General features: G+C 52.2%; 51 protein-coding genes and 2 tRNA genes (2 of these 53 cut by a window edge). 17 read left to right on the top strand and 36 right to left on the bottom strand.

Going from position 1 to position 57671, the window contains the following annotated elements; all coding sequences use genetic code 11:
• From P8N76_09980 to P8N76_09965, 4 genes are all read left to right on the top strand, one after another.
• Window positions 1–579, top strand: the 3' portion of a protein-coding gene (locus P8N76_09980) for a hypothetical protein (protein MDG2381991.1). It extends 318 nt beyond the left edge of the window; only the last 579 of its 897 coding nucleotides appear in the window; its start codon lies beyond the left edge, outside the window; the stop codon is at window positions 577–579.
• Window positions 580–740: 161 nt separating this feature from the next.
• Window positions 741–1292, top strand: coding sequence for a hypothetical protein (locus tag P8N76_09975; GenBank protein ID MDG2381990.1), 552 nt, complete (start codon window positions 741–743; stop codon window positions 1290–1292).
• Window positions 1293–1518: 226 nt separating this feature from the next.
• Window positions 1519–1788, top strand: a complete 270-nt coding sequence (locus P8N76_09970) for a hypothetical protein (protein ID MDG2381989.1) — start codon at window positions 1519–1521, stop codon at window positions 1786–1788.
• A 789-nt stretch (window positions 1789–2577) separates the two neighbouring features.
• Window positions 2578–3927, top strand: a complete 1350-nt coding sequence (locus P8N76_09965; protein ID MDG2381988.1) for a sulfatase — start codon at window positions 2578–2580, stop codon at window positions 3925–3927.
• Window positions 3928–3931: 4 nt separating this feature from the next.
• Here P8N76_09965 and P8N76_09960 read toward each other — a convergent pair whose 3' ends face one another.
• The 18 genes from P8N76_09960 to P8N76_09875 all read right to left on the bottom strand — a co-directional run bounded on the left by P8N76_09960 (window position 3932) and on the right by P8N76_09875 (window position 26145).
• A complete protein-coding gene (locus P8N76_09960; protein ID MDG2381987.1) occupies window positions 3932–4888 on the bottom strand; it encodes a Gfo/Idh/MocA family oxidoreductase in 957 nt (318 codons plus the stop codon).
• Between the two features lie 119 nt (window positions 4889–5007).
• On the bottom strand, window positions 5008–8238 hold the full coding sequence (locus tag P8N76_09955) for an efflux RND transporter permease subunit (GenBank protein MDG2381986.1): 3231 nt from the start codon (window positions 8236–8238) through the stop codon (window positions 5008–5010).
• On the bottom strand, window positions 8235–9650 hold the full coding sequence (locus P8N76_09950) for an efflux RND transporter periplasmic adaptor subunit (GenBank protein ID MDG2381985.1): 1416 nt from the start codon (window positions 9648–9650) through the stop codon (window positions 8235–8237). The genes P8N76_09955 and P8N76_09950 overlap by 4 nt, the downstream gene beginning before the upstream one ends.
• Window positions 9651–9771: 121 nt before the next feature.
• A complete protein-coding gene (locus P8N76_09945; protein MDG2381984.1) occupies window positions 9772–10443 on the bottom strand; it encodes a CerR family C-terminal domain-containing protein in 672 nt (223 codons plus the stop codon).
• Window positions 10444–10631: 188 nt separating this feature from the next.
• Window positions 10632–11648, bottom strand: a complete 1017-nt coding sequence (locus tag P8N76_09940; GenBank protein MDG2381983.1) for a cyclopropane-fatty-acyl-phospholipid synthase — start codon at window positions 11646–11648, stop codon at window positions 10632–10634.
• Window positions 11649–11774: 126 nt separating this feature from the next.
• A complete protein-coding gene (locus P8N76_09935; protein ID MDG2381982.1) occupies window positions 11775–12551 on the bottom strand; it encodes a TatD family hydrolase in 777 nt (258 codons plus the stop codon).
• A gap of 34 nt (window positions 12552–12585) precedes the next feature.
• Complete coding sequence (locus P8N76_09930) at window positions 12586–13014, bottom strand: hypothetical protein (protein ID MDG2381981.1); 429 nt, start codon at window positions 13012–13014, stop codon at window positions 12586–12588.
• A gap of 19 nt (window positions 13015–13033) precedes the next feature.
• On the bottom strand, window positions 13034–14740 hold the full coding sequence (locus tag P8N76_09925; GenBank protein MDG2381980.1) for an NADH-quinone oxidoreductase subunit N: 1707 nt from the start codon (window positions 14738–14740) through the stop codon (window positions 13034–13036).
• A gap of 47 nt (window positions 14741–14787) precedes the next feature.
• Complete coding sequence (locus tag P8N76_09920; protein MDG2381979.1) at window positions 14788–16707, bottom strand: NADH-quinone oxidoreductase subunit M; 1920 nt, start codon at window positions 16705–16707, stop codon at window positions 14788–14790.
• A 69-nt stretch (window positions 16708–16776) separates the two neighbouring features.
• A complete protein-coding gene (locus P8N76_09915; protein ID MDG2381978.1) occupies window positions 16777–19527 on the bottom strand; it encodes a proton-conducting transporter membrane subunit in 2751 nt (916 codons plus the stop codon).
• On the bottom strand, window positions 19527–19862 hold the full coding sequence (gene nuoK, locus P8N76_09910) for an NADH-quinone oxidoreductase subunit NuoK (protein MDG2381977.1): 336 nt from the start codon (window positions 19860–19862) through the stop codon (window positions 19527–19529). Before nuoK ends, P8N76_09915 begins: the two co-directional genes overlap by 1 nt.
• 6 nt (window positions 19863–19868) lie before the next feature.
• Complete coding sequence (locus P8N76_09905; protein MDG2381976.1) at window positions 19869–20855, bottom strand: NADH-quinone oxidoreductase subunit J; 987 nt, start codon at window positions 20853–20855, stop codon at window positions 19869–19871.
• The gene (gene nuoH, locus P8N76_09900) at window positions 20855–22204 is read right to left on the bottom strand and encodes an NADH-quinone oxidoreductase subunit NuoH (protein MDG2381975.1); all 1350 of its coding nucleotides are present in this window, start codon (window positions 22202–22204) and stop codon (window positions 20855–20857) included. Before nuoH ends, P8N76_09905 begins: the two co-directional genes overlap by 1 nt.
• A gap of 130 nt (window positions 22205–22334) precedes the next feature.
• Window positions 22335–23537, bottom strand: coding sequence for an NADH-quinone oxidoreductase subunit D (locus tag P8N76_09895; protein MDG2381974.1), 1203 nt, complete (start codon window positions 23535–23537; stop codon window positions 22335–22337).
• Window positions 23538–23601: 64 nt separating this feature from the next.
• The gene (locus P8N76_09890; protein MDG2381973.1) at window positions 23602–24123 is read right to left on the bottom strand and encodes an NADH-quinone oxidoreductase subunit C; all 522 of its coding nucleotides are present in this window, start codon (window positions 24121–24123) and stop codon (window positions 23602–23604) included.
• 64 nt (window positions 24124–24187) lie between these two features.
• Window positions 24188–24946 carry an NADH-quinone oxidoreductase subunit A gene (locus P8N76_09885; protein MDG2381972.1) on the bottom strand — a complete coding sequence of 253 codons (759 nt, stop codon included), beginning with the start codon at window positions 24944–24946 and terminating at the stop codon, window positions 24188–24190.
• Window positions 24947–25072: 126 nt separating this feature from the next.
• Window positions 25073–25537 carry a DUF2203 domain-containing protein gene (locus tag P8N76_09880; protein ID MDG2381971.1) on the bottom strand — a complete coding sequence of 155 codons (465 nt, stop codon included), beginning with the start codon at window positions 25535–25537 and terminating at the stop codon, window positions 25073–25075.
• Window positions 25538–25617: 80 nt separating this feature from the next.
• Window positions 25618–26145 carry a 4Fe-4S binding protein gene (locus P8N76_09875; protein ID MDG2381970.1) on the bottom strand — a complete coding sequence of 176 codons (528 nt, stop codon included), beginning with the start codon at window positions 26143–26145 and terminating at the stop codon, window positions 25618–25620.
• A gap of 901 nt (window positions 26146–27046) precedes the next feature.
• Between P8N76_09875 and csrA the strand changes: the two genes are divergently transcribed.
• Together csrA and P8N76_09865 are read left to right on the top strand one after the other, a co-directional pair.
• Window positions 27047–27250, top strand: a complete 204-nt coding sequence (csrA, locus tag P8N76_09870; GenBank protein MDG2381969.1) for a carbon storage regulator CsrA — start codon at window positions 27047–27049, stop codon at window positions 27248–27250.
• Between the two features lie 177 nt (window positions 27251–27427).
• Window positions 27428–27500, top strand: a tRNA-Glu gene (locus tag P8N76_09865).
• 712 nt (window positions 27501–28212) lie between these two features.
• On the opposite strand, the gene P8N76_09860 is transcribed toward P8N76_09865, so the two are convergent.
• Window positions 28213–29028: a hypothetical protein gene (locus tag P8N76_09860; GenBank protein ID MDG2381968.1), complete on the bottom strand. Its 816-nt coding sequence runs from the start codon at window positions 29026–29028 to the stop codon at window positions 28213–28215.
• A gap of 242 nt (window positions 29029–29270) precedes the next feature.
• Between P8N76_09860 and P8N76_09855 the strand changes: the two genes are divergently transcribed.
• Window positions 29271–30761, top strand: coding sequence for a hypothetical protein (locus tag P8N76_09855; protein MDG2381967.1), 1491 nt, complete (start codon window positions 29271–29273; stop codon window positions 30759–30761).
• A 19-nt stretch (window positions 30762–30780) separates the two neighbouring features.
• The gene (locus P8N76_09850; protein MDG2381966.1) at window positions 30781–31743 is read left to right on the top strand and encodes an aldo/keto reductase; all 963 of its coding nucleotides are present in this window, start codon (window positions 30781–30783) and stop codon (window positions 31741–31743) included.
• Window positions 31744–31767: 24 nt separating this feature from the next.
• Here P8N76_09850 and P8N76_09845 read toward each other — a convergent pair whose 3' ends face one another.
• A complete protein-coding gene (locus P8N76_09845) occupies window positions 31768–32622 on the bottom strand; it encodes a leucine-rich repeat domain-containing protein (protein MDG2381965.1) in 855 nt (284 codons plus the stop codon).
• A gap of 252 nt (window positions 32623–32874) precedes the next feature.
• On the opposite strand from P8N76_09845, the gene P8N76_09840 reads away from it, so the two are divergent.
• Window positions 32875–33492 (top strand): pyroglutamyl-peptidase I, encoded by a 618-nt coding sequence (locus P8N76_09840; GenBank protein ID MDG2381964.1) that lies wholly within the window; start codon window positions 32875–32877, stop codon window positions 33490–33492.
• Window positions 33493–33538: 46 nt separating this feature from the next.
• Here P8N76_09840 and P8N76_09835 read toward each other — a convergent pair whose 3' ends face one another.
• On the bottom strand, window positions 33539–34048 hold the full coding sequence (locus P8N76_09835) for a PH domain-containing protein (GenBank protein MDG2381963.1): 510 nt from the start codon (window positions 34046–34048) through the stop codon (window positions 33539–33541).
• Window positions 34049–35556: 1508 nt separating this feature from the next.
• Here P8N76_09835 and P8N76_09830 point away from each other — a divergent pair.
• Window positions 35557–36276 (top strand): hypothetical protein, encoded by a 720-nt coding sequence (locus tag P8N76_09830; protein MDG2381962.1) that lies wholly within the window; start codon window positions 35557–35559, stop codon window positions 36274–36276.
• A gap of 19 nt (window positions 36277–36295) precedes the next feature.
• A complete protein-coding gene (locus P8N76_09825; protein ID MDG2381961.1) occupies window positions 36296–37189 on the top strand; it encodes an aminotransferase class IV in 894 nt (297 codons plus the stop codon).
• Window positions 37190–37254: 65 nt separating this feature from the next.
• Here P8N76_09825 and P8N76_09820 read toward each other — a convergent pair whose 3' ends face one another.
• From P8N76_09820 to P8N76_09780, 9 genes are all read right to left on the bottom strand, one after another.
• A complete protein-coding gene (locus P8N76_09820; GenBank protein ID MDG2381960.1) occupies window positions 37255–38304 on the bottom strand; it encodes an alpha/beta hydrolase family protein in 1050 nt (349 codons plus the stop codon).
• On the bottom strand, window positions 38282–39343 hold the full coding sequence (locus P8N76_09815; GenBank protein ID MDG2381959.1) for a ThiF family adenylyltransferase: 1062 nt from the start codon (window positions 39341–39343) through the stop codon (window positions 38282–38284). Before P8N76_09815 ends, P8N76_09820 begins: the two co-directional genes overlap by 23 nt.
• Before the next feature lie 9 nt (window positions 39344–39352).
• Window positions 39353–40213: a hypothetical protein gene (locus P8N76_09810; GenBank protein MDG2381958.1), complete on the bottom strand. Its 861-nt coding sequence runs from the start codon at window positions 40211–40213 to the stop codon at window positions 39353–39355.
• A gap of 7 nt (window positions 40214–40220) precedes the next feature.
• On the bottom strand, window positions 40221–41687 hold the full coding sequence (locus P8N76_09805) for a sodium/proline symporter (GenBank protein ID MDG2381957.1): 1467 nt from the start codon (window positions 41685–41687) through the stop codon (window positions 40221–40223).
• Window positions 41688–41747: 60 nt separating this feature from the next.
• Window positions 41748–42254, bottom strand: coding sequence for a hypothetical protein (locus P8N76_09800; protein ID MDG2381956.1), 507 nt, complete (start codon window positions 42252–42254; stop codon window positions 41748–41750).
• The gene (locus P8N76_09795; protein ID MDG2381955.1) at window positions 42251–43852 is read right to left on the bottom strand and encodes a 4-hydroxyphenylacetate 3-hydroxylase N-terminal domain-containing protein; all 1602 of its coding nucleotides are present in this window, start codon (window positions 43850–43852) and stop codon (window positions 42251–42253) included. The genes P8N76_09800 and P8N76_09795 overlap by 4 nt, the downstream gene beginning before the upstream one ends.
• Complete coding sequence (locus tag P8N76_09790; GenBank protein MDG2381954.1) at window positions 43836–44201, bottom strand: hypothetical protein; 366 nt, start codon at window positions 44199–44201, stop codon at window positions 43836–43838. Before P8N76_09790 ends, P8N76_09795 begins: the two co-directional genes overlap by 17 nt.
• 113 nt (window positions 44202–44314) lie before the next feature.
• Window positions 44315–45067, bottom strand: coding sequence for an SDR family oxidoreductase (locus P8N76_09785; protein ID MDG2381953.1), 753 nt, complete (start codon window positions 45065–45067; stop codon window positions 44315–44317).
• 168 nt (window positions 45068–45235) lie between these two features.
• Window positions 45236–45322, bottom strand: a tRNA-Ser gene (locus tag P8N76_09780).
• Window positions 45323–45496: 174 nt separating this feature from the next.
• Here P8N76_09780 and P8N76_09775 point away from each other — a divergent pair.
• Together P8N76_09775 and P8N76_09770 are read left to right on the top strand one after the other, a co-directional pair.
• Entirely contained in the window at window positions 45497–45682 is a 186-nt protein-coding gene (locus P8N76_09775; GenBank protein ID MDG2381952.1) for a hypothetical protein, read from the top strand.
• 597 nt (window positions 45683–46279) lie between these two features.
• On the top strand, window positions 46280–48082 hold the full coding sequence (locus tag P8N76_09770; GenBank protein MDG2381951.1) for an Ig-like domain-containing protein: 1803 nt from the start codon (window positions 46280–46282) through the stop codon (window positions 48080–48082).
• A gap of 87 nt (window positions 48083–48169) precedes the next feature.
• On the opposite strand, the gene P8N76_09765 is transcribed toward P8N76_09770, so the two are convergent.
• A complete protein-coding gene (locus P8N76_09765; protein MDG2381950.1) occupies window positions 48170–48637 on the bottom strand; it encodes a YbaK/EbsC family protein in 468 nt (155 codons plus the stop codon).
• A gap of 10 nt (window positions 48638–48647) precedes the next feature.
• On the bottom strand, window positions 48648–50183 hold the full coding sequence (locus P8N76_09760; protein ID MDG2381949.1) for a serine/threonine-protein kinase: 1536 nt from the start codon (window positions 50181–50183) through the stop codon (window positions 48648–48650).
• A 239-nt stretch (window positions 50184–50422) separates the two neighbouring features.
• Here P8N76_09760 and P8N76_09755 point away from each other — a divergent pair, with 239 nt between their 5' ends.
• A complete protein-coding gene (locus P8N76_09755; protein ID MDG2381948.1) occupies window positions 50423–51430 on the top strand; it encodes a serine/threonine-protein kinase in 1008 nt (335 codons plus the stop codon).
• A 25-nt stretch (window positions 51431–51455) separates the two neighbouring features.
• On the opposite strand, the gene P8N76_09750 is transcribed toward P8N76_09755, so the two are convergent.
• The gene (locus P8N76_09750; protein MDG2381947.1) at window positions 51456–51659 is read right to left on the bottom strand and encodes a hypothetical protein; all 204 of its coding nucleotides are present in this window, start codon (window positions 51657–51659) and stop codon (window positions 51456–51458) included.
• Here P8N76_09750 and P8N76_09745 point away from each other — a divergent pair.
• The 3 genes from P8N76_09745 to P8N76_09735 all read left to right on the top strand — a co-directional run bounded on the left by P8N76_09745 (window position 51658) and on the right by P8N76_09735 (window position 54823).
• A complete protein-coding gene (locus P8N76_09745; GenBank protein MDG2381946.1) occupies window positions 51658–52665 on the top strand; it encodes an aldo/keto reductase in 1008 nt (335 codons plus the stop codon). The two genes, P8N76_09750 and P8N76_09745, sit on opposite strands and share 2 nt — an antisense overlap.
• Window positions 52666–52733: 68 nt before the next feature.
• A complete protein-coding gene (locus P8N76_09740) occupies window positions 52734–53423 on the top strand; it encodes a DUF1080 domain-containing protein (protein ID MDG2381945.1) in 690 nt (229 codons plus the stop codon).
• Window positions 53424–53503: 80 nt separating this feature from the next.
• Window positions 53504–54823, top strand: a complete 1320-nt coding sequence (locus P8N76_09735) for an amino acid permease (GenBank protein MDG2381944.1) — start codon at window positions 53504–53506, stop codon at window positions 54821–54823.
• A 46-nt stretch (window positions 54824–54869) separates the two neighbouring features.
• Here the strand turns inward: P8N76_09735 and P8N76_09730 are convergent, their stop codons facing one another.
• The 3 genes in view from P8N76_09730 to P8N76_09720 are tightly spaced (each overlapping or abutting the next) and all read right to left on the bottom strand, a layout consistent with a single transcriptional unit that may run on beyond the window.
• A complete protein-coding gene (locus P8N76_09730) occupies window positions 54870–56171 on the bottom strand; it encodes a cyclopropane-fatty-acyl-phospholipid synthase (GenBank protein MDG2381943.1) in 1302 nt (433 codons plus the stop codon).
• A complete protein-coding gene (locus P8N76_09725) occupies window positions 56081–56884 on the bottom strand; it encodes a DUF1365 domain-containing protein (protein MDG2381942.1) in 804 nt (267 codons plus the stop codon). Before P8N76_09725 ends, P8N76_09730 begins: the two co-directional genes overlap by 91 nt.
• Window positions 56830–57671, bottom strand: the 3' portion of a protein-coding gene (locus tag P8N76_09720) for an FAD-dependent oxidoreductase (protein ID MDG2381941.1). 460 nt of this gene lie beyond the right edge of the window; the window shows 842 of its 1302 coding nt (coding positions 461–1302); the start codon falls outside the window, past its right edge; the stop codon is at window positions 56830–56832. The genes P8N76_09725 and P8N76_09720 overlap by 55 nt, the downstream gene beginning before the upstream one ends.

Below are 57671 nucleotides of genomic sequence, written 5' to 3'. Positions count from 1 at the left end.
TTCGGAAAGATCAACCACGGCGAGTTAGCGATGCTCTACGCCGCCTACGTGCTCGCGGTTTCTCCCTGCGCCGATGCGTTGGGCGTGATGAAGCCCGGTACCCGTTCGTCGAAGTCGCGATACGCCGGAACCCTTCTCGCGATGGCCGCCGTTCTGTGCCTCACCTACACGTTCGTCGGTGTGCGTCGATTCGCCGTCGGTGGACTCGAGATCTTTCTCGACGAGTCCATTTTGGCCTACGTCGCCCACCGGTCGGCCGAACCAGGCCCCTTTGATGTCATTTTCGGCCTGGACGTGCTCAAAAGCCCGCTGCTCTCGAAGGCTCTCGAAGTCTCCTTCTTCGTCCTGACGGTGTTCGAAGCCCTTTCGATGCTCGTCCTGTTCAACCGCTGGTTTCGCTGGTGCTGGATCATCGTAATGCTGGGTTTCCACGTCGCCACCATCATCACGATGCAGATTTCATTCAGCGCAAACATCGTCCTGATCGTGATGCTCCTCACGCCGGCCACAGCGTACGCAGCCGCTCGGATCCGCATGATGCTCGCCCATCGCACTAGCAGCGAAAAAGACCTCGCGTGATTTCGGGCCACGATATCTCCTTGGGCGGCGTGGAACTCACATGTTCTCGTTTCGAGGATGAAGAAGCACGCACCCGCCAACGACGAGTCCGTGCTTCGCTTCAGACCGTTGAGACGTGGCGAAGGCCGATCAGGGACATTCGCCCCAGAACGCGAGTGCGAATGCAAGATCGCAGCGGACATTGGAGTCACTGGTCGGATCCTATTTTGTTTATCGCCACCACCGCAACCGCTTCCGAATTGACCAAATCATTCAGAATCAGTGAAATACACTATGATTCGACAGACCTCTCCCAAGCCGAGGTCAGAGCCGGTTTTAGTCACGCAGATGACTTTGAATTTATTGAGTTGGTCAATCGGAGTGAGAAAACGTTAGATCTAACCGGTGCCGAATTTGTGCAAGCGCCTCTCAACAGCAATCCGCAAGGAATTCAGTTCCTTTTTGCCGAGGGACTCATCACCGAATTAGCCGCCGGTGAACGAATCTTAATTGTGGAAGACGTGGAGGCGTTCCACTTCCGATATGGAGACAACTTACCTATCGCCGGGCAGTGGAGTGGAAATTTAAGTAACGACGGCGAACAACTGACGCTCCTCGGTGACAGACTTCCGATTCAGCAATTCGCCTATTCAGATGATTGGTATCCAGTCACAGACGGCGATGGCCCATCTCTCGAATTGATCGATACCAACAATACTGATCTCGCCAGCTGACGGCAGGCCGCTAGTTGGCAAGCCAGCAGTCTCCCTGGAGGAACTCCGGGAACCGCCGAGACGAGTCGCTTGGTCGGTGATGTCAACGGAGATCACCAATTCGATTCTTCTGATCTCGTGATCGTCTTTCAAGCGGGTGAATATGAAGACGGCATCCCACAGAACTCAACCTTCGAAGAGGGTGATTGGGGCAACGACCAAGATTTCACCACGTCCGATCTGGTGCTTGCCCTTTTCAATCGGCCACTTCGATCAACCGGCTGCCGCAGTCGACCTTGAATTCGCCGCGATTGCCGCCCGAAAGCACGAACCCAAACCGCGACTCCTACGACACCGTACAAACGCAACCTTGGATGAAAATCGCCCCAAGGAAATCGAGCGACCAACCGAAATCGAGTTCTCGACACGAGCTCAGATCTTTGCTGAATTCCAAGGCAGTTTTTTACCAACGCACTCTGAAATCGACGAACTGGCTGTAGACGACTTCGACATCTAGTCTTGAAGTCAGTTACAATATCTACAGACCTGCGGCTGGGTGAGCGTGCGAAACCGCGCAAATCGCGAAGATCAACAAACAGGTGAAACGAGTGTATCGATTGCCCGCAAGCATTTGGCTTGTCCTTCTAGGTGCGACGCTTTGTCATGCCATCGATTCGCGCCCGAATGTGCTCCTGATTCGCTCTAATGACCAAGCTTTGATCGACGATGACTTCATGGGGCACCTACAAATCAGAACGCCTCACCTCGATCATTTGGCGAGTGAAGACCTACCCCCCCTACTCGAGGCTATGTCCCCTCGAGCCTGTGCCGACCGAGGCGATGCGCGATATCAATCGGTTGGATGACTCGGCCATTACCCAACGAAAGCAAATTAAGGGAAAAATCTAAACGCACGATGTGCAGACCTCGAGAACCCAACAGCAAGTCGCAACGATCGCTGGCTCATCGAAGCCCCCTGGAAGCTGATTCATCCGAAAGATTCAAAGGCCGCTTCACAACCGTACCACCTCAGGCATGCCCCACACCAAAAGAACAACTTGGCGTCGATCCATCCTGACCGCGTAAAACAATTGAAATCCTGATAAAGTGAGACCTTCCACCCGATGTCTATTCACTGCACTGTGAGAAGCGAAACACACCAGTGAGACTTGAAGAACAACCCGTTTCATGTCGCAGTAAAAGATCAAACCAACATTCATGTCCTAGGATCGAGATCATCGACGATTGAACTCGCTTAGAATTACCCATTTCAATCCCATCCTTTGCTTCACCGTGGGAGTGCGTTATGCCTAGCCGACTTTTCCTTCTCGCATTCCTCAGCCTGTTACCCAACAGCCTGAGCGCCAGCGAAACCTCACCAAACTTCGTGATTATCTTTTGTGATGATCTTGGTTTCGCAGATCTGGGCTGCTTTGGACATCCGACCATTCGAACCCCTCATCTAGACCGCATGGCCGCAGAAGGTCAAAAGTGGACTAGTTTCTACTGTGCAGCGCCCGTATGCACACCCAGTCGCGCTGGCCTGATGACAGGACGATTACCAATTCGTAATGGCATGACCTCGGCAAAACGAGTTGTCTTGTTTCCCAACTCGGGAGGCGGTTTGCCCCAGGAAGAGATCACGATGGCGGAACTGCTTAAGGAGCGGAATTATGCCACCGCCTGCATCGGCAAATGGCATCTCGGTCATCTGCCACAATTCCTGCCAACGCAGGCTGGATTCGACGAGTATTTTGGAATCCCCTATTCCAACGACATGCACAAACCGGGGGGCGTTCCATTAATGCGAAATGATAAGATCCTCGAGCAGCCTGTTGACCAACGCACCGTCACGAAAAGGTACACCGAAGAAGCAGTAAGGTTCATTCGCGAGCATGCCGAAGAACCCTTTTTTCTCTATCTCCCACACACGATGCCCCACATTCCGCTGTTTGTCTCAGACAAATTCAAGGACACCAGTCCTCGAGGCCTGTACGGCGATGTAATCGAAGAAATCGACTGGTCAGTTGGCCAGGTGCTCGACACATTGCGTGAGGTTGGCTGTGATGAGAAGACCATGGTCGTCTTTACCAGCGACAACGGACCTTGGCTCAGTTTTCGCCTCGATGGGGGTAGCGCTGGTTTACTCCGAGCCGGTAAGGGAACAACTTTTGAAGGCGGCATGCGCGTACCGACGATTTTCCGCTGGCCCGGGAAGATCAAGGCAGGTTCGACGGTTACCCAGATGGGCAGTACGCTCGACTTGATGGCGACCTGCGCTGCCATCAGCAACACACAACTTCCAACCGACCGTACACTCGACTCACTCGACCTTTCCCCTGCCCTGCTTGGCACTGGAAACAGCCCGCGCGACACGATGTTCTACTACACACGAGGTGTCTTGTACGCGGTGCGGAAAGGTCCTTACAAATTGCACCTTTGGACACGTGAGCCGATCAAATACGGTCGTGCTCCAATTCGACAAGACCCACCTTTGCTTTATCACGTCGAACACGATCCGGGTGAACAATTCGACTTGGCAGCAAAAAACCCAGCCGTTGTGGCGGAACTTCTACAAGTGATCGCCGAGCACGAGAAAACGGTAAAACCTGCCGTCGATCAACTGGCGATTCCACTCGTTACCGATGCGAAGTAGTCGATCAAGGGTTAATCTGAACGGGCTTGCCCCCGAGTCGCTTACTCTCATCGGCCGCCTCCATAAACGCGAAGATTTCGATCGTCTCCGCGGCCGCGACCGGGGCTTTCCCTGACTTAAAAAAACGAGCGATCTGATCGAGTAACGGTTGATAGCCCACGGATCGCTCGATCAAGGCAATTCGATCTGTTTCAAAAACCACTGCTCCAAAACTTTTCTTTCCGCTCCGAAGCCCACGATAGGTTCCGATACGACCATCTTGCCAAACACCTGTTACCACATCGGTTGACTCTGTACTTGATCGCGTGACGCTTACACATCCGGTACCCATGATGGTGTACAGCATTTCGACCCCGTGGACACCATAAAAGAACAGATCCGGCATGGGCGGCTGAATTGAACAGGGCCCCCAAACCACACATCCGTTCACCCGCTCGGCCATTTTTTCATTGCGATAGGCAATGGCTTCTGGCACGTAACGCAGAGACGAACTTGAAAAACAAGGAACGTCGTGTTTTTCGGCCAATCGAAAGATCGCCACGGCATCTTTCAGCGAACCGGCGACGGGCTTATCAATGAAAAGGGGCTTACCCGCTTCGATCACCAAGCGTGCCTGTTCCAGATGGGGTCGACCATCGACACTCTCTAACAGAACAACGTCAACTTTCGAAAGTAAATCAGGAATCGAATCGACAATTTCGATTCCCATTTCCTTCAACTGCTGCGTAAATCCGGCCACCCGATCGCGACTGGGTGGAATGTCAGTTCCTCCCGGGAAGCCCGCCACAACACGCATCTCGGCTAAATCACCCGTGGCTTCAGGGTCATTGAATGCCTTGGTGAACGCAATTACATGGGAAGTATCGAGACCGATCATGCCGATCCGAAGTTCTTCCGCTGCCGACAAATTTGTTGTCACCCCAAACAGCAGCATCACCGCAAGTCGATTGATCATGCTCATTGCACATTCCTCCCAGAAAACCAGTTGAGACCCAACGCCGGTGCGTTATCGAGACGGTAGTTTAACGTAAGAAGCGGATAGTCAGCTAGGATTCGAGCGAGGTCGGAACTGAATCAAGCTTACGACGGACGAGCAACCATTTCGTTTTCCACATGTACCGGCACAGTGACTGGAGGGTCATTCGCAGCGAAAAACCTCTGGAAATCGAAATAAATCCGATAAAAAGTGGGTACCAAGATCACTACCAGCAGAGTTGCCACGAGCAATCCAAAACTGAGACTGGTGGCCATCGGAATCAAGATTTGCGCCTGGAATGAAGTTTCGAATAGAATCGGCGACAAGCCGGCAATCGTTGTCAGAGAGGTCAACAGAACGGGTCGAAACCTTCTTTGCCCCGATTCCAACAAGGCTTGTTCAACAGGAATTCCGCTCCGCACCTTTCGATTAATAAAGTCGATCAAGACGATCGAATCATTGACGACGACCCCGGTCAAAGCAACTAGCCCAAAGAAGCTGAACATGGTCAGCGGTAGCCCGAGCAGATAATGCCCTAGGATCGCACCAATGAAGCCAAAGGGGATAATTGCCAGCACGAGCAACGGCTGAAAGTAAGCTTTAAATTCGAGCGTAAGTAAGATGAACATGACCAGTAATGCCACACATGTCGCGATCAGCAAACTTCGCAACGACTCTTGTGTTTGTTCTTGCTGCCCCTCCCAACGAACCTGCACGGTGGGAAACTCACTCAACAATTCCGGCATGAATCCGGATTGCATCGCCTTAACAATCTCTCGCGCGTTTCCTTGTGCCTCGTCGACGTCCGCACTCACGGTGATCGATCGTTTTTGATCAACGCGATTGATTTCCGAATAGCCTCGGACCACATCGATTTCCGCAAGTTCTGAAAGCGGACGTTCCACACCGTCACCGACGCGAACAAGAATATCGTCGAAGTCTGCGAGTGAGCGTCGATCCGCCTTGGGATAGCGAACCATCAATTTCACTTCATGTCGACCACGTTGCAGTCTCATCACCTCGGCACCGTAGTAAGATGCTCGCACCGTATCAGCTAGATCCCCGGTGGTGACTCCCAGCGACTGAGCTTCCTGCTTCACACGGATCCGATACTCCCATTTGCCAGGCGTGGAATCATCTTGCACATCGAACACACCGGGATAGGTCGCCAGTTTCTCCTTGCACAACTCGACCGCTTTCTCGAGTGTTTTGACGTCTCCCCCGCTGGCCAACAGCTTAAACTCGATCGGGGTCCCCCCGGGACCAAAATCCCGTTCACCAAAGGTTAAACTCTCCATGCCAAAAACTGTCCCGCGCGCCAATTCACGCCATTTCGCGACGAGTTCTTGGGCGGTGAATTTGCGTCTGCTGGTATCGAAAAGTTCCACATCAACGCTGCCCACATGTCCCCCGGATGCGCCTCCCCCTTCGAGCACGTTACCGCCGCCCGCCATGGCACCAACCATTCGATAAACAACATTGACTAACGAGACATTCGGATCTTTCGTCAACTCAGTGCTTGCAGCGTGCAAAGACTGCACCAACTGCTGAGTTGCTTCGTCTGTAATTTCCGACGGCGTCCCATCTGGAAAAGCGATCGCACATTGAATGTAATTACTATCGACCTTGGGGAAAATAACGAAGGGGACGAATCCTGCTCGAACGAATCCTACCGTGAATAATAAAACGGAAATCGCCATGGCGAGTGTCACGTACCGATTCACCAACGCCCACTGGAGTGTCGGACGATAGTATCGAGTGATCACTTGCTCAAGGCAACGACTAGAAATCCGATTCACAGCGCGAAAAAAAACGACAATAAACCGAAGCGGAAAAAACAGGAAAGAGATAACTCGAAAGACCAGACTGTCATCATGAGCCAAGTGACAAGGCAGAATAAAAATGCACTCGAGCAATGACAACAGCAACATGGCAATGACCGCAAAAGGAATCACCGCAAAAAACTTCCCCATCACGCCAGACACGAACAACATGGGACAAAAAGCGATAACGGTCGTTGCGACTGACGCAGAAACCGAAGGCAGGACCTCTGTTGTGCCCTCGACTGCGGCCTGGAAGAATGATTTCCCCCTTTGTCGTTGCGAGTAGATATTTTCTCCAACAACGATCGCATCATCGACGACAATTCCCAGCGCCATTAAGAAGGAGAACATCGAAAGCATGTTCAGCGTCTGGCCTCCAAGTAGCAAGACCCCCCCAGCTCCTAGCAGGGCCACGGGGATGCCGAGTGCAACCCAAAACGCCAAACGCAATTCGAGAAACACAGCGAGCACCAAGAAAACGAGCAACAGCCCCATCAGTCCATTTTCCTGGAGCAACGCCAGACGATCTCTCACATCCTGCGATCGGTCGGCAAAGGCAAGCATTCGATATCCAGCGGGCAAGGTTTGCTTTTCGACAAATCCGCGGACATCGCGGGTCATCGCCAGCAGATCTTCGCTACGCGTTCGGCTAACTTCCAGAACCAATGCGGGCTCGCCATTAATTTCAACAATCGAGACAACATCATTAAAGTCGTCCCGTACCGTTCCCAGATCACCGACGGTCAGCACCACTCCCCCCGGTTCAGTGAGCAGCGGCAATTCGGAAATCTGCTGACCAATCAAGCGTTTGTTTTCACCGCGAAGCAGCACCTCCTGTCCTTCGCCAAGCAATTTCCCACCTGGAACTTCCAGATTTTCGCGTCGCACGATGCGAGCCACCTCATCAAGAGACAGGCCGTGTTTCTGCAAGGTCTGCTCATCAATCTCGATGTCGATTTGGTAGTCGCGTGCGCCTTTGATTGCAACTTGCGACACCTTGTCCAACTCAAGCAGGTCGTCCCGAACGGTCTCAACAACCGCCCTCAATTCCAACTCGTCATACTCACGAGTGGGTGGCGCCATGATGGCAATGTTGATAGCCGGTTCGCGAATCGTGATTTGCTGAATTTCGGCATCTTCCGCGAGCACAGGGAAGCTCGGGATGCGGTCGACTTCTGATCGCACCTCATTGACGACCTTTTGCACATCCGAGATGTTGGATCGCAATTCAAGAATGACAGACCCAAGTCCCTCTTGAGCCACGGAAGTGAGCTTTTTAATTCCATCGGTAGATTGAACCGACTCTTCAATTTTCTGGCAGATTCCTTCTTCTACTTCCTCGGGACTCGCACCTGGATACGGCACGGTGACCAATACGACTTCGAGCTCAAATTCAGGAAAGACTTCCCGACGCATGGTGTAGAGAGAGTACATCCCTACCACAAGAACCGCGATCATTAGAATGTTCATTGCGGGAGAATTCTTGATCGCCCATTCGACAAGTCGCCTCATCGCGCAACCTCCGACGAGACAGCTTTCGTGGCGTTCAGGACATTCTCATCGCGACTTGCAGCGGATGAACCTTCTTCGCGTATCGCCATTGAATTGGCAGCAAGAGGCAGCGGAGTAACGACGACTCGATCCCCGGCGACAACATCGGAACTGCCGGGAAACAACAAAATACGATCGTTCAACACCTGCGCCACGTCCACATCGCGAATCGACAGCTGATCATTGACACACAGCCAAATTTTGCTGCCTGGCCTCAAAGCGGTCACCGCGACCTCCACCAATGGCTGCTTGGTGGGTACAGCAATCTTGACCGTGACAAACATGCCACGCAATAGAGTCGGTGGTCCGGGCAAACCGCTATCGGAGGCGTCGGCTTGTGCTCTTCCCCCTCGCGGATTATCGACAATGGCCACGCAGGGAACCGTCCGGGTAGCCGGATTCAGTCCTGCACCGTCATACCGCGACAGAACCGCATCCCACTCAAATCTCCGCCCCTCAACCTCCACTTCGACCTTGGCCTTGAGCGGGGGCAACGCATAGCTGTCTCCCGCACTCAAATCTTCGTCGCCCGAACTCGCCCAGATCCAGCGAAGCTCGTCAAGCTTGAGATCAAAATCGATCTCAACCTTCGAAACGTCTTCGATTTTAACGAGCGTGGTTCCTTTCTGAACATAATCGCCAGCTTCGACCGGATCCTCCATGATGATGCCGGAAAGGGGAGATCGGATTTCAGTTCGTCGACGATCCAACAACGCCTTTTCCAACTGAACCAGTAACCCTTCTTTTTCCGTCAGATAACGGCTTCTGCGGGTCTGGATCAGCCGATCTTGATTCTCACGCAACTGCACCGTATTCATTGCTTGAAGCAACTTTTGTTGTGCTGCATCGGAGGCGGCTTGCGATGATACGCGTTGCTTCTGAAGTGCTTCAATTCTACCCACATTTCGATTTTGAAGCTCCAACTCCGACTTCGCTAATTTCAAAAGGTGTTCGTTATTCGCTCGCTCAACGTCCATCTCCTCAATGCTGACTTTTACCTCTGATATCGATTGCTGAATACGACGAACTTCTAGATCGTAGTAACTTGGATCAATCTGCAGCAGCAATTCATCTGCCCTGACGAAGTTACCCGCCAAAGAGGAGGCGCCCTTACTCTCGACACGGCCGGCCACCTCCGCCGCCAGCGTCACTTCGCGAAACGGAACAACCTCCCCCTGCACTTCGAGGCCAAGATCACTCTTGTCGCTGACGACGACTGCTTGGGTCCTGACGAGAGGTGGATTCCGTTTTGGAATTTGAGAATCGGGCGGAGTCTGCAACTTCATAATTGCAAAATATGCCACCAAACCAAGACTCATCACGAACACGAACGGCAAGCCTCGCAATATCGCGTTGGATGCTTTTGAAGTCATAAAATGTCTCACGAATCAGGCTTTTGACTGTTATCAAGTTAATGGAACGCGACTGCGTTTCAAACTAGAATCGCTTTCATGTGTGCCCATCCATCTCGGTTTCAGATGCGCAAAAATCTTGTTACGAGGAGCTCGCTTTTCCTTGTCGGAAGTCCGGCAAACTTCCCTTCAGTTCACTGTACGGTTTTCGTAAGCCCGGCACACTAAATGACACAATGTGTTCAGCCAATGCATGAGGATGGAAGTGTGCATCCAACTCATTCGCATCGACCATCATTTCGACCACACGGCGCTGTGAAAGATAAAAAACACACTGGCTAATAATGCTCAACCCCAACTGATGAATTTGAAAAGCAGCAGTCCCACGCGGCGCCATTTCGCGAATGACTTCCAACAACACGTTGAAGAACGGTCGAAATGACTCCTGCACCAACTCTTCGCAGGCCCGCGTCGGATCCATGATCTCTCGCAAGATCAGCCGGATACGCCAACTCGCCGCGTCACGACAAAGGAGACGCTGCAAAAAGGTTTCCACAAACATCAACAACTTTTGCTCAGGCGTTGTTTCGGCTGACCATTCGGGGAGTGGCCATTGATCAGCAATCAGTTCTCGAGCATGTTTGACGGCGTCAATATAGAGACGTTCTTTATCGCCAAAGTAATAGTTGACGGCAGCGACGTTCACTTTTGCTCGCTGACAAATGTCGCGAACCGTGGTGCTCTGGTAGCCACGAAGGGCAAAGATCTCGCCCGCGACTAACAGGATCCGTGTCCGCACCTGATCTTTTGTCATCTGACTGCCACAAGAGGAGAAAATCTTCGTTGCCACCTGGCTCAGTTCGAGCGGCCCAACCGCAATCTGAAACAGACGTATCAAACACTTGTTTGAAATCTTAGAGAGAGATGCTTCAGCTGACAAGCCTCAAAAATCACGACGAACGCAAGTCGTTTGAAATAAGCCACTTAGAAATAAATCCTATTTCAAGAACGCTGAAACCGATAATGCTCGACAAACCATTCCTGCCCATTCTGGTAACGGAATAGTTCGGCACAGGCCATGAAGAACATACGCCAGCGTTGTAACTGGCGATCAGCGGCCGCCCGCCCAAGATCAACCCGAAAGAGCTGCGCGAGTTGTGTTCGATCGGCATCCAACTTTTGCAACCAAGCGTCGCAGGTGCGGGCATAATGGTTTCCATTCACACTCCACCGTTCTTGCGTCCTCAAATCGGCGTCAAACTTCGTGAGCCAATCTGCCGAGGGCATCATGCCGCCTGTAAAGAAGTGTCTTCCCATCCAATTTTCTTCTCCCTCCGTTTCGAAGAGGTAGGCAGAATGGCGGTGGCAAAAAACGTGTACAAACAGTTTTCCATCGGGTTCAAGCCAACGAGAAATTCGGCTCATCAACAGTTGATGATTGCGAACGTGCTCGAACATTTCGATGGAGACAACTCGATCAAACCGCTGTTCGGTATCAAAATCAGCCACATTGGCAGTCAACACGGATACGTTCTCAAGGCCTTGTTCACGACATCGATTTTCAATGAAATGCTTCTGCGGCGCCGAATTGGACACCGAAGTAATCTGACAGTTGGGCCAATTTTGGGCAATCCAGGTGGTCATTGAGCCCCAGCCGCACCCCAAATCGAGAACACGCATTCCGTCAGAAATTTCAGCTCGCTCGGCGGTCAACCGCAGCATCTCCACTTCGGACTCGTCCAAAGTGGAGTTTTCCGACGCCCAAAGTCCACAACTGTATTTCAGATAAGCTCCTAAGACAGCCTGAAAAAAATCGGGTGGAACTTCGTAATGTTGGCAGTTAGCTTCGTTAGCATTGACGAGCAGCGGACCGTTACTGAGTGATTCAGCCAGTTGGGTTTGGTCAGGGAGTTGCTTGGTTTCTGTGATCCGTTTGTCGAGCATACGACGTATTCCACGTCGGACCAGAGCATCAGGGACCCAACCACTCTCAGCAAGGGCAATTGCGGACAGAGCCATCAATCCATATCCTCGAGACTAGAACAGTATTCTCACGAACCGAACAGTATTCTCACGAACCGAACAGTCGCCGAAAAGCTGTATAGATCCTGTCACACCATTCGACAACCTTGATCAGCACACAAATCAGGCCGGCAAAAAGAGGCGTTTGGCATTTGCCGTCGTTTGTTCGGCTATTTCGCTCAAAGTAACAGCTCGCACCTCGGCCAGGCATTGCGCTGTGTGCACGATCAAGGCGGGTTCATTCGGCCGTACCGATCGTTTCGGATGCGGCGAAAGATAGGGCGAATCGGTCTCAATCAGCAGACGATCAGCGGGAATGAGCGAGGCCACCTCCCTTAATGCTTCCGACTTCTTGTAGGTCACCATCCCGGCAAAACTGATGTACATTCCCAGTGACAAGCACTCGCGAGCTCCTGCCGCGTCACCAGTGTAGGAATGCATCACACCCAACAAGGGTCCTTGACGGCGAGCTTCCTGCAGCATCACGACAATCTCATCCAGGCAATCCCGCATGTGCACAATAAAAGGCAACTGGGTCTGCCGCGATAGATCCAAATGTCGCTGAAAGTAATCTTGCTGTAGCTCAAAAGGAGTGTGATCCCAGTAACGATCAAGGCCCGTTTCTCCGATGGCCACCACGCCCTCGCGTTTCGTCAGTTCAACGATTGTTTGCCAATCAGTGGGCTTCGCTTCGGAGCAGTAGTTGGGTTGGATTCCGACAGCGGCGTGCACGGTCGAATACTTCGCAGCGAGTTCGAGGCACTTTAGCGAAGATTCAGCAGTTGTGCCGACGGCGACGAGATGCTGCAGGCCCACATCCGTGGCCCGCTGGATGACCGCACCAAGATTCGCCCCAAATTGCTCGTCATCGAGATGCGCGTGAGTGTCGAACAGATGCATAGCGAACTCAATCTGTTCCCGGCAGCCCCGGATGTCAGGCGGAAACGGTCCGGGCTTCCGTCAAATTCTCCAAATGTGCTTTCGCAGCGCCCAGAGCTTCCTCAGCAATCGCTTTAGCGATCGGCGCATCCTTGAGCTGATCGATACACATTTGAATTTGTTCGATCTCATTCCGCTGACGCTGCTTGACTTCACTCAAGATATAATCGAGTGACAGATCGTGCATGTCAGTAAAGACCATCGGAAACTCGCCCGCGTGCGTTACCGCCCCGCACCCTACAATAAGCGAACCGATTCGATCTGACATCAATTGTTGATCTTCGGCAACATGTCGAAGGGCGGTTGCGGCGGCCAAATCGTCCTCCGCGAACCATGGGGGCGCATTGACCAGATACATCGGCAGTGAATGACTGTGCAACGCGAGCAGTCGATTCAATACGTCAATCGTCGTCGAATCACCCATGAAAAATGTTTACCTTACGTCAAAATAGTTGTTGCGCTGCAGCCTGAGCCCATTTGTTCAACGTGTCGATGTAGAGCAACAAAGTCATGACGGGAATCGTTAAAACAACAACAAAAGTTCCCGCCAAAAAAGAAACCGGAGCAACTGGCACGGGCCCCCCATCACGTTCGGGGTCAATCGTCATGATCTTCACGACCCGCAAGTAATAGAACAAGCTAATCGCTGTGTTGATACCACCAATAACGAGCAGCCAAAGCAAATAATTTTGACCGGTCACGCGCCAAGAATTCGCCAAGGCAGCAAAAATCGCGAACTTGCCGAAAAATCCGGCGAGTGGAGGAAGCCCCACCAAACTGAACAGCAACAAGGCAAAGGCAACAGTGATGATTGGTGATCGACGGATCAAACCTGAGTAGTCCGCGATTTCTTCACTTCCCAACGAATTACGAAGGAAAGCAATCACTGCGAAGGCTCCCAAATTCATCAGCAGATAGATGGCCACATAGAGCGCAAGTGCCGCAATCGCCTGCTGAGACACGGCTGCGTCGACTCCCACCGCCTCGATTGCCGCAGGTATCGCCAGCATCATGTAGCCCGCATGAGCAATCGTTGAATAGGCCATCAGCCGTTTAATGTTTGTCTGGGCGTAAGCAGCCAGGTTCCCAAAGGTACAGGTCACCGCAGCGATCACACCAACCAACAAGCCGATGAAGCGTCTGACGGGCACCAACGGGGCTGCCTGATCCGAAGCCATCGGTTCCAAATCAGCTTCATCAGCGACCAATGCAGTCTGACTGGCAGTCGAGATGGCCGCGGGTTGATTTGCTGCGGGTGCCGTTGTTGCGACCTCTGAGCCGGTGGGCACGGAGACTCCAACCGCAACCCGAACCAACAAAGCGAGGGCCGCTGCTTTGGAAGCAACCGACAAGAACGCGTTGACCTCTGCCGAAGCACCCTCGAAAACGTCTGGACACCAAAAGTGGAACGGCACGGCCGAAAGCTTAAACGCCAAACCGACCATGATCATCAGACCACCCAAGGCCAGCACCATCGTCTGCTCGCCGCTCATCGACGGCAATGTTTCCGCGAGCTTCAAGGCGATTGTCGGCAAGTGGGCCGTGTTGAGCACTCCAGCCACCAAGCTGATCCCATAAAGCATCACGCCCGCGGCGCCCGCGCCATAAATGGAATACTTCAGAGCGGCTTCACTGCTCTTGCGTTTGTGTTTCATCTGGCCAGCGAGTGCATATGATGGCACGCTCGCCATTTCGATTGCGACAAATACCATCAACAGATGATTGGCGGAAGCCATGAGACACATGCCAATCGTGCTTCCGAGTACCAAACAATAAAAGTCTGTGGCATCATCTCGTTCCGGATTGCGTGATAAGACTGTAAAAACAGTGAACAGCAGCACGAACACCAACAAGAAAATTCGCAAGTAGACGGTGAAAGGGTCTAACACCAGCATACCAGTGAACAGTTCATGCGAGGCAACGCCACCGTCAGGTCCCGTTGGCAACCAGGACGGTAAGGCGACGAAAAGTGCAAGACCGGCACCGACCAACGTCATCACAGCAGCCGGTATGAACCTTCCCCAACGGCACGCACGAACGAGCAGCATGACCATAATTGTCGCGCTCAGCACCAACTCGGGTGCGAAGGCGGGCCACAACGAACCCTTGGTATCGTTGATGAATTCGGCTGCGATTTCGTGTAACTGCACTTTAACCAGCTCTCAATTGATTCAAGTTGATCACGTTCAGCGATCCGTTAGCGTATAACAGCGGTTGGTTCACTCGCTTCCGATCTTTCCGGGGCGCCAGCCGGCGATCCAAGATCGGGTTGCGAATTATTTTCAACCGAAAGCAAAGAAATCGACTGGGTGCCCGTTGCTTCGTCTGATTTCTCATCAGATTGCGCTAACACCTCTTCTTCGTCGACTTCAGCACCCTCCAATTCGGGCGTTTTCACATTTTTCGTCCAGTCACTCAGGCTCGTAACTTGCGCGTCGATCGTAGCATCCATGTACTGCAAAACAGCTCGTGGATAGACGCCTAAGAAGATCGCAAACACGACAAGCGTCACTGCCACACTCAATTCTCGTGAATTGATCGGTCGAATCTCGTCGCCATGGGGACCCTTGTATTCCGGACCAAGGTAGACACGTTGAATTGCCCACAAGATGTAGGCCGCAGTCAACACCACGACGCCGGCTGAAACGATGGCCATCCAGTGGCTAAAGTTCCAGACGGAAAGCACCACAAAGACCTCACCGATGAAACCGCAAAGACCGGGCAAGCCCAAACCGGCAAAGAAAATAATCATCGCCAGGGCAGTATAAACCGGCATGCGGCCATAGAGGCCACCAAACTCGTTCAAGTTGCGATGATGCACCCGCTCGTAGATCACGCCGACCATGAAAAACATGCCCGCCGAACTCACACCGTGACCAATCATCTGGAACATCGCACCCTTGATCCCCATGTTCCAGGAGTAAGAGTCGAACATTGTGCCTGCAGTCGCCGACCAAACGCCCAAACCGAGTACGACATATCCCATATGGCTGACCGAACTGTAGGCAACCATGCGTTTAAAGTCAGTTTGCGCCAAAGCGGCGAAAGCACCATAAACCATGCTGAGCACGCCCAGGGCACAAACGAAGGTGGCAAAATCGTAGCCTGCGTGTGGGCAGATCGGGTAACAAATCCGAATAATGCCATACCCACCCATCTTTAGCAGCACGCCCGCCAGAATCATCGAAATCGGGGTAGGTGCTTCCACATGAGCGTCTGGCAGCCAAGTATGCACCGGCACCGACGGAACCTTGATCACGAAACCAATAAACAACAGCAAGAAAGCCCAGTGCTGAACAGTCCAGCCAGGGAACAAAATGTCCTGCGAGGAAAACAGATCCGTGTGCTGCCCCATATGCTGCAGGGCAAGAATATTAAAGGTGTAGTGAGAACGTTTTCCGCTCTCAATCTCGTCGAAAAGATCTTTCTTGGCACCTTCCAACTGTGCCGAAGTTGCTTCGGCAACGGGCACGTCAAATTTTTGTTGCAAGTTGCGAGTCAAAACATGACTGTCCGCCAACTGTTGGGTCGTCAGTTGTGTCAAATCGCTATTGAAATACAGCATCAGAATGGCAATCAACATCAATACGCTACCGAACAGCGTGAAGAGGAAGAACTTGATAGCTGCGTATTCTTTCCGTGGACCTCCCCAGATACCGATCAAGAAGTACATCGGCAACAACATGACTTCCCAGAAGACGTAAAACAGGAAAAAGTCCAACGCGAGAAATACACCCAACATCCCCGTGACCAACAAGAGATAGAGCATGCAATAAGCTTTGACATTCGTCTTGATCGTCCAACTCGCAATCATCGAGAGCAGACTGATGAATGCCGTTAGAATCACGAGCGGTAGGCTGATACCGTCGGTCCCCATGAAGTATTCGATGTCAAACGACGGAATCCATGGCTGATTGAAAACTTGCTGCATCGCCGGTTGTCCGATGTCGAATGGCATAAGCACAAACAACACGGCAAAGCCCATCACGAACATCGTCGTCGCCAATGTCACGAACTTGCAGAAATCGTCCGTACCTTTGGGGAACAACGCCAGTACCGCGGCCACAACAGCGGGCACGAAGATCAGCAGGCTTAATACGAGAATAGGACTGTCCATCAGTTTGTCATTTCCGAAAATTTGATGGTTTTAAAACCGGTCTTTGAATGATTAATTAAAATTCGATTGCTACTGAGCGAGTGCGAACCGCCAAAAACTTGCCAACACAAACACAATTACCGTGCCAGCTACGATGAACATCACGTACTGCCGCAAACTGCCAGTCTGAACTCGACGCAGCGAAGCTCCGCAGCGATAGGTCAGGGTTGCCAATCCATTCACGAACCCATCCACGATGGTGCGGTCCGCCATTCGTTCCCAGAAGCCGGCAAAAACCTTAGTCGCCCAAGCCAACCAGTCGATGAACCCATCGATCCAAGTACGGTCAAACGATGCAATCCATCCCGAGACAACGTGACACGGACGCACAAACAGGAAATTGTAAAGTTCGTCGAACCACCATTTGTTCAGCAGGAATCGGTGAATCGGCGCGAAAGTCTTTTGGGATTCCGCAGCGTCTAGCTTGCGGAGTCCATAGAACATGGTTGCCAGGAAAAAACCACCGAAGGCAGTAGCGAACGCAATCCAAGTCGCCGGCACGCGAATCGCAGCGACGTGACTATCATGCTCGTTGGGCCAAGTCATCGAAAGCAACGCGGCTTCTTCGGTCGGAAGTGTACCGGCAGGCCTTGCTTGTTCGAGCAAATTGCCGAGTGTCACGTCGTTGTTTCCGGACATCGAGAGCACCATCCCAATCACAACCACCACGACACTGATCACCAATGAGGTGATTAATGGGTCACTGGGCAGATGATGATCTTCCTGCTGTCCACTCACAGAACGTCGAATATAAAGTGCAAAGAAGAAGATCGCGGCAACCAATCCACAAACGATTCCCTGCACGGGCCCCCAAGCGACACCGATCGCGAATACCGACAACAGAATCAGTGGCCGATACATCACCGGAGGTGACTCGTGGGCGTGGTCGTAACGGTGCTGATCACGAGGTTGACCCGCAAAGGTCAAATACCAGAGCCGGAACATGTAAAAAGCAGTGATCGCAGCTCCGCCCGCGGCGGCCAAGAAAAAGACATTTCCCCAACCGGGGTTCGTATTTCGAAAAGAAAGAGCCTGCTCCAGAATCGCATCCTTGGAATAAAATCCACTGAAGCCAAAACCGTAGCTCTCGCCAAACAAGACAACCGCAAAAGGAATACCCGCACCCGCAATCGCCATGCATCCGATCAGCATGGTGTAGGCGGTCCACGGCATCTTTTTGCGCAAGCCACCCATCTCCGTCATCTCATTGGTGTGCACCGCGTGAATGACTGAACCACTGCACATGAACAAGAGGCTTTTGAAAAAAGCATGCGTGAACAAATGCATTACCCCAGCAAGCCAACCACCGAGCCCCAGGGCCAACATCATGTAGCCCAACTGACTGACGGTCGAGTAGGCCAAAACTCGCTTGATATCAGTTGCTGTAATCGCGATAGTCGCCGCCATGAACAACGTCACAGCACCAACAAGTGCGATCACGAAGAGTACTTCGGGAGTAAATACGGGATAAAATCTCGCCACTAAAAAAACACCAGCGGCGACCATCGTCGCTGAATGCACCAGCGCCGAGACGGGAGTCGGTCCTTCCATGGCGTCGGGCAACCAGACGTGCAGCGGAAATTGAGCACTCTTGCCGATACAGCCGCAAAAAATCCCGACTCCAGCTACGATCAATAACCAACGTCCATATCCACCCGGAACACCCGACGTTTTCGCATCTCGCCATTCGGGAAGCTTATCATCGACGGCCTTCTTAATTTGCTCGGCTGTCGCACTGGGGCCCAACCCGGCAACGACTGCGGCAACCTCTTTTTGAGCTGAAGCGCGAACCATGCCGTCAGGAACAACCAATGCGTAATCGTTCTCGGAAGATCGCACCTGCTCAAAAATCCCGTCAGCACCGCCGAAGGAAAATGTCCCCAGGCTCCCCCAAAGAGCCATCAAGCCGATGATCATCCCGAAGTCACCAACTCGATTGACGATGAATGCTTTATTGGCTGCCGTTGATGCACTGTGGCGTTCAACATAGAAACCGATGAGGAAGTAGGAGCAAATACCGACAAGTTCCCAAAACACGAAGGTCATGGCGATGTTGCCGGAAAGTACGAGCCCGAGCATGCTGAAGCAAAACAGCGAAAGGGCTTGGAAGAATCGGTGAAAACGACCGGGGCGGTGCAAATGGCTACCATCTTCCATGGTCACTTCATGATCGACGTAGTCGGGACCTTCCAACTCATCGTGCATGTAGCCGGTTGCGTAAAGATGAATGCAAGTTGCAATCAACGTTACCATGCAAAACATGCAGACGGTGAGCGTGTCAATATAGACACTTATGCTCATCCGATGCCCTATCCCGAAATCACCAAGCGAATAGACCTCGTAGGAGTAGTGAGGCGGTGCGACCGCGTGGCCGTGATCGCCGTGGTGATCGCCGTGGTGATCACTGTCGGCCGCATTGGTTTCGCCATCGGTACCGACCGCTTCATCCGTCTCGCCATCGGTATGAACCGCATCCGCCTCATCACTGGCATGTGTGTCACTGTCTGCCGCATTGGTTTCACCATCCGTGCCGACGGCTTCATCATGCTGGGCTGCATGAGCGGATCCATGGTCACCGATCGGCGGATGATTCGAGAGCCAGATACCGAGCGAAATGACCGAGAGGATGCAGGAGACAAGAATCGCGCCTGTGGCGCAAGCACCGGCTTGCTTGCCACCTTTTCCCATCTGCGGGCCAAATAGCAAGATCAATGCAAACGAGCCCAACGGCATTAAAACCGCGAAGCCCAACAACCAAGATAGGACGACCCCGATATCCATCAGCCCTTTAACTCGTCGGCTTGATCCACGTCAATAGTGGCGTGGTTATTGTAAAAACTAAGTGCAATGGCCAATGCAACAGCCGCTTCGGCGGCAGCCAGCACAATCACGAACAAGGCAAAGAATTGGCCATCGAGCCCCAGCGAGTTTTCTCGCAGGTAGCTGCTACCAAAGGCAACGAAATTGATATTCGCACCATTGAGAACCAATTCAATCCCCATCAATACTCCTAACGCGTTGCGTTTAGTGGCCATACAAAGTGCACCCGTCACAAACATGACGGCACCGACGACCAAAAAATGTGAAACGCCAACGGGTTCGGTTAATAAACTCATTTTGAATTACTGTAATGGATCGGAACCGTGTCGATTCGACCCGATCGTTCCTCGAAGAAAACCCAACTCAACAAGCTCCCAAATTGCACCAATAACGGGCAAAAGTGGCAGCAACAACCAAACTGTCGACTTCCCGCGATCATGCCATCGCTTCGCTCGAATCGCTAAAGCGGGCCACAGCACGAGTAAACTTCCGAACACGGCCAACAAAACCGCAAACAACGGAGGACGATCCAAGCTTTCGTCAACGATGCCAAACGCCAACGGTGCCATCACAATCGCCAACACGACATTCAACACGATGACGCCATGAAACCAGTAGGCGTGCCGAGGTATTCGCCCGTGAAAACTGAAGTACAGCTGACTGTACGGCATCGTAAATGTCGAGGGCTGCGGAGTCCCGTAGGACACAATCGTTTTGGTTCTCGCCAAATACGCTGCGCCAATCAACACAACCAATAGATGAACCGACACAATCTCAAAAGGTAAGAGATAGCCCGACATACCCGACCGGAGGACCGGATCGGTTTGATGAGCCTTATCGACACGGATGCCGATCAAGCCCCACCCCAAACTTGTCGCCGATTCACCTTCGATAATCGACAGTGAATTTTGATCAGCGCGCGGCACTCGCCATTCGTCAACCGAGATGGCTGTTACCGCCAACAGCGTGAACAACGAAGCGCCAATAATCGAAGCCAAGACCCAATCGCTACTGCGGGTTTTCATCGAAACAAAGGCAGCCTTCGCCGTGAGCATCACGCCAAAAATCAACAGAACAAGCGTTCCGCCGACATAGATCATCACTTGCATCGCCCCCACGAACTTCGCTCCCGCCAGGAAGAACAAGCCGGCAGTGGATGCGAGGGAGACGATCAAATAAAACGCCATACGAACGATGCTCGTCGACAGCAGCACACCAATTGCGAAGCCGCAGGTCAAACCGGCAAAGAGCAAAAACAAAAACGAATGCCAATTGATTGCATCAAGCATCAGCCACGTCCTCCTGGCCGGTCAGACTTCGATTTCGAAGCCGTATCCGCGACCGGACGGGCAGGGGCAGTTGGCGAAAGCTGCGAATCGGAGGAAACTGCGTCGGTAGAGCTCTCTCGTAAAGAAACTTCACTCTCATCCTCTGCTGACTGATCGGCCTCAGAAGCCGGAATATTTGGATCACTGACCTCGGGTTCCTCGAAAGCAGCCAGAACCCAATTCTCACGAACTTCAAAACGGTCTAAGTCAGCCGCCGTCGGAAGTCCGAACGTTTGCCAAGCCAGAACACCCACGAAACAAGCGGCTGAAATCGGCACACAATACTTCCAGCACATCGTGATCACCTGATCGATACGCAATCTTGGCAAGGTCCAGCGAATCCAAATCATGACGATTACGCCGATCACCGACTTGCCGATGAAGTTCACGCAGCCAGCCAGATTGGCCAAGTAACCATAGAAACTAAACTCAGTGGCCCCCGCTTCGTATCCGAAGCTTTCGAAAATCGGAATCGGTCCATTCCAGGCACCGAAAAACAGAATGACAGCGAGTGCACTGATCACAAACATTGAACCGTACTCCGCCATGAAGAAAATACTCCATCGGAGTCCGGAATACTCGGTATGGAAACCGGCCACCAATTCACTCTCGGCCTCAGCCAAGTCAAACGGAGCTCGGTTCACGCTTGCCATCCCACAGGTGAAATAAACCCAGAAGACGCAAAACGTAAATGGATCATGAAGGATCAACCAGTTTTGCAAGCCGCCCTGCTGCATCTGCCCGATCGTCACCAAGTTCATGGATCCGCAAATCATCACCGGAATGATCACGCACAGGCCGAGCGGTACTTCGTAACTTACAACCTGAGCCGCCTCTCGCATCGCGCCGAACAGTGACCACTTCGAGCCACTCGCCCATCCCGCCAAGATCACGCCGAATACTTCGAGACCTAAAATCGCCAGAATGAAGAATACGGAGGTATTGATTTCCCGACCGGCCCAACCGGCCGCAAAAGGCAGGGCAAGGAACGCAACAAAGCTGGCAGTGAAAGACAAATAGGGGGCGATCCGAAACAGCAGCGGATCGGCCGCGGCAGGCATCACATCTTCTTTGGTGACCAGCTTCAAGCCATCAGCCAGCGTCTGCAACCAACCGAACTTACCACCGACACGCGTCGGACCCAGTCGATCTTGTATCCGGCCCGAAATTTTTCGCTCCAACCAGATAAACAGCAGAGCTCCAACTGCCACGACATTGATCAGCAAAAAGATATGAATCAGCGCTGTAACGAAGAACCCCAACCAATGGCCGGGGGGCTTCGAGATCAAGCTATTCAGTATGTCGGCCACCGTCGTTATCCCACCGGCTTCCTAGCCTGTGCACCTTGCTGGTCAGAGTGATCCACAAATCGTCCAGAGATCGTGAAATAATGCACAATGTCCCGCAGAGGCACAAGCCCCGGTCGCCCAGTTTTTCCCTTTATCGATCGATTTCGCCCATCACGATGTCTAAAGAACCGATTACTGCGGGTATGTCAGCGATCGGAATCCCACGACAGAGCTCATGGGTCACGGAGAGGTTGCAAAACGAACTACTCCGAGCTCGGACCCGCCACGGAATCGAAGTCCCGTCACTGACGAGATAAAAACCCATCTGCCCTCGAGGGGCCTCCGTTTCCAAATAAACTTCGCCTTTCGGCAATTTATGGGCGAGCTTGATCGGTACGCCGAAATCGCCCTCCGCCGAACGATATCGATCCATGGCTTGGCGAACGAGGTCGATTGCCTGCATGACTTCGAGCATTCGCACGTAGAACCGATGCCAACAATCTCCCAAAACAGCCTCGACGGGAACCGGCGGATAATTGTGATCGCGTGGGTAGTGCCCATCTTTTTGAACAATCACCTCAAACGCGTAGCCATCGTACATTTCTGTATATCGTTCTTCACCATCGCGACGAAGATCGTAGTCCACTCCACTGCCACGAAGCACAGGACCAGTACAGCCGTAATCAACGGACATTTCAGCGCTCATGACACCGACGCCGCAAGTCCGCTTGATGAAGATCACGTTCGAGGTCAGCAGCGTGTGATATTCGGTAATAATCGGCTCGAGACCGGCAAGAAAAGCCTCGCATTTTCCCAACCAACCATCCGGCAAGTCAGCCGTACAGCCACCCGGGGTGATATAGCTGTAAGTCAGACGTGCTCCGCAGACTTCTTCGAACAGATCCAGAATCTTTTCTCGTTCACGAAAGGCATAAAGAAATGGACTGAACGACCCGAGATCCAATCCATAGGCTCCCATCCCGACCAGGTGACTCGCGATTCGCCCCATTTCAGCAATCACCACTCGTAGATGCTTGGCTTTCTCAGAGAGCTGATGATCGAGTAATTTCTCAACACACATGGCCCAGCCGAGATTCATATTCATCGCGGCCAAATAATCCATCCGGTCGGTGTAGGGAATCCACTGCCTGGGCGTCAGATTCTCACCGATTTTCTCGGCACAACGATGCAGGTAACCAATATGCGGCGTGACCTCCGAGACAAGTTCGCCATCGGTCCTCAGCACCAGCCGCAAAACGCCGTGAGTGCTAGGATGTTGCGGCCCCATGTTGACCAACATTTCATCGGTACGAACATCGAACTCGACAACTTTTTCGCCGATTTGTGTCGCCATCGGTTTAATTACTTTCGCGGTAGAAAATCAGATATTAGCGGAACAATAACGGGAGGCACCGCTCCTAGCGTCCTCGGATTCCGTGATACTCAAGCGGCATTTCGTAATCACGTCGTAAAGGATGGCCAACCCAGTCCTCCGGACAGAGAATTCTTCGCAAATTGGGATGCCCCACAAAATTAATGCCCGACAGATCGTAAACCTCACGCTCATGCCAGTCTGCTGTTGCCCAGATACCGCTCACCGTAGGCACTTCCGGCAATTCACCGACCTTATCGTCCTTCCAACGCGGCAGCATCACTTTTAAGACCAGCGTGTGTTTCTTACTAATACTGGAAAGGTGATACACCAGTTCCGTATGGGGTTCCCAATCGACTCGCTTGGCTTTCTTGGGATCGGGTTCCAAATAGTCCACCGCAGAGATGCAGTTGAGCAGGTCGAATTCGAGAGTTGGCTCATTGCGAAGATACTCGGCCACCTCCAACAGACCTTCAGGTGAAACTTCAACCCAGGGATCGATAACATCGAGCCGATCGCCGGTGATCTTATCGCCAAATCTTTTTTTCAGATCAGGAACTAAAGCCATTCCAATATCCCTTCGAACTCACGCAAGCGTAACAGGGCAAAAATCAACAGAGAGTGCAAACGCCTCACGCGGACAGCACAGATTCCTGAGGCGTTGCCGACTGTGCGGCTTGACGTTCAATGGCCGGTGGAGGTGTACCCGACACAGCACGTACCCAATCCAACGCTCCGGTTCGCCACTCGTAAGCGAAGCCAATCAGCAGCACGACAAAGAAAAAGCTGACCGCAATTGCCGCCACAGCGAGAATTTGCCCGAAGCCCGCATAGACAAGCTGGCCGTCTTCATTGCGTTCGCCCGACATGAGCATTCGATTGGCTTTTGTCGTCGAATCGGTTTCAGGCAACTGGGGGTCACGAATCCCCATCTCACGATACATGCTCACCGCGTTGGGCGCCCAGGCCAGCCCATCCCCTTGGGCAATCACCAATTGCCCAGATGTAGGCTCCGTCATTGCGGATTTCTCGGGCGCTCTAAACAAACCCACCGCCGTCGCAGGCATCTGCGATCCATAATCCGGATCCAGCATCGAGACGGCGTGGGTCACCTTGCCATAAACGGTCGCCCATGGGAACAAGAAAGCGACCTCGACATCAAAAATAATGAAGACCAACGCCACAACGTAAAACCTGAGGTCGAACTGAACGAAGCTCGAGCCAATGGCTGGCTCACCGCATTCGTAAATCTCCAGCTTCTCCTCTGTTGGATTCGCCGGTCGCAGAAAACGGCCTACCAACAGGTTTACGAAGACAAAAACAAAGCCCACTCCGCCGAACAGAGCCAAGTAGGCGACTATACCGACAGACGAATCAACCGCGGTTTGCATCAATTCACCAAAATCCCTAAAACGTTTAATCGCGGACAGAGCTTCGTCCGTAGACCCACAGCAATGAACAATTTTGGTGGGATTGGCATTTTTTTGCAAGTGCCAAACGAGAGAAGAGTTGAGAGCTTAGTCCAAAGCCTCACTGCTAAGGAAATCTCCAGCCGTGCTGCTTTCGGCGGTGAGCAGCTGCCGTTCCTCAAAACCGGCATCGATTTCATGCCAATGGAGCACTTCCGACTCCCCCAGTTTCCAGCAGAGATAGACCTGCCTACCATCGAGCTCCGCAGGAAAATCGACCAGGCCTTCCGGACCTTTCGGTTCGACACCCAGTTCCCGTAACTCGTCGACAAAATCTTGCAGCTTGTGGATATCGCGTTCCAGATCTTTCTCCACCTCAGCCAACTCGTCGGTATAAACGTCGCCAGAATCGCGATCCCGACCGTCCAACAAGTCATCCAAACGATGCCGACGATCGATCACTTCATTCGACAGTGCGACCAAATCTGACGCGATAGCTCGCACCAGCGGCAGCATATTGTTCGCTTGCTCAACGGTGAACCGCTTTGTCGATTTCTGACTTACTTCGCTCATTCAACTCGACCTTGTCCCCAAATAATCGACCGTTAGTGAAGGAAACTCCTAATCAACGACTCCCTGATTGGAACTATTACTCACTGGTTAGGCCCACCGTGCACTGGCTCTGCGATCACCTTCGATTGGGCAACCGCCGTCGGATTGAGAGTTGACCGTCCCCAAGCCACGTCGACGGGCAATCGCGAAAAGTCAACGATGCAACCGTCGCGGCTGTAACAGCTCAGGTCATGCGTCGCTCCCATAAAGATACAGTCTACCGGACAGGGCTCAACACACAGCGCGCAAAACATACATTTCGAATAGTCAATCGCGTAACCCGTTACCCGAAAGCCTTTTGCGCCTTCAACGCGTTCTTTGCCGATGTAAATACAATCGACCGGGCAAACCTTGGCGCATTGATCGCAGGCAATGCAAGTAGTCAAGTCAAATCGATGAAACCCCCGGTAACGGGCTGAAACCGGCACGGGCTTTTCCGGATACTCAAATTGCTCTGTAAAGGTTCCACGATCAGCGCGGTAAGTTTTCAGCCAGTACCGCAGAGTAACGTAAAGCCCTTGGGCGACCGTGACGACGGCCTGCACCACATTTCGAAACCAATTGAGCATGCTTGTATTTTTTTCGTCAAGAGACGTTCCTCTCGTCAGAACGCCCGTTTTTCCTGAATCATTCTCGTACCACAGCAAAATGGCGGTGGCAGCCAACCCTTGAATTATATGCGGGTGCCTTTTCTCCGCAACCGATGATCAACGGCTTGAGTGACTCCCGCGTCATGCATCATCGCTTTACTCTTTCGACAAGACCGCGATCGCTCTCCCCAATGGACTCTCGAGGTTGTGATTTGGAGCCATTCTTTCCCTCGGCACCGCCCCTATTGCTTCTATTCGCGCTCCACCCGCTGCCGCAGCACCAAGAACTCCGGCCCGGGAAATGCAAATGAGAGAACATCCCGATCAGAATGAACAAAACGCGGACACAAAAAAACCTTCGCAGAGCTGCCCCGCGAAAGCGGAAGCACTCAATCGCCCCGAATCGTCAACCAATTTTTACCATCAAAGTCAACTTCATCGTTGAAACCAGAACCAGCCACCGACAAAAGTGTCTACGGAAATTTGCCAGCAAACAAACGATTAAAGCCAAACCTCTCCGGACAAATCACCAGGCGGACAAAAAATGCGATAACTCCCAGCGGAAAAATGACTTCAAGCAGACTAGAAAGATGGGCAGCCCTCCGCACACCCCTCATGAAGGGGGATCGACAACCGTCGCAGACGCTACGAATTCTATGCCATAAGGTCAAACTTTTTTGGCATTCGACAAATTCACGAGATCGGTTTTCTTGACTCAAGCAGATCGGCACGTAGAGTGAAAGACAGGATGTGACGCAAACCAAAGCATTACGTGAGGTTTTGGCAGGAAGATGTTGTCTCGTTAGAGACTACCCAAAAAATCATGGTTTGACGTCGCCAGTCACGGGAAGGCACAGTACTTACAGCGAAGGAATGGAAAATGTTGGTTTTGTCCCGAAAAAAAAATGAGAGCATCGTCATCAACAATGACATCACCGTCGTGGTAGTGGAAATCCGCGGTGACAAGGTTCGACTTGGAGTCGAAGCTCCGAAAGAAGTGCCTGTGCATCGACGAGAAGTTTACGATGCCATCAAACGCAGCGAGATGGAAGAAACGTCAAACGAAGCCGACGCAGCCGAATGATCGCCTGATATCCATCGGTGCCACTCTTCTCTTTCATCTCTCATGCTCTACGATGCTCTCGTGCTGCTAATCTGTGCAGACGATTCGGCAATCTGAGCAAAACTCAGTTCGTTCAGTCTGTCGTTTAGCCTTGACGAACGTCTGCCGAAGCCGTTAAAGTCGCCATCTGTTGAAAACGGCCCCTTCGTCTAGCGGTCTAGGACTCCGGCCTTTCACGCCGGCAACACGGGTTCGAGTCCCGTAGGGGTCATCAGGCATTGGTAACTACCGTGTTCGACGGTGTTTTCAATGCCTTTTTTCACTGTTGCTTGCCTATTCTCGGCAGGACTGGCGTCGCTTTTTGGCATTGGCTTGAAAAGGGCGGACTTCCTTGATGGACGAACGTCGTTGACGGCTCTGAGCCGCGCTCCCCTTTGATTGGCTTTACTCAACTGAGAGGCTCGCTGCCATGTTTGCCTAGAGAAGCCGTTCTCGCAATGTGTTACGATCGATGAGTTCATAGATGCATTCTCGCATCCCGAGGTAACCTATCTGCAATTCTGATTCGCCGTCTAACCATGCCTTAACAACGCGATCTAGTCGTTTCAACCGCTCCTGCCGATTCCAGCGTTGAGCGTTATCTCAAATGTGAATTGCAATGCGTATGTTGCTTCCTGATTTTCTACCTTGATAGATTTGTGCAACTTGAATTGAATTCCAACAGGTCATGGCGTTTTGTTTTCCTGTTGCAATGAGCTGCTGGTTGCAGACCGGGAACAACGATCGCTAAGAAGCGTCAACAAGGCTCGTGCATTTTCCGCTAACAGAAAAACGAACCGCACAAATCTTCCCATCGTGAGAATTGAATTCTGGACTTCCGGCATCAGTGATCCACACCGGACGAAACCGTTCCTGACAGGTCGTCGAGCAGCGGCTGACAAGCCGATTAAAAAGCGTAAGCAAATTGGATGATACGGCCCGGCTCATGCTGTTGCCTGCTTTCGGAAGCTCACCGCAGAAACCGCATAGACCCGTGGTCCAAGATCCCATTTCCAGGGACGATCAATCTGAATCTGAGCCGCATCGATACAGTCCCTCAATTCGTTTTCAATTTGTCGTCGGATGGCAAAAGGGTTCGTTCCCATAAAGAAATTGTTCTGTTCGATCCATTTCTTTGCTGCTTGGGCGAGCATCAAACTGTCGAGTTCTGCCAGTTCAGGACAGGTTTGATTGGAAACGAAATCAGTTATCAAAATCCCCCTACCGCCGGGCTTCAGGAGCGATGCCAAACAACGTAAGTGCTGACGTCTCAAATCGATCACCGCATCCGGCAGCTCGACGCAGGTCGCCCCCAGAAGCATCACCATCGATTCGACCAATTGAGATAACAAACAAACCGAAACGACGACGCTAAAGCGTTCTGGAGTCCATTCCGGCGTTTGCTGCACGACGTCCGTCCATTGATCACGCGATCCAAGATCTAATCGCGCCAGTCCACCAGTCACATCGACTTCGCACAGAGTCAGTTGGCGTGAAGGAGACAAGTCTTGGCGTTGCACCCCCCCTTGCAGGGCAGTGCTATCAAGATCGACAAGTTCAATTCTCGAATACTGACGGATCAATGTCTGCAGATCGATATCATTTGCATTTCCCGCACCCAACAAACATAGACTTGCTTTTTGATCCGTGGCTGCCGCTTCGATCCGACGGGTAACTTCGGCTCGATGGCCGGCAAATCGTGCCCAACCGTCACGACTCTCACGGTTTCTGGCCTCCTGCAACTCTCGATATGGGTCCATTACCGATATCCGCTCAAAAAGGTGTCAAGCTTATAACAAAACTGATCCGCTTCGGGCTGAAACGAGAGAACCCGGGGTCCTATATTCCGTAGTAAGTGCCATCCCCACCGATCTTCCATCCGGCCAGCAAGTGTACCGGATTTTCGGAATAAGGTAGGATTAAACCGGCAAGCGAGGGATGTCCTCCGCGAAGGCAATCTCCGAAACGGCTCAAGCAAGAACGGGTCAAGATGCAACAAAGAATGCAACCATCTGCTCTACTCAGTCTGGCGTTGGCAATTATTTTGTCGGGCGGTTGCGGCAAAGTCGATCGCGCTCCGATTGACGAGGCGAATCATCTACTTTCTTACGACAAAGTCGATCAGGCAATTCAGGTGGCTAATTTAGCTTTAAACCAAGCCACAACGCCGGAAGAAAAATCCGCTGCCTACACGCTAATCGGACAATGCTACCTGGCACTTGCGGTCGACGCCGAATCGCCTCGCGACCTTCATGCCAATCGACAAGCCCTTGACGATGCGATCGTGGCATTTACGGCATCTGTCGAAACGCTCGATAATTTCCACGCTCGTTACGGTCGCCGCACCGCCTACAAAAAGTTAGGCCAGGACGGCTTGGCCTTAGACGACTACGTCGCAGCGCGTAAGCTCGACCCGGATTACCAATCGTCACGTATCAACGAGAAACCAGAAGAAATTCGCGATTATCTTGATCTCGACGTTAAACACTTGGAGGACGAAAAAAAGGGAACGAGCCAAGCGAATTCCATCAACGATCAGGAGGGCACCCAGGACTGGCAGATGGAAGTCCGTCAAGAAAAAGATAAAGCTGCCAACACTATTGGCGACCGCCCCAGATTGCAATCCAACCGAGAAAAAATGTCGGCCGTGAATAGGCCAGCTAGAGAGAATCAACACAACAATTCCAGCTCCGAGAAAACGAGAGCAAACGGTAACTCGCCTGAATGGTTGAGCCAACAGAACCAACAAACCTCCGCTTCGGACGAGCCTAACGCTCAATCTGGCCAGCCCCGGTCACCGTCGCTGGAAGACGGCTCCCAACCTAATTCAAGGCGGAATCAGCAAAAAGATTCGAGCGAGGACACCCCCAAACAGGTCGGTACCAGAGCCGGCTGGCGTGGCTCGAGCTTTCCTCTGATTGCCCCCCCGATGCCAACAACAGGCCTGCCGACAAGGGCTGCTCCCACCACCGGCCTGCCGATAACCGGACCTCCCACCACCGGCCTGCCGATGACCGGACCTCCCACCACCGGCCTGCCAATGACCGGATACGGCCTCTCGCCCAACCTACCGATCGCCGGTGCGCCCACGACAGGCATCGGCGGATTGCCCATCCCACATGCATCGGGAAGTGGGTTCGCAGGCATCTCACCCTCGAACCCCACGACCGGCGTTGGAACCGCGCGAGTGGGATTACCGACGACTTGGCCAGCCAAGACAGCTTGGCCAGCCAGACTTTTCCCATCGGTTCCTCGCTTTCGACATGGTGTCTCTCTCCCCCGCTCGGGCGCTGATGCGACGCAACCCTACGTTGCTCCATCGGCGGGAATTCCGGACGATCTTGCACCACGACCTTTGCCCACTACGTTCGGTCCCAATCCGACCGCACGCCGGGGCGCCACTCAGTTCGGCACCAGTCCGCTTTCGCAGCCAATCCCTGGCCAGTCGATTCCTAGCGTGCCAGGCTCACTTGTGCCCCCTTCGCCTAAATAACCGCTCGAGGGGGGGGGTCATGGAACGACGACAGTTAGGCCGCACCTCTGTTTATGTCAGTCCCGTCGCTTTGGGATGTTGGCCCATCGCAGGCATGACCAGTCTGGATGTCAACGAATCGGACAGCATAAAGACGATTCAAGCTGCGTTAGACTGCGGCGTCAACTTTTTTGACACGGCCTACTGTTATGGAAGCGATGGCGAAAGCGAGCGTCTGCTGGGACGTGTCATCGCGAGCTGTCGACAAGAAGTCGTTGTCGCAAGTAAAGGCGGAATTCACTGGCAAGGAAGCGAGCGCCAACTCGATGCATCGCCCGACCGAATTCAATACGAATGCAGCGCAAGCCTCAAACGACTCGGAACCAACTACCTGGATTTGTACTATCTCCACGCGCCGGACCCATCGACTCCGATCGAAGAATCGGCCATCGCTTTCAGCCAACTCGTGGAACAAGGTTGTGTTCGCGCCGTGGGAGTATCGAACCTTTCGGTCGAACAAACAAAACGATTCCATGCAATTTGTCCACTTTCAGCGGTACAACCTCCTTACAACATGCTGCTGAGAGGTATCGAAGCTGAACTCATACCTTGGTGCCAGCAGAATCAAATCTCGGTCATTCCTTATTGGCCACTCATGAAGGGACTGCTGGCCGGGAGGTTGACTCGCAGCCATCCGTTTCGTGCAGGTGACGGTCGACAAAAGTACTCGGCTTTTCAAGGCACAGAATGGCAGAAGAATCACGATCTGCTCGACCAATTGCGAACGATTGCAGACTCGGCCGGAAAGACAGTCGCCCAGCTTGTCGTCAATTGGACCATTCACCAAGTGGGAATCACGGCAGCGTTGTGCGGCGCAAAACGTGGCTACCAAATCGAAGAAACGGCAGAAGCGATGAACTGGGTGTTGACCCCAGGCCAGCGAGCAAAAATTCAAGCCGCCTTGCAAAGCCGAGGTTTACCTCTGGCCATCTCTGCGATTTAGCTGTCCTCCATGGCGAGAAGTGAGCTAGGGCACGGGTTCCAACGAAACTTTCGCCCCCAACGACTTGAGCTTCTTGATCTGTTCTGACTTGGCGGCATCTGAGAGTGGATTATCAGCTAAATAAATTTGCCAAAACGAAGCAAACCGCTGGTCACCTTCAGCATCCTTTGATGCCATTTCAACCAAGACACCAAGATTGGAAATCTCATTGCTATCCAAGAACACGTATTTCAATTCCGTTAATCCAGCCAGCGCAGAAAGATCATCAATCCCATTACCACGAACATCGCACGAACTGAGCCACGACAATTTGGAAATCGGCATTAAATCTTCGACTTGGTTGCCATCCAAATACAAAGACCAGATCTTGGGCAACTTTGCCAGTGTTCCAATATCACTGATTTCATTATTCGACAGGTAGAGGGAACGCATGTTTTGCATCTTCTCCAAGGGTTGCAAATCATTGATCTGATTGTCGGCCAGTTGCAGATATTGCAATTTAATGAGTTCACTTAACGGCCCCAGATCCGAAATCTTATTCTTCGCAAGATTGACCGATTGCAGGTTGGTCAACTCCTTCATGGGTCCAAGGTCAGTGACATCGTTATTTTCCAAGTCAAGCAAGGCAAGGCTGTAACATTTCTCGAGCCCCGCAAGATTTTGAATTCCTTTGCCCTTCCCCTCAATGGTCGATATTTTCTCAACGTCCTTTTCGGTCAACGGCTCATCATTGTTCCGTTTCTCGAACACGTACTTACGAACCACAGTCTCTAAGTTCTTGTCGGGAAAAATGCTTTCAGCGTCTCCCTCGTCAGCGCAGAGAGCGGGAGAAAAGGTAAAAGGGATGAGAGCAACAAGGATTAGGGTCATTCTGCGCATCGAAATTTCCTCAGTGAATTCTCATGAAAGCGGGCAGGCCGGCGGAACCGCCTAATTTAATTCAGACGGAGCCGAATTTCAAAAGCCAAGCCGTCACATTTTGCTTTTCCATCGTCGGTAGCGACACAAACTAGTAGGATTTACCGTAAAAATAGCTGCGTTGGCAATACCCACAACTTGCCTAACCAAGGTAAAGCAAGCTAAATTCACTGCGTACTGCCTTCCAGCGCCCCCTTCCTAGTGATCAAAAAAATGAGCCAAGTGCTTGTAACAGCATTCGAATCGTACGACAGCTGGAAAGCGAATTCCAGCTGGTTGACCTTGGTCGAGCTGACAAAAAACCTACCTGAGCGCCCGCATTTGACGACCCGCAGGTATCCGGTGGACTACGAGCCGATGCAGCAACAACTAAGAAAAGACCTACAACTTGGCTTCGATTACATCCTCCATCTGGGCCAATCGCCGGGAAGCTGCAGCATTCAACTGGAAACGATCGGTTTGAATCAAGCGACCCAACGCAGCGGAACGCAAAACGGCTGCGCACCGGTGACGGAAGATGGTCCAATGGCCTACCGCAGTCAGCTTCCTGCTGAGGAACTTTGTAGATTGCTCAATCAGGCCGGGATCCCCTCGAGGGTATCAACCCACGCCGGAACCTACCTCTGTAATGCAGCACTTTACTATTCGCACCACATCATTGCGACTAAACAGTTGAAGACTCAGGCAATCTTTCTGCACCTGCCGCTCGATGTAACTCAAGCTGCCGAGCACCCCAATGAGATTGCTTCCATGCCAGCGTCCCTGTGTGCTCAAGCAATTCGACTCGTACTTGAATATTTAGCGGCTCAAAGCCACGCAGAGGCCAGTTAAGAACGGCCTGACGGCCCCCGACACCACTTTACGGCGCCTGGGAGGATCATTGATGCTGGAGCGCTTTTTTGACACCCACGTAGCCCATGTGTGCCTTCCAACAGACATTGCGAAAAGCTTCGGGGCGAGAAACGCCTTCGAGCATAAATTTTTCCACTTTGCCCTGCCGAAACACTAAATCACCCGCGTCATACCATGCCTGGCCGGGACTAACGACGAGATCGATAGCGTCAAATTGATCCAGTGAAATGGCTTTCTCTTCCTTCGCACCAAGGCCCCGCTCAACCACAACCCGTTGGTTGGTTAAGCGATAGCGCGTGCCAACAAACGGGCCGATACGTTTCATATAGAGAACAAGAGCCAACGGGATCGAGAGCAGGCAAATGAAATTACCAACGGTAAAAACGTAAAATCCGAATTTGATGGCATAGAGGTTACCCAGCCATATTCCAACCGGAAACGGGCCCAAGGACATCGCTGCCACCGAAGGCCAAACGGTCATCACGGTAGCCTCTTTAATCGTTGGCGGAGTCAGCCCCGCAATCGCCTGTTTCATCGACTCACTCCGGCGAAAACCGCCTATTTCTCCAACCCGTACGGCCCAATAATCACGTTCTTTTGGCAGAATCGACCAAAAACCGTGCCTCCACGAAGAGGCAACTGTAGCAAACAACCGGTCTGCCAACAACGCTTTGACAGAGCAAGTCGTGGAATCCGAACCGTTTTCGGCCACCTTGGAGCAAACGATCGCATCAAGAATTCACATGAGAAGGATTTTTAGGAGATAACATTGCCCAAATCCGATAACAAACGCAAAAGTAAGGATGAAATTGCCGTTTCTGGGAAGAACACTATTAACTGACAGCGTTGATTGTGAGAAACAACAGACGAGAATTTCAGAATGCCGAACAAGGAGCAGATACTCGTCGCAGGTCTTCCGCGATCAGGGACCACTTGGCTAGCTAAAGTAGTCGACTCATCACCGAAAGTTCTCTACATCCACGAACCCGATTCTTGGAAACGCATTCCATGCGTACCGTTCTGTACTGACTCGGATGACAATATCTTCTGGTACCAATACAGCAACGAGTACGTCCGCAACATCGAAAAGCAAGCTTTGTTACGGCACTGTTCAAAACGGCCGATTTTCAGGAAGGCCGGCTGGCCGACCTACCACTTCCGATGTCGATTTCCGATCCACCTAATCGAAGAACGTCTCGGGATTCCTGTTGGCCGCAGCCAGCTGAGAGCTCCGCTGGATTTCAAAATTTGCTGGAAATCAATCGAATCAGTCGGGCGATTAGGCCTGCTTAATCAGTCGCCGAGTATTAAGCGAATCGTGCATCTCGTTCGTCATCCGTGCGGATTTATTGCCTCTGTGCGCCGCGGAGAGAAGACCAAAAAATTCTCGTCAACCGTTAATATGTCCAACGACATGGGGATTTTTTCCACACTGCAACAGACGAGTATCGGTCGGGAACTTGGCTTATCGCTGCAGACATTGGCTGAGAGTTCAAGAATCGAACGCTTAGCCTGGTATTGGACTATTCTCAACTCAAAAGCTTGGCGAGAGTTGAGTGATTCCTCAAAAGCGATCTTTCTTTCTTACGACTCTTTCTGCAAAAGCCCGACGTCTTCCGCGAAGAGGCTGTTCCAAAATTTGCAACTTAATTGGAATGATCAAACAGAACAATTTGTTCAAAAATCTTCGCACACCGCCAACAAGGGTTACTACAGTGTGAGCCGCGACGCGATTTCGGCCTCGCAGGCGTGGCAGAGTGAACTGTCGAATGCTGAAAAGTCTCAAATCGAAAGAATCGTCCGATCGACGCCTGAGGGCCAAAGATTCATTGATGAATCAGGGAGCTTCGCCTCACAAACGCCTCTCAACTCATTTCTTGAGTGATCGCCTAGGTTGACAGTCCATCACGACGCTCTTGCCATCAGCCGTCGATCCTGCAAAATTCAGGCTATCTCAATCTACCGTCGACACGAACCGCTGGCTCGCAAATGCTTCTAACTGGATGAGAGTCAATGCAAGCTAATCGAAAAACCCGCATTGCAATGTGGTCTGGTCCGCGGAATATCTCGACCGCTCTCATGCGATCTTTTGAAAACCGTTCCGACACAATCGTCTGCGACGAACCGTTCTACGCCCACTACTTAGAGCACACCGGATACGATCACCCGGACAAAAAACTGATTTGTAGACAGCACGAAATAAATTGGCGCATCGTTGTTGAACAGCTGACTAATCCTCTCCCCACAGGAACATCGGTCTTCTACCAGAAACAAATGTCTCATCATCTACTGGATCATATCGATCGCACCTGGCTAGTTGGCTCTGATTTTCAACATGGCTTTCTTCTCCGCGACCCGGAGGAAATGTTGCTCTCATTGATCAAGATCCTTCCGAATGTCACACTTCTCGAAACGGGCTTACCACAGCAACTTGAATTGTTTCAACTCATCCAACAGGAATCTAAAACGACTCCCGTTGTGCTACGTGCACGAGACCTGCTTAATTCTCCTCAACAAATGCTTCCGGCCATTTGTGAATCATTTTCAATTGAGTTTATGCCCAAAATGCTCAACTGGCCGACCGGGGCGCGAGAAAGTGACGGTATCTGGGGAAAGCATTGGTATGCTAACGCCTACAAATCGAGCGAATTTGGAAAACACCGAGTCAAAAATGAACGACTACCTGATTGTTTTCAGAAACTGCTGGCCGAATGCCAAGAGATTCACTCTCAAATTGAACCATTTTGCATGACACCTCAATAAACTCACTCATCCAATCAAAATGCTACAGCAATTCAACACGCTCAACGACAATCTGATCGTCAACATCAACGGAAAGCTGAGCCATCGAGACGAAGCAGGTGTCAGCCCATTTGACTCAGCCGTTCAAAATGGAGACGCCGTTTGGGAAGGTCTTCGTTTGTATGATCGGGGAATTTTCAAGCTGAAAGAACATTTGAATCGGCTCCGCAAGTCAGCTGAAATGCTTGAATACCAAGGCATTCCGAGCGACGAGCAAATCACCGAACAGTTACGTCGTACTCTGGCGGCTAATCAGATGAGCACCAATGTGCACATTCGACTTACGCTGAGTCGCGGCATCAAATACACATCAGGCCTGGACCCGCGCATCAACACCCAAGGCTGCTCGCTATTCATTCTGGCGGAACACAAACCGCCCGTTTACGATCGTTCCGGTTTGCACTTAATGACGGCCATACACCGCCGTCCGGCACCGGACGTTTTGGATCAGCGAATCCATTCGTGCAACCAATTGACTTCGATTCTGGCAAAGCTGGAGGCGAATGCGGCGAACGCTGACGATGCCCTGATGCTAGACACTCGTGGTTTTTTAGCCGAAACGAATGCCACCCACATTTTCATCGTCAAGAATGCAGTCGTACTCACCTCGACTTGCGATGCTTGTCCGGAAGGCATAACTCGAGCCACTGTATTGGATCTCTGCCAACGAAATGGTATCGCCGCTGAGACCCGGGACATTGCTCCCCAAGAGCTTCTCGAAGCCGATGAAATGTTTTGCACGGGCACAATGGGAGAACTCGTTCCAGTGCTATCTCTTGACAACCGATCGATTGGTAACGGTGATCTTGTCACACTGTCTCAATTGATCTCCCTATTCGACTCAGAAGTTGCCATCGGCTGCCAATCGCTTTAAGAATTCGATTGAAAACAGGTGATTGCTAGCCGTTCGTCGAACGGCTCATCGAGAAGCCCAACACATTACTCCGACTCGTGGGACCTGTGAAAAAAATCAATCATACGCGCGAGCCCACGCGGTAAATACCATGCCGCGGAGTAATGATCGGCATTCCACCATTCTATTTCAGGTTTGCCGGCAGCCTCCCATAAAGCTTGACTGCATGCAGGTGGAATCACCTTATCCTTTCGTGCGTTCAACATGAGCAAGTGTCGCTGTTTCAGTTGTTTGGCGTAGGTAAGGGGATCGACTGTTTGCAGCCGAGCTGCAATTTCGCCTTCGTCGATTGACTGATCGTCCCATTGTTTTCGTACATTCCTCAACTCGTCCGATTCTCGAATAATTTTCTCCAAATCCCCACCTGCCAAGACAAGGCAAGCGTTGGTGAGTTGGGGCTCAGCAGAGCCTACCAGTGCGGCGACGACACCTCCCAAGCTAATGCCGGTAATTCCCAAACGGCCTTGGGCGATCTCGGGGCGACTCCCAAGCCAGGCCGTCGCTCGGCGAATATCGAGCACAGCTTGCTGCATCGCTTCTGTGGTCTGCCTCAAGTCGGCGGAAATCATCCGCACGTCTTTCCCAGGCGACCGACGTGGACCGTAGTAGGGCATTTTAACGAATAACGCTCCAATACCATTCAACGCCAGCGTTCGACAAATCGTCCGCGATAGTTCAAAGTCACCACCGAGAATATGCAAGACAACAACCCCCGGAGCGGGCTTCTTGCCTTTCCGCAAAAAATATTCACAGTGGACCGTGTTGTTACATTGAAACGCAGTCGCGCGTGGAGACGGAAACCGCACGGTTTGTTCCTGCACAAGCTGCAACCAACGTCTTCTGACCGGTGTCAATTGGTATTCAAATATGTGTTGCTCAAGCCGGAAGATTGGAGCGACATTTACTTCGTTTTCCGATGGCACAAAGCGGACCTTACCCGGTGCTTCCCTTGGCTGACCACTCGAGACGTCTTCCGCAGCAGCATCCCCAGAGAAACGAATGATGCTTAAAGCAAAAGCCACCCGATAAGCAATAATCGCCACCGTTTGTTGACTAATTACCGATGTACTTTGCATAGATGGTCTTTGCCTCCGCGACGTCCTCTGTTCCGCCAACAATAGCGCGACCATCGGGAAAGAGAGTGAGTCGATAATCATCAACCTCAAATCGCAACAAAAATGAATTCAGCGTCACCTTTCCCACGCTCTCAAGTTTCTTAGCCAGCTGTTCAAGTGACAATTTTTTACCTCGCTCAAACGTCAACTGGACGGCGTTCCGACCACATAAAACGGCGGATTGCCCACCACGTTCCCCTGTTAACCAGGGAAACTGATGATGATTGCAAGTCGGACAGTCAGCCGATTCGCGCAGAGATTCAAGCTTCACTTGTCGCGAGCGGTTATCCCACATGTCAAACACATTGAGTGAACGGCTAATCGCTTCAGTATGGCCCGACATGATCTTGATTGCTTCACAGGCTTCAAAAGAGGCAATCACATTGATGATCGGTCCAAGGATACCCGCGGTATCGCAAGTTGGCGTCGTTCCAGGCGGCGGAGTCTCTTTCATCAGACAACGCAAACAGCCGGTCTGCCCGGGAACGATGGTCATTGTCTGCCCCTCGGCACCAATACAGCCCCCATAGACCCAAGGGATCCCAGAGCTTACCGCAACATCATTCAATAAGAATCGTGTTTCGAAGTTATCAGTGCCGTCCAGAATGACGTCAACGCCTTCAATGAGTTTATTGATATTTCGATAATCAATATCCTCAACAACCGCTTCGACGACGATTTGCGAATTGATCTGTTCAAGTCGACGTTTTGCGGCAATCGCTTTTGGCAATCCCGACGCGACATCCTGCTCGTCATATAGCACTTGCCGCTGCAAGTTATTGAGTTCTAAGAAATCACGATCCACAATCCTCAGGTGCCCCACGCCAGCACGAGCTAACGTGTTGGCAATCACCGAACCGAGAGCCCCACATCCGCAAACGAGCGCAGTTGAGGCGGCCAGCCGAGCCTGACCTTCTGTCCCGAGTGGAGCAAATAAAGACTGCCTGACATATCGCGACAAAGCATCGCGTGAATCTTCTCGGGGCGATTTGTCATTCATGTTCAACCCTCAGACGACATATCCACTCAAATCAAATCCGGGCGCCAAATCACGCTGCAATGCATCACAGGCAGCCCGAGCAGCAACTAAGTCAATCAAGCCGGGTGAGCCGCGATAGCCAACCACCGGCTTCTCCCGACAATTCAGTTGAGTCCTGCCTTCCAACTGGCCCAAGTCACATAGCAAGACGTCCACTTGATCCAATCCTGACGCGAATTTGTCGTCCGGCAATCGCTTGGCAATTAACAGATTGGGGGCCAACTCTCGGCAACGTTCCAGCGATGCATCAAATGGGACGACCACGATCGCAACCGACGGCGACTTGGCGACCTGCGGCAATCGTGCTGACCAATTGTCCTGCTCTAAATCAAGCATCAACATTAAGCCCTGTTCCGTTGCCTGTTCCAGCAGATTCGAAGGCGGATCGTCTGCGAAAATCGCCAAACGAGCTTCTCGCCAGCTCTGCAAGGGAAGATCCAGCACGTGCGTTAGCGTAGTGGCCCGCAAGACCCACCGTTTCCCCTCCAGCCAAAACTGACCATTCTTGGCACCAAACCGACGAATCCCACAGATTAGCTCCGTCGTTTGACCGGCCTGCTCAATGCGAATGCGATAGTAGGCCGGATAATCAGGACTCCAAAAACACGGGTCAACCAGCCGTGCCTGCCAGAGACCTTGACGATCAAACCGACGGAAAACCGTCGTCGTTTTCAATGTTTTGGCGACAGCACAAAACGGACCACGCATTTCGATCTTGGTCGGATCAAAATCCATGGACTCTGCAATCGTCGGCCGAAGATAGACTTCCGTCAACGAATCCGTCGTGAGCCCAAAGTAGACAGAGAATTGTTCGGGTGTAAGCGTGTGCAAAGAATTTCTAATCCAATGAATGTTTGTTTGGTTTGGAAAACAAGGAGATCGCCAAAAACAATGTCAAAGAGACCATCAATGCGATAGCTCCCGTATCAAGATTTAACGGAACGGGGATCTCGAATGCCTTGAGGCTAAAATTCACCAACAGGCTCGCCAAGATCGCCGTGCAGGCGGCTCCGGCCGTTGCCCGCTTCCAACTAATACCAATCGCTACTGTCGGCACGAGCGCGGCGGCAAATGTGCCCCAACCAAAAGCTCCCAGTAAGGCAACTAAGTCACCGGTGTACAAACCGAAAACGGTTGCCACAACGGCAATCCCAATTGTGGCCCAGCGAGCGCGCAACAGCTCCGTATCGGGTGACGGTTTGAACCGCAACGACTTGGGAATGTCGTGAACAAGTGCGGCCGCACCAATGTTCAAAAACGCGTCTGCAGTGCTCATGATAGCCGCAAACAGCCCCGCAAAGACGATCCCGGCCAAAATCGGATGGGTATATCGCTGCAAGAACTCTGGCGCGGCAGCATCGGGCGTCGAGAGCGAAGGATAGGCGCCCTGCAGCACCAACGCTCGCATCGCTAAACCAATACTTATCCATAACAAAGCCGTGACGATGTATCCGAACATTGAAACTGGCAGAGTCATACGAGCTGTCTTGGCATTTCGCGTCATCATTAATTTCGTAATTACGTGTGGCTGCCCGCAGGCGCCCAGAGCAAACACAAAATACCACGACAGACAGCCAAAAGCCCCCCGCGTCCCCCAGGGACTCATTGCTGCCGGATCGTCATTCATAATCGTCTGAGACATGCCGGAAATCCCACCATCGACCGCCATGACCGCAGCAACGAAAACCAAGACGGATGCCACCATCATAACCCCCCCCTGCACGAGGTCGGTGTAAACCGAAGCAATAATGCCCCCGGTCACACAATAGAAGACCAGCAACGAGGTCGAAAATGCAGCACAAACACTAATCGGTACTGCTTCGAACCCACCCATCGAAACCAACAAGCTCTGTAAGACCGTCGCCATTGCAATGATTTGAGTCGCCAGATAGCCAAGTACACCAAGCAGAATCGCGATCGCAGTCAATAATCCAACCGAACGACTTTGATAACGGTGTGTCACAATATCCGGCAACGATATCGAGTCTTGTGCGATGGCCATTTCACGAAGCGGTTTGGCAAGCAAATAGAAGCTCACACAGTAACCCACCGATGCCGTCACCACGATCCAAATTGAACTTACCCCCATTTGGTAAACCAAACCGGGGCCACCAACAAATCCAAAACCGCTCATCGTGCTTGAGAACATCGCGACGGCGGTAACGACAAAGCCCAGAGTCCGTCCAGCCATAAAAAAGTCGCGAGACGAATGCGTGCGACGCATGGCCCAGAGCCCAACAAATATACAAAGAACAAAATAGGCGGCCACGCAGCCCAAAATGATCTGTGAACGATATGCTTCCATGAGAGTGGGGCCAATCAATTCGAACAACGGTTAGAAGCTCGCACAATCACCTGTACGAGACTAGGAGGACTCTGCCCCCTTGGCATCAGTGTCGACCGAGGCAAACCAGCGGCGATACCCCAACACATAAATCAACATGAACGTCATGGGGGTAAACCAAACACCCGTGAGCATCCACTGCGTCGGTTCCGGAAAACCGCCCAACAAGGGCGCGACTCCTCCCGCATACTTCTGATCCAACCAACACACCACAGAAAACACGGCAAGAAACAAGCACGAACTGCCTGCAATCAAGATTCGCAGCAAACCGGGTGAAGGAATGCGATCTGTCGCCAACCAAAGAAATCCCGTCAGGACCAAAATCGTCAAACACCCAAACAACCAGGCCCACGGGCCTGTATAAGGAGCCCCCCCTGCATTCATCGAAACGGCAGCCGGGTTCGACTCGGAGATGCCGTAGACCGGATGAGGCTTGGCAGCATGCTCAGGACCGCTTTGCATGGCAGCCATCGCCAACACCCCCCACATCAGTAATAACATCACCAATAAAAAATGGGGTGTCTTCATCCGTTGTCACCCTGCGTCATGGTTGGCGGCTGATCGGCTGGGTTGTTGAGTTCCGTGTCGGCTGCCAGCACGGGCTCAAACACGCGTGCGAAATAACCCGTCATTTCCTCAACGACCGTGTCGCGAGCTGGCTTGTCGATGCCGGCCAGAATTTTGGCCAATTGCTGCTTGAATTCCAACTGCATTTGCCGGGCAATTTGGATCCTTTGAGCCTGAGGAGAACCGGCTCCGTGCATGGATTCTGTCAGATATCCAACGGCATTTCGCCCCAGCGTCATGTTCTCGATTAAACGCAGAATGCGAATCCGATCTTCCGTGGCCACTTCGGCTCGCCCCTGCAAGTACTTCTCTAACAAGGGCCCCGTTTCCGAACTATTCCAATCATGCTCTGACGGCAAAGTCGCCACGAGCCCACCGGCCAAATCTTGAGCAAGTCGTCCAATTTCGAAGGGCATCTTGGTTACATGATGCTTGCAAACGTTCGCCAACATGTCATCGTTCAAAAAACAACCACTGGCGGTTTGGTGCGCCTGCCAACTGGATGCGATTCCTGTCGCGAAAATCGTTTCGTTCAAATGCGTCATCTCGACCAGCTTTTCGCGAATATGCGACTTCCGGGCAACGCCGTTGTAATCTGCAATGGTTGCGGCAGCACCAATCATCACATCGCCAACGCCACTTTTGCAGACATAACTACGACGGTGATAGCAGGTAAAACGTTCTACCAGCATCGCAGCAAATTCATATTCCCCGTCCATGAAGACGCGATCATAGGGAATAAACACATCGTCAAAAATGACCATCGCTTCCTGACCCGCAAAGCGCGAGTTACCAACGTCTATTTCACCGTCCATGCTGCGTGTGTCGCAGGACTGGCGTCCATAGATGTAGGTAATCCCCTCAGCTTCAACGGGAATCGCACCCACAATCGCGTAATCTCGATCCTGCTCTCCCAACCTCAGTGTCGGCATCACCAATAACCAATGGGAATTTAGACAACCAGTTTGATGGGCCTTCGCACCCCGAATGTAGACACCCTGCTCTGTGCGACGTACAACTCGCACGTACATATCCGGATCATCTTGCTGATGGGGTGGTTTACTTCGGTCTCCTTTCACATCAGTCATCGCCCCACCAACCACGTAATTCGAGCGATGCAACATGGTCAAGAAGCGCACAAACCTCGCGTGATATTCGGTGTCATGCTGTTCGTCAATTTCGTACGTCACCGAGTACAACGAATTAATGGCGTCCATCCCCACACAACGTTGAAAACAGGTACCCGTCAGTTGGCCGAGTTTGCGTTGCATTTTATTTTGCATCACCAAGTCTTCACGACTCCCAGCGACATGCAAAAAACGGTTAATTCGCTCACCCGTTAACGGTGAGACGGTGGTCCCAAGCTCCGGATCCCGATTCGCCAGATCATAAGTTTCGGCAACAGCATTGACCGACGGACGTATCATCGGGTGATCGATTGGTTCCGCAACCAATTCACCAAACAAGTACACTTTGAGACCGCGTCCGCGCAGACTCTCGAGATAGTCAGCTCCGGTCTCGATTCGATCATCAGAGCACGATTCATTTCCAGCAGGCATTGCACACCTCACCTTTCCTCAAACCGGCGCTCGTCCATTCACATCCCCAACCCTCGATTCGCTGATTGCTTGTCTCCTTCGGCAGCAATGGCCACTGATCCATATCGACATGCATCCCAGCGGCAAGCCGCACCCACCTTCCAGCTCGAGCAACTGCGGTGCCGACTCCACCCAACTGACCTTGCTCGACTTGACGATCTCGCAATTCGCAAACACGCTCCAGGCGTTCCGACGCTACACCAGCCGAAGATGGTGACATCCACTGCTTCTGTCCGGAAGCGAAAGGGGAGACGAGTAACAGCAAGCAAAATAAAAGTGGCGGCCCCCAACAAAGAACAACACGATTCATGACCCATCCAGCTCCACAGAAACTTGTGCGTCAAAAGGAGACGTAGTGGAAAGCGATCCATCCATTCTTACGTCAGCATAGCAGACGTTCGCCTGTCGTAAAAACAGGCCTGACTAGCCCCACCATCCACCATTTACGTGCAGCGTTTGACCGGTGAGATAAGTGGAAAGATCACTGCAAAGAAACAAGATCACATTGGCAATTTCTTCCGGCTCACCAAATCGTCCCAAGGGCACTTGCAACTTCATTTGGTCCAGCGACTTATCCGGAATGGACTGGCCCATCTCTGTCAAAACAACACCGGGAGCCACAGCGTTGACATTGATTTGCCGACGAGCCAATTCGCGACTCAGAACTCGCGTCAAACCAATTACACCGGCCTTTGCCGCCGCATAATTCGCCTGACCAAAACCACCAACCACGGCAGAAATCGAAGCAAGATTTACGATCCGGCCACCGTCAGCAAGAAAAATGCCTGCTTGCTGTGAAACCAGAAATACGCCGGTCAAGTTCGTATCAATCACCTGCTGCCACTCTTCGGCAGACATTTTCGCAACGGTGCGATCCCGGATAATCCCTGCGTTATTGACAACCATTTCGAGCGATCCAAATTTTTGAATCGCTGCGGCAAACATCCGCTGAACGGCCTCCTGGTCACGAACGTCCGCTTCCATGGCCATCGCCCGCTTGCCCAATTCGGCAACGAGTCGGTTGGCTCGATCCTGATTAATCCCTTCTGGATCGGCCCAGTAATTCACAATCACGTTGCCACCGGCCGCATGGAGAACACGGGCGGTGGTCGCCCCCAATCCCTGACTGGCTCCGGTAATTAAGGCCGTTTTGTCGGATAGATCGATTGCTGTCATCTTCGATAAACACCCCGAATGCGATGCAAGAGTGCTGGTCTGGTGAGAATCCCGGAAAATCCAAGAACTCCGGAAAATCCAGGAACCCCGGAATCCGCGAAAAACCCCACGGAACTGCTCCCGGCAGGCAAGAGAGTCCGTTCGCCGGCGTTCTCGAAATAAAAAGAGCGGATGGGGTGGGATTCGAACCCACGGTACGGTCACCCGTACAGCAGTTTTCAAGACTGCCGCCTTAGTCCACTCGGCCACCCATCCGTCGAGCAAGCCCCGAATCTAACGAAGACGGCGGGCAGGTGTCAAAGGGAGTGCGTTGACGCAAGGTGGAAATCGTGATACAAGAACCGATCAGTTTTGATGCTTTCCCCTCCACGGAAAGTGGCAAATCTACTTGGCCGTCACTCGTCCATCGACACGGAGAGCTGAAAAGCAATGGGTTGCAGCGAACGCCGTAAGGAAATTAAGCGTCGTCGTCATCGACGCAAGAAAATCGATCATTTCAAGAAACGAGTCGCCAAAGCGACGGTCTCCGAAAAGACGGTCATCGCGCAGAAGATCCGCGAAATTACGCCGGGCGCGGAGAATCTGATCGTGACGCTCGAATTGGAAGAGCGATAATCGAAACCAGTCAAAACGATCGGGCCGGCTGATGCTCGGCTTGATCTGAAACTGAACGATGCGATCGATGATCGTTTAGTAGGTGTCGTTGTGCGCCCATCTGGTTGCCCTCTTTCAGGACGTCCCAATCCGATTAGTCTCGGCATCTTGACGACACGCCCATCTCAATCGACATCATCGGCCTAAACGGCCGGTTGCTCGAGGCACTGTTCGAAAGCTAAATCATCGCGGATTGGGACGAAGGATGTTTAGAAAACCCCGCATTCTTGGGCCATCGCTAAGCTCCCTTGACACTCTAACCAGCCAGTATTCGAAGTTTGCGCAAAATGCGCAAACATCTTAATTGCCAAGTGTAACACCTTGATTTAGCATGGCTTAAGGGGCGGCACGTTTGGCCAACACGGCCAAAGATTAGGAACAGGACAGCTCATCACGCGCCCTACTGCACTTCCAGAGACGATTGCCAACTACCAATTCCACGCGTCAGAAGCAACTCGCAGATGACTGGTTTCGAGCCGTTTTGCGACCAATCAGATCTCCTGCCGAGCTTCAGTGACGTGGAGAGCCCGCACCCGAACACCATCGAAGAGAACTACGATGATCAAACAGACTCTGGCACTTGCGTTCGGAAAATCACAAAAACAGCGTGACCACCGACTCGCGCGGCGTCTTGGACATTACGAATGGTTGGAAGACCGTCGGGTCCTCGCCTCGCTGTCGGGACAGGTCATCAATGACCTGAATGGCAATGGAGAAATCGAAGTTGGCGAACCCGGATTGGGCGGCGTCGAGGTGTTCATCGATCAAAACGGCAACGACATGCTGGATGTTACCGGCGTCATTATCGAACCAGATGCGTTCGGATCAGAAGAACTAATCGATATTCCGGGGGTCTCGCTTTCTGTTCAAAACCATGGAGGTGTCATCACGAGCGACGAGATCATCGCGATCGGAAAAGCCCCCAACGACAGCGTACCGGGCTCTTTTGCCTCGACGGGAGATTTCGTTTTTGGAACTTTCCGGGCGGGCAACAACGGCGGTGTGGACAGCATCACAGATTTCTTCAATTTCACGCAGAAGCTACGCATGAGCTTTGCGGACGGTGCGAACTCCGTAAGCATTGACGTGATTGGAAGCAGCACAACAGCCGCTGACGTGGGCGTGTTGGAGATTTACGACGGAAGCAACAACTTGCTGGCGTCAGCGAGCACCCAAGGTTTGTGTGAATCGGACTTTTGCGAATCACAAATCGAGACTTTGCGATTGACGCGAGCTGAGGGCGACATCTCCTACGCACTCGCTTACACGCAACGGGAACGACTCACAGCTCGTTTCGATTCACTTCGAGTCAATGATGCAGGCTCGGAACCCTGGACAATCACGGACAGCCAGGGCGAGTATGAGTTCCGCAACCTCGTCGCCGACAATTATCGAATTAATCAGGTTATTCCTGCAGGTTACCAACAAACAGTTCCCAATGGTGGCGGAGACGGCAGTCACGAGGTCACAATCGGCGAGAATGACATCAGCAACATTGATTTCGCGAATGTTGAGACCGCGGCAACACCGCCTGTCGCACGAGACGACTCCGTAGCAACCACGATTAACAACTCAGTTGTAATCGATGTATTGGCGAATGACGGAGATGTGAACACGGAACTGGAGCAATCATCGGTACAGGTTGTTTCGCCAGCTACTTCAGGACTGACCGAAGTCGATTTAACATCAGGAGAAATCACTTACACGCCGTCCAATGACTTCGTTGGTTCCGACGAATTTCGATATACCGTTCGTGATACAAACGGACAACTTTCGAACGAGGCCATCGTTCTGATAGATGTGACGGATGCGGGGTCAGGCTGGCAAAATCCAGACAACCAATTGGACGTGAATGCCGACGGATTCGTCTCGCCCATGGACGTCTTGAAAATCATCAATGAACTGAATACCCCCGTCTATCACGATCCGAGCAACGGAAAACTGTCAGATCCACCCAATCCGGTTCCTGCCTTCTTCGATGTCGACGGTGACGGCTTCATCGCACCCGCCGACGCCATTTTGATCATCAACGTCCTTAATGAGAATGCAGTTGCCGCCGTCCAAGCCAATCCAACCACAGAGACGAGAGATACTTGGGGCGGTAGTTTATCCCCCATCGGCGGCACCGAAGATTCGAATTCTCAGTTGGCTCGCAGCACTCCCGGTCGAATTAACACAAAAATGGATTCAGAGTCGACATCTCAGCGTATCGAGCTCGTTTCCGCCGCAGAAGCTGACAAGCTCTTCGACTTGCAAACGGCGCGAAACAGCAACTCGGCGGATCAAGCGTTGGACGATCTCGAACTGGATGACGTTACGAGCTCCATTTTGGCTCGCAATACGGCTTCGGTGTTCGTCTGATCTTCGCTGACGAGTCAAACGTGACCGGCGAAACACGGATACACTCTAGTCCCTCGCAGCACGAGTCTCTGACTGGATTCAACAGATTCAAACTTGTAGTACGGTTGGCTGAGCAGCATTTAAATAGTCCGCCATTTGCATCATAAAGCTCACCGAAAGCGACCCGGCATTGAAGGCAACTCGCGAGTTTTCCGTCAGTCGGTGGTCAACAAATAGTGGCAACGGCAAGACCGGCCTTCCAAATGGCGGTACCGAACCAGGCACAAGCCCTGTCAGCTCCCAAAGCTCTTCCTGGGATGCAAACCGAGACTTTTTCGCAGACAACTGTCGTTTGATTGCCTTGGAATCCAACCTCTGATCTGCGGGCAAGACAAACAAAGCAAACTGGCCATCAAGTTTGAGCACGAGTGCCTTACCACCAATCTTCAATTCCTCACCACGAGCCTCAGCTGCTTCTTCTGAGGTGCGGGTCGGCTGATGCTGGAGTTCGCTGAAAGGAACTTCGCAGCGGTGTAAGTGTTCTCGCAATCTCTCCAATACAGACAGCTCACTCATCGCGGTCACGCTACCAAACAATAATGGCCAGAAACAGTAAAACCACAATCAACACAGCAACGACACTGATTCCCCACATCCAAATCGGCACCGCCGGCCGCTTGCGACGGAGCAAAATCCCGGTCGCTGAGGCAGACGAAAGACTATTGTTTTCCAATAAATCCACGAGCGAACCACTGGCCGAATTATGGGTTCCAATCTCTTCTTCAATCTGTGACAAGACCGTCTCATCTAGCCGATCCTCGATATCAATATCGATCGCATCCGACGAACTCGTCGCAGCCTCGGGCCGGGCTTCCTCTTCGTCAATGGGAGCTAAAGTGAGATCTTCTTCCCGTCCACCAATCGCCGCAGTATCCCCGGTGTTCGCCGAAACGGTGTCACTCGTTTTTTCCTCGGTCTCAGGCAGCGCCGATGTGGCCACTAATCGCTCCAAGCGATTGGTGGTCTCTCCATCATTACCGGCTCCAATGCGAGGAGGAGTACTGCCTGTCGGCTGCTCGCCATAGCCGCGTCCTGCCAACCAGTGACGCAACTGCTCAACCACGCCAGCGGCAGTTTGAACTCGTTCGTTCGGATTTTTCATCATCATTCGACGACAAACATCGACTAACGTGGCCGGTGCGTCCGACCGATCCTCGAAAATACTAGCCGGTTCCTCGCGCTGATGTTTGAGAAGTCGTTCCGTCAACGTTCCCTCGGGAAACGGTGGATGTCCAGTTAAGAGGAAATAGAGGGTCCCTCCCAAGCCATAAATGTCGGCTCGCGCGTCAACTTTGCTACTGTTGACCGCCTGCTCAGGCGCTAAGTAATCAGCCGTGCCAACAACGCTATCCTTGTGGACAGAACTGAGTGACTTTTCGTCTTGAGAGAACTTTGCCAGGCCCATATCCAGTACCTTGACGACACCGACCCGATCCACCAGGCAGTTAGCCGGCTTGATATCGCGATGCACAACACCCGCTTCGTGAGCGTGCTGAAGTCCTGCCGCAGCTTGAGCAATACAATCGGCAGCTCGCTCGAATGCCAAAACGCCTTCCTGCTCGACAATGCGTTGGAAGTCCTTACCCTCCACATATTCCATCACGATGTAATGCGTGTCGCCCTCGTTGTCGATGTCGTACGCACGGACAATATTCGGATGATCCAAAGCCGCGACAGCGCGAGCTTCAAGTTCAAAACGTTCCAAATAACTCGACTTCGAAACCCGACTCTTGGGAAGCACCTTGATCGCAACCGGCCGGCGCATGATTGGATGCTCAGAAAGGTAAACACTGCTCATGCCCCCCGTGCCAAGATGGCCCTTGAGGGTGTATTTACCCAAACGAAACCCGCGATATTTCCCCTTGAGTAGCTGCTCCATCTGCCAAGAAGTGATCAGGCCCGCACCGATCAACTCGTTCGCCAACGTATGGTGATCCGGCGGAAGCAGACCTTTCGACTTCGCGGCCCGAGTTGCCAGGAAGTCCGCCAGCTCGTCCTTGCCGATCAACTCGCTGCGTTTGATCAGTTCGATAAGTTTTTCTGTCGAGGTGACTTTTGGCATGCCAAGTCAGTCGCCGCCTGCGGGCAGACGCAATGGATTCATCGAGAACTTACTGCAAGTCATAGAGACATAACACTTTATGATAATCCAGACCCTCTAAAACAACAACCTCTCTTGTGAAAAACCGCCCACGATTTACCCGTAAATCTGACACCCTACGAAGAAGAGAATGCGGCGATTCTCGCGCAGCCACGCCTGCTGCCGGCCCGCACGCGAAGAATCTCATTACAATACGGGACATGACACGCATCGCGTACGACGATTTTGACATCGGCGAGACGATCGGTTTCGGAACGGTCGGAACCATCTACCGCGTTACTGACAGAGCAACCGGCGACATCTACGCGCTGAAACTGCTTTCTCCTGCTGTCGGCAGCGACCCCTTGGTCGTGGCCCGTTTCCGTCGCGAAATGATGGTCCTTTCGAAACTGGATCACCCCAACATCGTGGCCTATTTCGGAGACGGCGATCGCGACGGACAACTGTTTTACGTGATGGAGTTGATTGAGGGTGGCAACCTCAAGGAAATGCTCAAAAACAGCGGGCCATTCAGTTGGAAAGAAGCGGCCGAGTGTGGGCGACAAATCGCCTCGGCCCTGCAACATGCTCACAATCATGGCATCATTCATCGTGATTTGAAGCCAGGCAACGTGTTCATTACGCTCAAAGGTATCATCAAACTCGGCGATTTTGGGATTGCCAGAGATCTACGCGAAACAGAGTTGACCGAAGTCGGACTGACGGTGGGTACGTACGCCTACATGGCTCCGGAACTTGTCCGAGGCAATCGAGAGATCACTGGCCAAGTCGATCTCTATGCCCTGGGCTGTGTCCTTTATGAAATGCTGACGGGACAACCACCTTACCTAGGTGACAATTTTGCTGAAATCTTCGAGCAACATCTCCATTCCGATCCACCGCATGTCCGAAACTTAGTCCCAAACTGCCCCGAATCACTCGATAAATTGATTCTAGCGCTGTTGGCCAAATCGCCCGATGATAGGCCGTTTAATGCTCGAACCGTCCAAGGTATCTTGGGCGAGTTGTGCATGACCCCAAATCAAGATCAACCCACTGCCAACCCACAAGACCGAGCCGCTCTTGATGTTCGCCCGATACAATTATCCTTGGTCGAGCGAATCTGCGCTACCCCCGAATCTCACGAGGTGGACTGGCGGACAGTCGCCCTATTGGGCTTTGGTGTCGCCGTTTTAGTGAGCGCGGCCTTAGTATTGAAATCGATGTAGTGGCATCAAAATATAACTATTCTGATTAAGCCGCTCCCGTCTTTCCAAACGTGCTCCCATGAAGTCCCACACGGATTCGACCGTCAACCATTGCTTTGCTCCGCAAACCAACTGTACAGGTGCGCTCTTGCGTTGGATTAGTCAGCCCAAAGTCGGTAAGCCTTGGCGATGCGAAAATCAATTCGCCCTCCCCCTTCCACTTAGCAAAATTCTTATTGGTGATAAACATGCAAACTCGCTCACTCGGCAACTCATCACTTCAACTCACGACGGTAGGTATCGGCACATGGGCAATTGGCGGAGGTGACTGGAAATTTGGCTGGGGTCCACAAGACGAGTCGGAGGCGATCTCAGCTATCCATCAAGGAATTCTCGACAGCGGTATCAACTGGATCGATACAGCAGCCGTCTACGGCGACGGTCGATCGGAAGAAATCGTCGGCAAAGCGTTGTCCACGCTGCCCGCCGACCAACGTCCCCTGGTCGCCACCAAGTGCAGCCGCGTCGTTCAAGCTGACGGCAACATCACGGGGGTCTTGAAGCGAGAAAGTATCATCAACGAGTGCGAGGCCAGTCTGAGACGTTTAGATCTCGATGTGATCGACTTATACCAGTTGCATTGGCCCGATCCGGAGGCTGACATTGAGGAAGCCTGGCAGACCCTCGTCGAATTGAAGGAGCAGGGTAAAGTGCGAGAAATCGGCGTTTCCAACCATTCACCGGCTCAGCTTGAAAGGCTGAGGCCGTTCCACGCGGTCGCCTCCTTACAGCCGCCGTACAGCATGATTACGCGGCAAATTGAAGCTCAGACGTTGCCCTATTGCAAACAACATCAGATCGGCATCATTTGCTACAGTCCAATGGGAAAAGGTTTGTTGACCGGAGCTTTTGATCGGGCTCGTGCCGAATCTTTACCGGACAGCGACCATCGCTCGCGTGACCCCAAATTCCAGGAACCACTACTGGGAATCAACTTAAAATTGGTTGATGGCCTACGAAGCATTGCAACTCGTCAGGAAAGACCTCTCGCACAATTGGCCATCGCCTGGTGTTTACGAAAACCAGAAGTCACCTCCGCCATCGTCGGCGCACGAAATCCGAGTCAAATCAGGGGAACTGCTCCCGCGGGGGATTGGCTCTTGCAAGATGAAGAAATCGAGGAGATTGATCGATTGTTGACCGAGCGGGAAACCGCCATTGACCAACTAGGGCCGATCGATTCAGGACGCGTTTAACCTGAAGTCGTCCTCATCACTCGCGGTAACAACGCGGTTGCGACAAAAAAATAAAGAAGCCACACACAATGAGACTCTTCGCCACGACGGTTGTACTCTTCCTCGGCTTGGTGATCTGTGCGCCGAACATATTCGCGGATGAAGAAACGAAATTCGAAGCTCTATTCGACGGAAAGACGCTGAGCGGCTGGCGTGGGCATCGACAACCCGATGTACCACCAACTTGGCTCGTTGAAAACGGCACGATTCGTGGCACTGGAAAAGGTCCTGATCTGTTGACAAAGTCAGTGTACGGCGACTTTGACTTACGATTCCAGTGGAAGCTAGGCGAAGCCGGTAACAGCGGCGTCATCTATCGTGTCAGTGAAAGTGATAAACAAACGCACCAGACAGGTCCCGAATACCAGCTGGTCAGTCAAAAGCCCGTTAATTCTGAGCGTCGTCCCACAACCGCTTGTGGATCACTTTACGGGCTCTATGGTGAATCCGAAATCACGTTACAGCCACAAGGTGAATTCAATCGCAGTCGCATCGTCGTCGAGGAAGGGCGAATTCAGCATTGGCTCAATGGCGAAAAGGTTGTCGACTGTGAAATCGGCAGCGAAGACTGGGACAAGAAGATCGAGGCGAGTCAATTTCACGCTTGGCCACAATTCGCCCAGAACAAGCGGGGACACATCGTCCTGCAGGCTGCGGGCTCTCCCGTCTGGTTCCGTGATCTTCGCATCAAGCAATTGACTCCACCCCCAAAAAAATGAATGAAAATTTGCCCCAAGCTAACCGGCAAGCTCCACGATCATGCCACGCCACCAATCCCCTTGGCTAGGACTTCCACCTCTTGAATGAGCAACCCCAACGAAGCTTGACGCTGTTCGACACCACCTGCCTGATCGTCGGCATTATCGTTGGAGCCGGTTTGTATGAGACGGCCCCTGACGTCGCGACCAGCACGAACCAACTTGGTTTTTTACTGGGACTCTGGCTTTGTGGGGGTGTAATCTCATTTATCGGCTCGCTTTGTTATGCCGAACTGGCTACCACTTACCCGCGTGAAGGAGGAGATTACGTCTATTTGAGCAAGGCCTATGGTCCCTGGGCCGGATTCTTGTTTGGCTGGATCCAATTAACCATTGTACGTCCAGGCGACATTGCAGTCATGGCGTTTGTCTTTGCTCGCTATGTGCAGGCGGTGACGGGCATCGCGTTAAATTCCACGGGCAACACGGTATTCATCGAATGCTTATTTGCCTCCCTTGCAGTCATCATTTTCACCGCGATTAATATCTTTGGAGTCCGCGAGGGCAAATGGACACAGAATGCCCTCACCGTCGTCAAAGCTATTGGGTTGTTGTCGATCGTCGGTATCGCTTTGATCACGCCCGGATTTCATGCCAGCGAGACGAATACGGTCGAAACCGCTGCGAACTTTCCAGTTGGCGTCGCATTGGTGCTGGTTTTATTTTCGTTTGGGGGTTGGAATGAAATGGCTTATGTTGCTGCGGAAATCAAAAATCCCCAGCAGAATATTGTCCGCGCGATGACGCTCGGCCTAGGAGTCGTTCTAGGGCTTTACCTGTTGGCCAATCTCGCCTTCGTACACGTATTGGGGATGGCAGGAGTCTCTGCGAGTAAGGCGGTGGCCATCGACGTTGTCGCCGCCAGATTTCCTGGAATTGCCGCGACGGCCGTAGGAATCCTCATCGCGATCTCGGCACTCGGATCCATGCACGGCTTGATCCTGACCGGCGCAAGAATCTCCTATGCGGTTGGTACCGAGCATCGCTTATTTAAAACCGTCGGTCTTTGGAACCAAAAGCTTGGAACCCCCACCCGAGCTTTGGTGTTGCAAGCATGCATTGCACTTATTCTGATCAATTTGCTCGAGACTTTCACCCGAACATTGCTCTACACCGCGGCCGCTGTCTATCTGTTCTACCTCTTCACAAGCCTATCAGTGATCTTGCTACGGCTGAAAGAGCCTAATGTGGAACGTCCATTTCGGATTCCATTCTTTCCGTGGAGCGTGTTCGTGTTTGCGATCGCTTGCGGCTTCATGACGTACAGCGCCATCCTCTACAAACCGATGGTTTCAGGCGTCGCTTTCCTAATCATTTTGCTTGGACTCCCAGTCTATTTCCTGCAAAAACAGCACGCTTAGCTGCGTCTGTCAAAGCAATCTAAACAGCCTGGCAACCTCTTGGGGATTAGGAGGATGATCCGAACGTCAGCCCAAATCCATGAGCATTCGGTTTGGCGAAATGCAGCTGCAAAAGAGCTGTCATACGTTCTCGAAATCCGGCTTCGCAATAAGCGAGATAGTAATCCCACATCCGAATAAAACGATCATCCAGGCCAAGCGCGTGAATTGAATCCAGCTGTCCGAGAAACCTTTCTCGCCAAAGCTGTAATGTTCTTGCGTAGTGTGGCGTGTAGTCGTCAAGTCCCACCAGTTGCAAATCGGTCTTTCTCTTAACTGCATCGGTTATCGCGGAGAGGCAAGGCAAGCAACCACCCGGAAAAATATAGCGTTGAATAAAGTCGATCGACTTTCGGTAATCGTCATAAAACTGATCAGGAATCGTGATCGCCTGAATCAACATTTCACCGTTATTTTTCAGTAAGCGACTGCATTGTTGGAAGTAAGCTGGCAAGAACTGGTGGCCAACGGCTTCGATCATCTCAATGGAAACGAGCCGATCGTATTGGCCTTGAAGATTACGATAGTCTTTGCAAACAATCTCAACCCGATCCGCCACCCCCGCTTTTTCGACAGCCGCCCTGGCATACTGAAATTGTTCCTGAGAGATGGTTGTGGTGGTGACGCGGCAACCGTATTCCGCGGCAGCATGAATGGCAAATCCGCCCCAGCCGGTTCCAATTTCGACCAACTGGTGATGATGTTCCAGCCGCAGCTTACGGCATATCAGATCGTATTTCTCGATCGACGATTCTCGTAAGGAACTCTGTGGCGACACAAAGATTCCCGAGGAGTAAGTCATTGTTGAATCGAGAAACAGCTTAAAAAATTCATTTCCCAGATCGTAATGGGCATGGATATTTTTGCGGCTACCCGATTGCGAATTACGAGTGATCAAACGACGGATCAAATTAACGGGTGCGAGTAGCAGACGCCCACTGGAATTCACGTTTTGAAAGGTGGTGGAATTGATCGCTAACAAACGAAAAACGGCAACCAAATCATCCGACACCCAATGGCCTTGCAGAAACGACTCGGCCGCGCCAAGCGCTCCTCCCATCACCACATGTCTGTAAAAAGAACTGTCGTTAACCTCTAATCGAGCCAACCGATTAGCATCACTGCCAAAAACATGTCGGTCGCCGCCCTCGACAATCTCAAGCTGTCCAAATCCCAACGATCCCAAACGCTGAAATAGCAACTGACGTGACCAATCGGTCAACCAGCCTTGGTCGCTGCCTTGTCCAAATTTTCGTTCGGAAGTCGATCGGACGGATCCTTCGTTTTGGGATGGGGGTAGTACGGGCATTTTCTGAGCCATATTCGTAAGGCCTCGTAATAAATGGCAGTAAGAATCCGTGCTGCTGGAACGGGATATCGCACTAAAGTTTTGAGCCAATTACGATTCGACAGTTCACGTCGATTCACCTGCATCGACGCATCGAACAGGCATTTCGAATCACGCAACGTCTTCAGATCAACAGAGAACTGTTCGTTCGGGACCGCCATCCGCCAATCGTACTCAAGCCCCATCTCCAGAAAAGGGGAAACGTGAAAATCCTTCGGATGCCGATAGGCCAACGCCTGACGGCCCGCCTGGTTTCCTGACCAAAGCACGTAACTGTGCTGTTCCCGCCAGGGAGTGTTGCTGACTTCAGCGACAACCGTCTCGAGCGTTTCAGATTCATCAAAACAGAAAAACAAGTTAATAGGGCTAAAATAGAAGCCGAATGTTCGCCATTGGGTCATCATCCGGATGGCGCCCGTTGGTCGGACATTTGTGCGTTCGGCAACCAGATTTCGGACGGCATCATCGAGGCTACTCTCGTGGCTGCCCAGGTGGTCAGGTCGGTAAATCGACGTCAGCGAAAAACGACCATTTCCCAATAGCGACAATCGCTCAAAAACCTGATCCAGCTCGGCAAGATCAAGATAAAGGTAAGTAATTCGATATTGGAAATCCCGCCTTATTGGCTGGAAACGACGGTGTCGCACGAACCCGTCGTAGATGCAACTGTGCATGATTCAAGTGTTTTCCCAAAAGACTCCCCAACAACTAGTGCACTGCGAACGCCGTCTTCATGAAATCCATAACCCCAATAAGCTCCGCAAAAATGGGTCCGGTGACGTCCGTTTAGCTCTCGGTGGGCGCGTTGCGCTTCAATGGTCCCCGATCCGAAGACTGGATGTTCATATTCCATCTGCCCCAGAATTAAGGATGGATCAATCTGGTCGACATGATTCAGCGTGACGCAAATGGGTGCAGGTGCACCAAGGGACTGGAGACGATTCAAGTCATAAGTCACGGCTACGGGCTGGTCTTCCGACTGAGGAATGTGATAGTTCCAACTCGCCCAGGCTCGCTTTCGCAGGGGAAGTAGCGACGAATCCGTGTGAAGCACGGCCATATTTCGCTGGTAGTCGAAACTTCCCAAGACGGATTTCTCTTGGTCGGTCGCATCTGACAACATGCGTAGCGTCTGATCTGCGTGGGTCGCAAAGATGACTTCGTCGAAGGTCTCTTCCTGACTACCCACCGGTTTCACCACCACATGTTCGGAGTGCCGACGCACACTTTCAATCGGCGAATTCAATCGAATCCGCCCCGGCATCAAATCGGCAATCGCCTTGACATAGGTACGCGCCCCCCCCGATATGGTTCGCCAAGGAGGATGGTTTGCAGCTTGCAGCAGCCCGTGATTCAAAAAGAATGCGATGAGGAAACGAGCCGGCATCTCCAACACAGCATGTGGGCGAGCGGACCAAATGGCGGCGGTCATCGGTATCAGATAGTTTTGGATAAACGCCG

The organism is Pirellulaceae bacterium (genome assembly GCA_029243025.1).
Classification (GTDB): domain Bacteria; phylum Planctomycetota; class Planctomycetia; order Pirellulales; family Pirellulaceae.
Note: the sequence above shows the minus strand (reverse complement) of the source record. Positions and strands in the feature narration are given on the sequence as shown.

Excerpts from the sequence above, each read along its gene's own strand:
- P8N76_09755 (MDG2381948.1), top strand. The coding sequence starts at position 50,423 with ATGACACGCATCGCGTACGACGATTTTGACATCGGCGAGACGATCGGT.
- P8N76_09805 (MDG2381957.1), bottom strand. The coding sequence starts at position 41,687 with ATGGAAGCATATCGTTCACAGATCATTTTGGGCTGCGTGGCCGCCTAT.
- nuoK (MDG2381977.1), bottom strand. The coding sequence starts at position 19,862 with ATGAGTTTATTAACCGAACCCGTTGGCGTTTCACATTTTTTGGTCGTC.
- csrA (MDG2381969.1), top strand. The coding sequence starts at position 27,047 with ATGTTGGTTTTGTCCCGAAAAAAAAATGAGAGCATCGTCATCAACAAT.
- P8N76_09840 (MDG2381964.1), top strand. The coding sequence starts at position 32,875 with ATGAGCCAAGTGCTTGTAACAGCATTCGAATCGTACGACAGCTGGAAA.
- P8N76_09965 (MDG2381988.1), top strand. The coding sequence starts at position 2,578 with ATGCCTAGCCGACTTTTCCTTCTCGCATTCCTCAGCCTGTTACCCAAC.
- P8N76_09885 (MDG2381972.1), bottom strand. The coding sequence starts at position 24,946 with ATGCAAACCGCGGTTGATTCGTCTGTCGGTATAGTCGCCTACTTGGCT.
- P8N76_09890 (MDG2381973.1), bottom strand. The coding sequence starts at position 24,123 with ATGGCTTTAGTTCCTGATCTGAAAAAAAGATTTGGCGATAAGATCACC.
- P8N76_09935 (MDG2381982.1), bottom strand. The coding sequence starts at position 12,551 with ATGCATCTGTTCGACACTCACGCGCATCTCGATGACGAGCAATTTGGG.
- P8N76_09815 (MDG2381959.1), bottom strand. The coding sequence starts at position 39,343 with ATGAATGACAAATCGCCCCGAGAAGATTCACGCGATGCTTTGTCGCGA.
- P8N76_09825 (MDG2381961.1), top strand. The coding sequence starts at position 36,296 with ATGCTACAGCAATTCAACACGCTCAACGACAATCTGATCGTCAACATC.
- P8N76_09785 (MDG2381953.1), bottom strand. The coding sequence starts at position 45,067 with ATGACAGCAATCGATCTATCCGACAAAACGGCCTTAATTACCGGAGCC.
- P8N76_09855 (MDG2381967.1), top strand. The coding sequence starts at position 29,271 with ATGCAACCATCTGCTCTACTCAGTCTGGCGTTGGCAATTATTTTGTCG.
- P8N76_09845 (MDG2381965.1), bottom strand. The coding sequence starts at position 32,622 with ATGCGCAGAATGACCCTAATCCTTGTTGCTCTCATCCCTTTTACCTTT.
- P8N76_09740 (MDG2381945.1), top strand. The coding sequence starts at position 52,734 with ATGAGACTCTTCGCCACGACGGTTGTACTCTTCCTCGGCTTGGTGATC.
- P8N76_09790 (MDG2381954.1), bottom strand. The coding sequence starts at position 44,201 with ATGAATCGTGTTGTTCTTTGTTGGGGGCCGCCACTTTTATTTTGCTTG.
- P8N76_09875 (MDG2381970.1), bottom strand. The coding sequence starts at position 26,145 with ATGCTCAATTGGTTTCGAAATGTGGTGCAGGCCGTCGTCACGGTCGCC.
- P8N76_09730 (MDG2381943.1), bottom strand. The coding sequence starts at position 56,171 with ATGCCCGTACTACCCCCATCCCAAAACGAAGGATCCGTCCGATCGACT.
- P8N76_09880 (MDG2381971.1), bottom strand. The coding sequence starts at position 25,537 with ATGAGCGAAGTAAGTCAGAAATCGACAAAGCGGTTCACCGTTGAGCAA.
- P8N76_09930 (MDG2381981.1), bottom strand. The coding sequence starts at position 13,014 with ATGGGTGATTCGACGACGATTGACGTATTGAATCGACTGCTCGCGTTG.
- P8N76_09905 (MDG2381976.1), bottom strand. The coding sequence starts at position 20,855 with ATGCTTGATGCAATCAATTGGCATTCGTTTTTGTTTTTGCTCTTTGCC.
- P8N76_09760 (MDG2381949.1), bottom strand. The coding sequence starts at position 50,183 with ATGCCAAAAGTCACCTCGACAGAAAAACTTATCGAACTGATCAAACGC.
- P8N76_09950 (MDG2381985.1), bottom strand. The coding sequence starts at position 9,650 with ATGACTTCAAAAGCATCCAACGCGATATTGCGAGGCTTGCCGTTCGTG.
- P8N76_09945 (MDG2381984.1), bottom strand. The coding sequence starts at position 10,443 with ATGACAAAAGATCAGGTGCGGACACGGATCCTGTTAGTCGCGGGCGAG.
- P8N76_09915 (MDG2381978.1), bottom strand. The coding sequence starts at position 19,527 with ATGGATATCGGGGTCGTCCTATCTTGGTTGTTGGGCTTCGCGGTTTTA.
- P8N76_09770 (MDG2381951.1), top strand. The coding sequence starts at position 46,280 with ATGATCAAACAGACTCTGGCACTTGCGTTCGGAAAATCACAAAAACAG.
- P8N76_09975 (MDG2381990.1), top strand. The coding sequence starts at position 741 with ATGCAAGATCGCAGCGGACATTGGAGTCACTGGTCGGATCCTATTTTG.
- P8N76_09725 (MDG2381942.1), bottom strand. The coding sequence starts at position 56,884 with ATGCACAGTTGCATCTACGACGGGTTCGTGCGACACCGTCGTTTCCAG.
- P8N76_09895 (MDG2381974.1), bottom strand. The coding sequence starts at position 23,537 with ATGGCGACACAAATCGGCGAAAAAGTTGTCGAGTTCGATGTTCGTACC.
- P8N76_09820 (MDG2381960.1), bottom strand. The coding sequence starts at position 38,304 with ATGCAAAGTACATCGGTAATTAGTCAACAAACGGTGGCGATTATTGCT.
- P8N76_09800 (MDG2381956.1), bottom strand. The coding sequence starts at position 42,254 with ATGAAGACACCCCATTTTTTATTGGTGATGTTATTACTGATGTGGGGG.
- P8N76_09750 (MDG2381947.1), bottom strand. The coding sequence starts at position 51,659 with ATGTTTATCACCAATAAGAATTTTGCTAAGTGGAAGGGGGAGGGCGAA.
- P8N76_09745 (MDG2381946.1), top strand. The coding sequence starts at position 51,658 with ATGCAAACTCGCTCACTCGGCAACTCATCACTTCAACTCACGACGGTA.
- P8N76_09955 (MDG2381986.1), bottom strand. The coding sequence starts at position 8,238 with ATGAGGCGACTTGTCGAATGGGCGATCAAGAATTCTCCCGCAATGAAC.
- P8N76_09920 (MDG2381979.1), bottom strand. The coding sequence starts at position 16,707 with ATGGACAGTCCTATTCTCGTATTAAGCCTGCTGATCTTCGTGCCCGCT.
- P8N76_09850 (MDG2381966.1), top strand. The coding sequence starts at position 30,781 with ATGGAACGACGACAGTTAGGCCGCACCTCTGTTTATGTCAGTCCCGTC.
- P8N76_09835 (MDG2381963.1), bottom strand. The coding sequence starts at position 34,048 with ATGAAACAGGCGATTGCGGGGCTGACTCCGCCAACGATTAAAGAGGCT.
- P8N76_09960 (MDG2381987.1), bottom strand. The coding sequence starts at position 4,888 with ATGAGCATGATCAATCGACTTGCGGTGATGCTGCTGTTTGGGGTGACA.
- P8N76_09765 (MDG2381950.1), bottom strand. The coding sequence starts at position 48,637 with ATGAGTGAGCTGTCTGTATTGGAGAGATTGCGAGAACACTTACACCGC.
- P8N76_09830 (MDG2381962.1), top strand. The coding sequence starts at position 35,557 with ATGTGGTCTGGTCCGCGGAATATCTCGACCGCTCTCATGCGATCTTTT.
- P8N76_09795 (MDG2381955.1), bottom strand. The coding sequence starts at position 43,852 with ATGCCTGCTGGAAATGAATCGTGCTCTGATGATCGAATCGAGACCGGA.
- P8N76_09860 (MDG2381968.1), bottom strand. The coding sequence starts at position 29,028 with ATGGACCCATATCGAGAGTTGCAGGAGGCCAGAAACCGTGAGAGTCGT.
- P8N76_09940 (MDG2381983.1), bottom strand. The coding sequence starts at position 11,648 with ATGGCTCTGTCCGCAATTGCCCTTGCTGAGAGTGGTTGGGTCCCTGAT.
- P8N76_09775 (MDG2381952.1), top strand. The coding sequence starts at position 45,497 with ATGGGTTGCAGCGAACGCCGTAAGGAAATTAAGCGTCGTCGTCATCGA.